Below are 57671 nucleotides of genomic sequence, written 5' to 3'. Positions count from 1 at the left end.
ACGTAGTTGATGGTATAGCGGCGCAACAAATCGGCGAAGGAGACAAGCCGGTTACGGACCAAGTCATGAAAAAAGTAACCGTTGATACCCACGGACTCGAATATCCAGAACCTGTGAAGATTACAGAGGAGACGAAATAACCTCTCTTCTAGGAACAAACATAAGCTCTGTTCTGTGCATGTGGCGCAGAGCAGAGCTTATTTAATGATAACGTTTACATAAATTACTGGATCAAACCTCTTTTTCGGCCGCGGGTAACACCTCAATGAATCCATCCCAATAAATTCAGCCACCCGATAACCGCAATCCACAGTGGGAAACTAAAAGCCATCCCCCATGCAAGCCCTTTCAACAAACTACGGTTTGCCTCCACGAACAACGACTCCTTTCTTCAGGGAATAGTCGTAGTATCGGTACCATTATATGGTTTTATACCTGTCTTCATTCGCCGGGACATGCCCTTTTTCCTGCATCTTCTCTGCAACTTCATGGAATGCACAATACGAACCTGATATACTATGACTACCATAACGATATGGATGATGATTCATGTTTTGAAAGGAGATTTTCCAAGTGGCTAAATCGAAAAGACATACTCCAGCACCCAAGGCTCGGGCTCAGGTTCAAGACCAACCGACCACGCTGAAAGATTTGCTGAGCAGTGATGTGCTCGAAAAGCTAAAAGCTCAGGCTGACGAAGCCAAAGCTGTCGAAGCACAGCGCAAAGAGCAGGAGCGTTTACAGGCAGAGGAAGCTCGCAAGGCGGAGCAGAAGCGCCGGGACAATGACTTTGAATATCTGCTGAACAACAGCTCCATGGACTGGAAGAAGCATAAGTAATCAGGGGAGCAATGAGAGAACCCAATGCTACCTCTGGGGACAGGGTCCGAACAGGGCTCTGTTTTTTTATATGTATACATATGATTCAGCCCCCTCATGTCGGGTATTTAGAAATAGAGTGTTCAAGGACAATTCATACATGGAGGGATCAATGAATGGCTGAACAACGTTTGGAAGGCAAAGTAGCAATTGTTACTGGAGGCGGTTCAGGTATTGGTCAAGCTTCTGCAATTCGATTCGCCGAGCACGGAGCCAAAGTATATATGCTGGATCGCACACCCGAGAACGCAGAGGAAACAAAACAGATTATTGAAAAAGCCGGTGGCGAAGCTTATGTCATTGAATGTGATATCTCCAAGCCGAAACATGTAGAGAAAGCGATAAACCAGGCGGCAACCGAAGCAGGCAAGCTGGATATCGTTTTTGCTAATGCAGGAATTAATGGCGCCATGGCTCCAATTGAAACGATGAACATCGAAGATTGGGATCAGACGATGGAGATTAACATGCGTGGCACGTTTGCAACCGTGAAATATGCCATCCCTCATCTGAAAGAGCGCGGCGGCAGTATTATCATTACGAGTTCCATTAACGGCAACCGGGTATTCTCCGGCATCGGTTTTTCTGCATACGCTTCCAGCAAAGCAGGTCAAACGGCTTTTACCAAAATGGCTGCACTGGAGCTGGCTCGTTACAAGATTCGTGTCAACGCCGTTTGTCCAGGGGCAATTGATACCAACATTGACGACAATACGTATCCATCCGATGACCTGAAAGATGTTCAGATTCCAGTGGAGTTTCCTGAGGGGCATGAGCACCCGCTCAAGGGTGAACCAGGAACATCGGAGCAAGTCGCCAATCTGGTACTGTTCCTCGCTTCAGATGAAGCCTCTCATGTAACAGGCACACGAATCTATGTGGATGGTGCCGAATCCCTTCTGCGTGGATGAGCTTATCCCCAGATTTTTTTGATTCCCTTTCTCAAAGGAAACAATCCGTTGATAAGCGCATGCTTCCGATGTAGCTTTCTTTCAGAAAGCTTTAGGCGCACGCTTCGCTTTTTCAGGTTTTTTCTGTCCTCCGTTCAAGTGTAGATGAATCACTCATCTTAATTTTAGTGTAAAAAATCTAACAAACCCGCAAATTTTCTGGATGATCAGAATATTCGCGGGTTATCTTAATTAAAGCTTAGTTGCAGGGAGTTAGTTTTTGGAATACGTCTGCGGCTGCTTTTCCTTTTTGCCACTGGCACGCTTCAGCCACTCGGGAATCGCAAAGAGCACCATGTATAACAGGGAGAATAACACCAGAGCCAGAACCTCTTCTCCAAGTATGTAGACGGGATAAGGTCCAAGCATATCTAACACAGACGGTGTGCCCGGTTTATGTCTCAGGAACATATAATTCGCATCGAGCAACACATCCAAACCATATACCACGAGCGCAACAATATTTACAAATATCATGGAGCCCGCAACAGATCGCCATCCAGGACGAAGTTGTTCTACCCAGGTCATATAGAGCAGAGCAAGAATAATCATCGCATGTGCGACAAAGAATTGAATGAAGCGGAAATGAGCAAAAGCATAACCGAGATTCGGCGTAACTATGGCCATCAGAGCACCTGCGATACCTGAAAAAAGCAAGGCAGAAAATAACCATCTTTGGCGTGTCAGTAATAACAACGCTGATAATAATAACGACAAACTGCACAGTTCCAGCGGTAGCGATGTCTGCAGACTCCAAATTCCTCCATACACATACCAGAATTGCAGGACAATCTCACAACCGATCATAAACCCTGCCAGACCGATGCGCATGAGCCTGCTTGAGCGTTCAGACATGAAACGAAGACGGTGCCTAAAAAGAAATAACAGGATAACAAGTGCAAAAATAATGATCATCGCTACAATATGTGAAGTCGAGAATGCTGCAAAAGGCTCTGCGTCATACGGGTCAAGCCACGGTGGATAGGCCATGCCTTTCTTCTCTCCTTTTATTCTGGTTAATAGAGGTGACTTCTTCTATTGTGATTGGTAACTTTTTCATTTTGCCACTGATCTTTACACCTGTCCAGCTTCATTCAAATAAGTATTGTATTTTAAATATCTTTATGTTAAGATAAAACCAAGAACAAAACATACAAAAAGTTAGTAACTTTAAATAAAGCATCAATTTTTGCCGAAATTAAATCCTTACCCTGACTTGTTATTCGAAACATTAGCGATCTAGCACATTCAAGAAATGTTCATAAGACCCAACTTTATCTCTATCTAGGAGGAATATATTATGTTAATCAAAGGACTTCACCACGTATCCGCGCTTACCGCACATGCCGATCAAAACTACCGTTTCTATACGGACATCATGGGCCTTCGTCTGATCAAAAAAACGGTCAATCAGGATGACGTTTCGGTCTATCACCTGTTCTATGGAGACGAGAAAGGAAATCCCGGCACAGAGCTCACCTTCTTCGAAATTCCGATGGCTGGACGCACACGCGAAGGCGTAAACAGCATCTCTGCCACCTCACTTCGTGTGCCAAGTGATGCAGCCCTTGCGTATTGGGCACAGCGCTTCGATGAATATGAAGTACCTCACGGCGAGATTGTACAACGCGGAGGTCGTGCGACGCTGGCATTCACAGACTTTGAAGGTATGCGGCTGATTCTCGTATCCGATGAACATAACTCGGGTGTCGCCGGGGGCAAACCTTGGGATCGAAGCCCTGTGCCGGCGGAGTATGGCATCATTGGACTGGGCCCGATTCATCTGACTGTGCGGGATGCTTCACTCACTACACCCGTGCTCACCGAACTGCTTGGATTTAGAGCGAAAGGTAGCTATCCTGCATTTACTCCAGGTCAGCCTGATGTGCTTGTTTTCGAATCTGGCGAAGGAGGTAGCGGTTCAGAAGTTCATTTGGAGGAACGCAATGATTTGGAGCAAGAACGGCCAGGACGCGGAAGTGTGCACCATGTCGCTTTCCGTGTAGACAATGAGGAAGAATTAAGACAATGGGTTGACCGAGTTCATCAGTTCCAATTCCCAAGCTCCGGTTTTGTAGACCGCTTCTACTTCCGCTCCCTGTACTTCCGTGAAGCTAACGGTATTTTGTTTGAGCTTGCGACAGATGGACCCGGATTCGATACGGACGAGGACTTCGCCACACTTGGAGAATCACTCGCGTTACCTCCGTTCCTGGAAGGACGCCGTGCTGAGATCGAAGCAAACCTGAAACCGCTGGATACCATGATCCGCTAATATTCATGGTTGTCGGGTAAGTCCACAAATACTCAATTCAAAACGAAAAAACGATGCTAACCAGGCAACTCTGAAAACCGGATTCGCTTCAGGGCTTGCCTGGCGGAGCATCGTTTTTTTATGCTTATGCTTGCCTTCCCCTTATGATGTAAGGTGGCAAACTTATTCATTCTGTTTTACTTGGTCAGATATGACGTTGTAAGCGGTACAAACAGGGCTGAACCCGGATCTTCAGATACGATCTCGACATAGACAGCGTCTGTACCTTTCACATCTACATCTAAGCTCATCATACCGTTTTCCGGAGTGATATTGAACTTTTTAAGTGTCGCGAGATCCTGATCGTAGATATGAATCTCCTGATTTCCCGTCAGCGCGGCAAGTTCCAAGTGAAGAGAAGAATACTTTTTCCCCGTATTAATCTGGATATCATCGCCCTGTTTTGTAGGGTCATTATGCAGATATACATCTTTGTAATCTTTGCCTTTGTATGTGGTATCCTTAGGATCTTTGGTGTGCCAAGCGGTAGATCCCAGTACGGAAGTTCCAAGTGCACTCAGCGTTACTTTTGTGTTTGTTACTGGCGCAGACCCATTCGTTCCACCGATGAGGACGGATGAAGTTGCACCGTCATAATTGATCTCTGTTCCAAGCAACGTACCTACTGCCCGAACCGGCAGATATGTGGTTCCGTTATATGTGATTGGCAGTACCGTCTTACCATTCGCATCCTTGGCTGTCACTGTTTCGCCATTTAGTTTCAACGTAATTTTGCTGTTTAGATAGGCCTTAATTTGTTCCAGGCCTGTAGCTGCCAGTGCACCTGTTCCAATACCGAGTGTCAATGTTCCCACCATTAAACCAAGTACGACTTTTTTCTTCATCAAATTCCCTCCCAGACGTTTAAATGAGTTGTCCTTTATACATTTAAACGACTAAAGCGTGAATGTCAATTGTTTTCAGCATTTTTTCGCAACTTTTTTTGTTTCAAGACAGCACAAAATGAGGCTGTAGTCACTCCTTTTTTTTCAGCCCCATTCAATGGTCACGCTTGCCATGGCATGTCCTGTATTATATTAGGTATTTACATCTAAGACCTCGTGCTGCAGCACAATTCCAGCCTTTACTCAATCAAATGATTCGTAGTATTCCTCTTCATATACTTCCATACTATATTTCAAGTCGTTCGCCTTCCATTCCCCATTTTGAAACACATAGGCAAACGTTAAATCGCCAGCATACAACCCTTCGCCATATGCACCCGATGTAGAAACAACAAGCTTGCCATTCTCGACACTATAATAAGTCACACGACCAAATTGCAGCTTATCATTGTAGAGGCCATCACCTGCCCCCTTCTGCACATTCGTGGACTCGGCCGGAACCCCATCCACGGTAATATCGATCTTAATCTGATCAGAGGTTGCAGTCACTTTGGATTGTACATGTTCTTTCACAATGTCATCCAGAGACTGCATCTTCATTACTTCCAGTGAAGCCGGATCAAGAATGTATGCCTGACCCAGATAAATTCCGGTGCCGTGTCCCTCTGAATACAACACCACAATCTCTTTTTTACCGTCATCGTTCAAATCCAGTTCATGTACTTCAGGTTTGTACGATCCCCCCTCTGCTCTCCAATCACTAAATTCACGTTTTTTGCCGTTTGCCTCAACCACAAGGCCATTATATATATATCCCGAGCCCCCAATACTCATTGGGTACACTCGAACATCGTTATTTTCCGGTGCCACCGAAACATCATCTGCTTTAACTGGCATCATTTCTTTGTTGCTGTTCACTGCATCATTCATTCGATCTATATGGGAAGCCTCGACCGCTGCGGCCTGGCTGGATGATTCATCTATATTAAGCTGTTGTTGCGACTCATTTGTCGTTTTGGCAGTTGAAGTTACCGAAAGTGTAGCCACCGCCAAAATAATCATCAGCAGGATACCTGTCCAAGTTTTCAATATACTGGGCTCCTTCTTCTGTTGTGATAATCCTATTATATCTTCATTTATCGCCCGCGCGTTGCAATTTTGTTAATCTTTCTTAAAAAATCTTTACAAACCTTCAATCACACGAAAAAACGTTCGTCTTTATCCATAATAAACTAGGGCGTGACTGCAATCGCTGAAGAAAGTGGATTTTGCCGAATTTTCGTTCCAAGCAAGAAAGTTTCCCGCAGGCATGCCCTGATTTCCCGGAAAATAAAAAACACTCCGGAAGCAGCTCAAGGCTGCATCCGGAATGCTTTAGTTTTATCGAGTAATCGATCTGTTAACTGTCTCAACTCTTCTGCAGAAGAGGATATCTCCTCCATGATTGCGGTCTCCTCATGCGCGGCATCCATGATGCGCTTCGCTTCATCAGAGAAGGACCCGGCTTTCCCCTGGATCTTCTTCACATGACCATGCGTTTGCTCCACGCGCCCTGTCTGCTCAGCGATTTTGGAACCAATATCATGAGCGCCTTGCATAAACACTTCAACCGTGCCTGTCAATTCAAGCAACGTCTGATCAACGGAAACCGTTCGTTCTGATTCGTTCACAACCAGTCCATGCTGTTCATGGCTCAGCTCCACGGTTTCCCGGATTCGTTGTTGAACACGACTGATCAGTTCATTAATACGATGCACGGAATCTTTACTCTCATCAGCAAGTTTGCGAATCTGCTGCGCTACAACGGCAAATCCTGCGCCCTCTTCTCCAGCACGCGCCGCTTCAATAGAGGCATTCAATGCGAGTAGCCCTGTTTCTTCAGCAATATTTTTGACCGATTGCGTGATCACTTCAATATCGGAAGCTTCCTTCTCCAAGAGTAGCATAATATCACGGGAACGATTGTGAGACTCGGCCAGTTCGTCCATGCCTTTCATCAATGATGAGAAGGTTTCTTTTGTATGACCCACCGAACGTTCCATCTTACCAGACAGTTCGGTCATACCTATAGACTGATGTTGCATTTTTTGAAAATCATTCAACATCTCATCCGCAGTAATCAGGGAATGCTGGGAAGTCACTTTCTGATCCTCTACGCCAACCGCAATATGATCCACAGCCTCAGACATCATCTCGATCTGTTCTGCTGCCTGCGTAATGGCTTCACTCAATGACTGTGCGTTCTGAGAGGTCGTTCGTGTACTTTCCGCAATATCGTTCACGATACTTCTCAGATTAGAAACCATTACGTTGAACGCATCATATAATACGGTAAGCTCATCTTGTGTACGGCGCTGCGGAATCTCCGTCGTAAGATCACCGGAAGATACCTGCTGCGCTGCACGAGACAGCTGAACAATCGGACGAGTCAGATAGCGGGAAGCAATCCAGCCGAGAATCCCGTTCCAACATACTCCCATAAGCAAAATGATAGATATGTACAGCCAGTTTGGCATATCAAGCGAAATCCAATCTTTTACAAAGAAAATAAAAAAGCCGCTAGTTCCGTACGTAATAATTGAAATTAGTACCAAACCTGCGACAGTCTTTGCCCCTAAAGTCCATTTCATGTTCGCACCCCGTAGTCCTTTTTTCCTATTTTACCAATCTTGTACCAAATTTCATGTGACAAACATCACTGAAAACGCTCTATTTACCTTTCACAAGCCGTTCATGCATGACTTTCATACCATAAAGCTCATAATGAATAAGACAAGCTTAGGTATCCCTCCCCTGTTGCTGTAATTCATGATATGAAATTTAAAATTCCCCAATTTAAATTATTATCGGTTTCAACGAAAGAATCATTTAGCTTGGCATCTATTTTGCTTAAATGATATACTGAGTGCGCTTCAGCAACGCTGGAGCCGAACTATTTTTATGATGCCACTGGAGGCGAACGAGATGTCTACTATGTCCACACGGACGGAGAAAGATTTTATCGGCGAAAAAGAAATTCCAGCTTATGCGTATTATGGAATTCAGACGGTGCGGGCTGTAGAGAACTTCCCGATTACCGGTGTTCCGGTTCACCGCGAACTGATCACGGCACTGGCTGCTGTTAAAAAAGCGGCGGCGATGGCGAACATGGAACTGAAAATGCTCCCAAACAAGATTGGGGAAGTCATCATCATGGCAGCGGATGAAATGATGAAAGGCCATCATCTCGATCATTTTATTGTAGACTCCATTCAGGGCGGTGCAGGCACCTCCATGAATATGAATATCAACGAAATTTTGGCCAATCGCGGACTGGAACTGTTAACCAAAAACAAGGGAGATTACTTCCACTGTAACCCCAACAATCATGTGAACATGTCTCAGTCTACCAATGACGTTGTGCCAACTGCGCTGCGCATTGCGGCTTATCAGCTCTCGGAGACCCTGCTGGGTACGATGAAAAAACTGCAGGAAGCCTTCCACAAAAAAGAGATTGAGTTCAACGATGTTGTCAAAGTAGGACGTACCCACCTTCAGGATGCCGTGCCTATCCGACTTGGACAAGAGTTCGGCGCATATGCGCGCGTGATTGGACGGGATATTGAACGTCTTCAATATGCCAATAAACGTATGCTTATGATTAACATGGGTGCAACAGCTGTAGGTACAGGACTCAATGCCAAACCGGAATATATCGTCAAGGTTACCGAGTATCTGTCGGAGGTGACTGGCCTGCCGCTACAGACCGCAGATGATTTGGTTGACGCGACACAGAATACAGACGCGTACTTGGAACTCTCAGCCGCACTGAAAGTATGTGCCGTCAGCCTGTCCAAAATCTGTAACGACATTCGCATGATGGCTTCAGGCCCGCGTGCCGGATTTAACGAATTGTTGCTGCCGCCTCGTCAACCGGGATCTTCCATTATGCCTGGTAAAGTCAATCCGGTCATGGCAGAGGTGATCAATCAAGTCTCCTTCCAGGTCATGGGAAATGATCACACGATTTGCATGGCTTGTGAAGCCGGACAATTCGAGCTGAATGTAATGGGACCGGTTATTGCATTTAACCTGCTGCAATCGCTGAAGATTATGAATAACGGAATTGATGTGTTTACACGTTACGCCGTGGAAGAGATGGAAGCCAATCGGGAGCGTTGCGAGCTAATCATGAAACAAAGTTTTAGTGTCGTGACTGCTTTGAACCCGCATCTTGGTTATAACGTAGCTGCTTCCATTGTAAAAGAAGCATTGAAAACCGGCATGACCCTGCAAGAAATTATTCTGGAGCGAGGTTTGCTGACTCCTGAAGAATTGGAAGAGATTTTACATCCAGAACAGATGACCACGCCGGGGATTGCCGGAGAACATTTCCTGCGTAACATGGAGCGCATGTAAACACACTGATCTTATGGATTCGGATTGAAAATTCTAAAGAAGCCCTGTTATCCGTTTATCAACGGATAACAGGGCTATTTGAAGTATAATTTCATAGGATAAATTTCAGATCATAAAGAATCGTTCGGATTTTACATGAGAAGACGTGCAAACTTCATGCCCAGCGTTTTCGTTCCAGGGATGACAGAATCCGAAGCTCCTCCCTGTATTTCGCAACGGTTCTTCGGGAAATGATGATTCCCTCGTTTTCAAGGAGAGCTGATAATTGACTGTCTGAGTAAGGTTTGTTTAGTTGCTCGGTTCGAATGATTTCCTTCAGCCGCCGTTTGACAGCCGATGCAGACGTCTGTTCTCCAGACACGGTCGTAATACCGGAATCGAAAAAAGCCTTAACCTCGTAAACCCCGTAAGGAGTGTGTATATATTTTCCGTTCACGGCCCGGCTAACTGTTGATTCATGCATCTGTACCTTCTCAGCAATCGCTGCCAGCTTAAGCGGCGCAAGTGCATCGGGACCCTCACTTAAAAAGCGCTTTTGCTCTTCCATGATGGCCATCAGTACACGTAACAATGTCCTGCGTCGTTGCTGCACACTTCGCATAATGGCTCTCGCCTCAGCTGCCCGAGTCACCCAGATTTCGCCGGGAGACGACTCCTGTATCCAGTTGTTGCAAGCTTCGTTTAAGGATACCCGCGGATTGCCTGTTACAAGCAGCTTGAGCACCATTTCCCCATGAACCATATCCACGGTAGCATCGGGGACGATATAATGCGCACGTTCATTACAGCCTATCGACCGACAAGGCTTGGGGTCCAGACGAGTAATATACTCGTACGCTGCTTGTGCTTCCCGCGAAGTTATACCATGCTTGCCTGCTGTCCGTCCGGGATGAAAAGGAACCAAGGCCTCCAGCCCTGCCCGAACGATACGCTCGGCACAAGGAACCGCTGCTGGGTCACGCTGAATCTGCAACAGCAAACACTCTTGCAGATTTCGCGCCCCTACACCCGGAGGGTCCAAGGACTGCAGTAAATCAATTCCTGCGTTCAGTTCGCTCACGGACAATCCGAGTTCAACCTGTACTTCAGATAGCTCAACCTTCAAGTAACCATCAGCATTCACACATCCAGCCAAATAGACCGCCACTTTCTCCAGCCTATGCGGAATTTTCATCGTGCGAATTTGCGAAGCAAGGATTTGTTCCAGCGTAGGCGCTGTTCCTTTGGCCTGAAGCAGAGGGTCATAGGAAGGATACACCTGCTGATTGTTTCGTCTTGATGGCTTAAAAGAATAAATGGACTGCTCTTCCAGTTCAAGTAGCGGATTATCCGCTGCGGCATCCTGCAAATAACGAATCAGTTCCTGACCGGACAAGGTCAGCAAATGAAAGGACTGCTTCATTTCCGGCGTGATGGACAGCCGGAAGCGCTGCTCCTGCACCAACTGAACACCTAACATCCGATGCCCTCCTTATGTCAAGCTGGACACTATTCATTGTAACACTGGGATTTGCAGGCATAATACCATACAATCCAACCCTTGTCAGCATGTCAATACATACATTCATTGTCAAAAGTCATTTAATATTTTTCAGACACCAGCTTCGCTTGGGTAAACAGCAACAGATAATCCCTGCCGCCTGCTTTGGAATCTGTACCCGACATATTAAATCCACCAAATGGATGTGTCCCCACCAAAGCCCCCGTACACTTGCGGTTGAAATACAGATTACCTGCGAAATACTCACGTCTTGCCTGCTCCAGATGTGCCCGATTGCGGGAGATCACCGCACCTGTCAGGCCATAATCTGTATTGTTGGCAATCTCCAGCGCATCCTGGAATGAATCGGCTTTGATGAAGGCCAGCACCGGACCAAAAATCTCTTCCTGCGAAATTCTAGCCTGCGGATCTACGTCCGCAATAATGGTTGGTTCGATGAAATAACCTGCGGAATCACCTGTCTTCCCGCCATGAACCAGACGTCCTTCCCCTTTGCCAATCTCGATATATTCGGTGATCTTAGCATACGCCTTATCGTCAATAACAGGACCCATGTAATTTCCCACTTCAAGCGGGCTACCCATCGTCAGCTTCTTCGTACGCTCCAGCACCTTTTGTAATACTTCATCATATACATCCTTATGGATAATGGCACGGGAGCACGCCGAACATTTTTGTCCCGAGAAACCAAAAGCCGAAGCTGTAATCGACTCTGCTGCCAGTTCCAGATCACTGTCACTGTCAACCACAATGGAATCCTTCCCGCCCATCTCGGCGATTACACGTTTGATCCATTTCTGACCGGGAGCGGTGCGTGCAGCACGTTCATTGATTCGCAGACCGACATCGCGGGAACCTGTGAAACTGATAAAACGTGTCTGTGCATGATCGACGAGATAATCACCCACCGCACTGCCTTGCCCTGGCAAGAAGTTGACTACCCCATCTGGCAGACCCACTTCTTCCAGCAGTTCCACGAACTTGGCAGCGATCACCGGTGTAGTGCTTGCCGGTTTTAGCACCACCGTGTTGCCCGATACTAAAGCAGCCGAGGTCATGCCTGCCATAATCGCGAGCGGGAAATTCCACGGCGGAATCACCACGCCAACACCAAGCGGAATGTAAGTCAGTTCATTATCTTCACCAGCAATCCGTACAAGCGGCTGCGGTTCACTGAGACGCTGCATTTCCCTTGCGTAAAACTCCATAAAATCAATCGCTTCAGCAGTATCTGCATCTGCTTCAGGCCAGGTTTTGCCCGCCTCATAGACCATCCAGGCGGAGAACTCATGCTTGCGGCGGCGCATGATTGCTGCCGCTTTGTAGAGATAACGGGCCCGTTCATTCGGGTCCGTATGTTTCCAGGTATGGAACGTTTCCGCAGCCGTTTGCATGGCCTTCTCGGCCAGCTCCTGATCCGCTTGATGAATCGTTCCAATCACCTGATCCTTAGCTGCCGGATTAACGGAGTTTAACGTGCGGTTGCCGGTTATTTTTTGCCCACCGATAATCATCGGATATTCCTGTCCCAGTTCGGATTTCACCTTATGGAGCGCTTCCTCAAAGGCTTCCCGGTTCGCTTGCACCGAAAAAGCTGTAAATGGTTCGTTAACAAAAGGGATATTCATCAATGATTCCTCCTTCAGGATGTGGGTCGTCTCATTCAAATATATGAAGCAAGAAGCGTGCCAACTCCGCTTGAGAATGAATTTTTTTTGATTCACGGAAATAAAATTCTCACAAAAATAATTAGGGCATCAGCAATCGCATTCAGCAGATTTTGGCACGATTTTTGCTAGATATGTAAATACACAATGATGAATGTTTAGGGAGGAACCACGATGAGTGTCGGAACGGAACTATACCGCAAAACGTTGTTAACCGTAGCTGGCAATAAAGCTGTAGAGAACCTGTCTCTCAAATACGGCAAAAAGCTGGCTGGCAAGTTCATAGCCGGTAATACGCTGGAAGAGGCGCTGGAGGAAATTCGCATTTTAAATAGCAAAGGCATTATGGCAACACTGGATCATCTTGGAGAGGGCATCACCCATCTGCGCGAGGCGGCACTTTACAGAGATGAATACGTGAAATTAGTTGAAGGTATAGCGCATAGCGGTGTGAACTCCAATGTTTCACTGAAACCAACCCAGATGGGGCTGGCACTTGACCCTGAAGAAGGGTACCGGAATATTCGCGCGGTTGCCGCCCGGGCGAAGGAGCATGAACTGTTCGTCCGGATTGATATGGAGGACAGTCCGTTCACCCAAGCAACCATTGATATCGTGCGTAGACTGCATTCGGAAGGGCTGGATAACTCAGGTACCGTATTGCAGGCTTATCTGCATCGAACGGAAGAAGATACCCGCGATATGATTCGGGAAGGTATTCGGCTGCGTTTGGTCAAAGGAGCGTATAAAGAACCTGCAAGTGTCGCATATCAAAATACGTCCGAGGTCATTCATCAGTTCAAAACGATGATTCGTCATCATCTGGATCAGGGTGTTTATACCGCTGTGGCCTCCCATGATGATCACATCATTACCTGGACGAAACAATACGCGAAGGATCGGAACATCTCCCCTGAGGCCTTTGAATTCCAGATGTTATATGGTCTTCGCATGAGTGAACAGGAGCGTCTGGCACAAGAAGGTTATCGTATTCGTTGTTATGTCCCCTATGGCACGATGTGGTATCCGTACTATACCCGCCGTCTGGCAGAGAAACCTGCGAATCTCTGGATGGTTGTGAAGAACATGTTTCGCTAGAATTGATGGTAGAGATAGCCTGTCATACCATGCAACCCAGCCATTCTGGAGTGCATGGTTTTTCCTTTTTCCGATGATATAGCACCACCAAACTCAAACGTTCATCTAAACAGAGTATATGTCTAAAAAATAAGAATACACAAAATTTAACGTCCAAAATTTTAGACATTTTCTACAATAACAACCTTGTATTTTGCCATTATAACCGTCTTCCCCTTCACTGATTACTTATTTTTATACAATTTTACAAGAAAATGAGCGTTATATAAATTGACACAAAAATAAAATAAAAAACCTGAAAAAAGTTAAAATCTGTAGTTAAATCAACACTTTTCATATTTTCACCACAAGAAAACGTATACATAATAACAACAACATTGGTGAGCGTTATTAAAATAAAACAAGCGAACAATTGATGTCAAAAAATATATACACAGATATCCTGTAGCGATATAATAGTACTAATTCCAATCACTTTAATCCGTATGTTGTAATCGAGGTGATCCTGATGAGACATTTACTACCTACTCTGAAAGAACTGGCACGAACAGACATGCACATTTACGATGAATCCTCCGTTCAGGAACAGCTTCTTCCACACCCGTATATGGATTCAGATATCAACGTAGCTCGACCTGTTTTTGTACGTTCTGGTACAGGAAGCGCTTATCTCCATTGTTCCTTCCTGGATCAACCAAACTTGAATGATGAGAAAGGTCTGCCTTCCACATCTTCTGCTAAATCAACAGAACCCGACCCTTTTCCGGTTACCCCATCGTTCTTTGTCCCTGTCCCTTTGATCACACATTCTATGGAACTGGCACAATTGATTCCTTTGTTTGCCAGGAGTTCTGTTCTCATCATCAAAAATGATCGCGACGAATGGACCGGCTATATTACGGCATCCGATGTCATGAATTCACTTCATCAAGCCTACCGACTGATGGAAGCTTATCTGGAAACTACGCTTGAGACTGCCGGCTCCGCACTATCTTTAATAGATGAAGAAGCCAAAGTGGCGTACTGGACATCCGGTGCGGAGAATATATTTTCTATTCGCAAAACCGATATCATCGGTCAGCCTGCTGCCAACTTTTTCCCACCCGAAAGACTTCAATCACTCAAAACGTTATATACGGGTGAAACGGTCTACCGCAAACAGCATCAACCCAGATCTGATCTGTTCGCTCTAATCAATGCCCGCCCTGTCAGGCTGGATGGTCGCATTGTTGGTGCAGTGGCTGCGGAGGTCGACATCACAACTGAAATTCGTCTACATCAGGAATTATTGCATATGTCCTCCAAAATCCAGCATTTGGAAAAAGCCGTTGCACGGCTTCGTCCCGAGACCGATCCTTTTGCCCGTATTAAAGGAAGCAGTCCCATTATCCGGCAATGTCTGGAGACCATTCGCAAAATCAGCACCACCCCTGCTACGGTGCTCATTATGGGGGAAAGTGGCACAGGCAAGGAGCTCTTCGCCAAAGCCATCCATGATCTTCGTGAACCAGAGAGCGCTCCTTTTATCGCGATTAACTGCGGAGCCATACCAGCTTCATTGTTTGAAAGCGAGTTGTTTGGCTACGAGAAAGGCGCTTTCTCTGGGGCAGACCCTAAAGGGAAAAAGGGGAAAATTGAGCTGGCGGAGGGCGGCACTCTTTTTCTGGATGAGATTGGAGAGATGCCTTCCGAACTGCAAGTCAAGCTGCTTCGTGTGTTGCAGGAACGAAGTTATTTTCCGGTTGGGGGCACCCGTACCAAACAAGCTAACTGCAGAATCATTGCTGCAACCAATCAAGATCTTCCTGCCATGATTACGCGTAATCAATTCCGGGAGGATCTCTACTATCGATTGAATGTCATCAATCTGATTATCCCGCCGCTCCGGCTACGCAAAGAAGATATCTATGAGCTCACCCAGACTTTCCTGCAAGAGTTCTCATTGCTCTACAATCGTCATATTGAAGTGATTCCTCCAGAAGTGTTCAAACATTTGTTTGAGTACGATTGGCCGGGTAACGTCCGCGAACTGCGCAACGTGATTGAACGCCTGACCATTCTAACGATGGATGGTGAGATCAAGCCGGAATACTTGCCTGATTCGCTGACATCAGCGAAAGTAAACGTACCGTCGGAGTCGGAACAGGCGGCAGATAACCTCAAGTCTCCAGCAAAAGAAGTAGCCCATGACCCACATGCGGCAGACTCTCAACAAGAGAGTCACAGACCTGATCATCCTGCAACGGTTGCTCGGGAGACGGCTAACCCAAGCGTTACACTCGCCGAACAAGGTTCCGGCTCCTCTTATCAGCAACAGATGGATGCGTACGAGGCTCGGCTTTTGCTTCAATATTTAAAGGCCGCGGGCGGCAACAAACGAACATTAGCCAAGCAACTTGGCATCTCCAGAGCTACCCTCTACAACCGTATGAATCGGCTTGGTATATAAACCTATAGCTTTCGTGTAACCTATAATCCTCGCGGTGATTACCGCTTGCTTTCACATTTGAACATAATGCACGGCTAAAAAAAAGGAACAGTATTCTCCTCCATTGCCGTTGCGGCAATAGAATACCGAGTACTTGACGCTAACATTAGAGGAAGCGAATCATCGAAGGCGTAAATAGCAATCCTGCTCTCTGGCGGCTCTAACGATCACCACAGACCTTATTTGCCCATTTAGACGGGGGTTTAAAATCTAACGATCACCAGTGACGCTATTTAGCTGGATTTCAGCTGAAAACAGGATAAAACAGACGAACTATGCAAAATAGCGTCCCTACGGATCGTTAGCATTTCAACATGGCTATCTGGAATGAAATAAGGTTTCTCCTGATCGTTAGAATTGGTGTGGTGGGGTCACCCATAAATCACGGGCTAGAAAAACCCGCAGTTACGGATAATTGCCGTTTAACTGTGGGTTTGATTTTGGGTTTGATTTTGGGTTTGATTTTGGGTTTGATTTTGAGTTTGATTTTGAAACAAGGTCTGCTGTTCTATTAGATTTTTGTAATCTATCAGATCAGTTTTTCCGAATTCACCTTCACGCTTTACAATATTCTTGCTAAACGAATCAATGCAGTTCTAATATGACGATAAAAGGTAGCCCTACTCATCGAACACATCTGCGCAGCGGCAGTCGGATTGCCAGCATGGGTCCAGTAAGCCGCATGTAACAGCTTCTGATCCTGAGGAGACACCCCATGTATTCTGCCTTCCAGCAGATCCAGAACGTATAATTGTAACTGAATGCCATCCCTCACACCTGTAATTCTATCTGCATACTCTTGTAACTCTCCCGGTGAGCGAAGGTGCCCGAGCATTTTACGCACTTCTTGTTCAGACCAAACCTTGCTATTGGTTCCCGCTGTCCGGGGCTGTATTGCATTAGCCGGGAGGTCGGGATGCAAAAGAGACATCACCCATGCACCGAATTGTCCGCTACGCAGATCGAGTTCCAGCACATCCGCCTGATCTTCATATCGATCACATGCACGCGTGGACGTTCTCCGCATCTGAAAGCCGATACTCCGCAGAAACAGCTTCAGATGAGGATTGGTCGCAACAAGAATCGCTCTCGCTCCATCTCCCAGGAGCGACAAGCGATCCAGTGTCATATATCCCACAAGTTCCTCGCGTGTATATCCAGGCACATCATCTCTCGCCGCAGCCAGTAATGCGAAGTGTGTATCACTCTCATCCGGATCATTCTGTAATTCCTCCGGCGTAAAGCATTCTTTCATCTCATTCGGGAAATATTTTAAAAGTAAATCACTGATCTCCCGGTGCACCAGCACGGTGATAAACATCGCAATCGTTTCGCCTTTCATGTCGCGCTTTATTACGATGCCTTCCGGATATCGGAGAGCCAGTTCATCCAGGAAGGGACCGTAGTTCACGGCCTGCCAGGGCTCAACGCTGTATTCACACCATTGCTCAAGCAGCTTGTGAAGAGAAGGTAGGTCAGCTTGCTTCATTGGTTCAAGCGGCGTGAACAAAGAGTCGCGCGAGACATCAGCATACTTGCGAAACTGGAGCATAGATTCCTGACAGAGTAACAGCATCTTTCTGGCAATTTGACGCTTCCCAAGTGCACATGCCTGTTCATGGAGTGGTTTCAGCAGCTCCGCAATCCGAATCCGCATGGACTGCATACGATGCGGCTCACGTTGCCGGAAATCCCGCATCAAATGCACCCGGGCCATATCGTGCAAGGCCAGCCCGTCCGGCGCGGAGCGAATGAAAGACATTCGTCTCAGCATGTGATATTCTTCCTGTTTAACGGGTACATTCAGCACCGTGGATAAGAGCTCCTGGTTTGCTGTCTCCAGCAAGGTTAACACCTCCACCATCGGATGCAGACGTGGCGTGGTGAGTTCAAGCAACAGCCGGGCACTGATCATATGGGACAGTTCAGCCCACTCGGCATGAGTAAGATTTCGCTCCTGATCAGCCGCCTCCACCGCAAGAGCAAGTCCAAGCGGATGTCCGTCCGTCATTCTCGTGATAATACCAGCCATATTCGGCTTTAATGAAGCAGCAGTTACAATATACTCCGTAATCTCGTCCGCAGTAAAATGTTGCAGCTGCAATGGAACCAGATGCTGATACAGCCGGGGATGCGTTCGCCATGCTGCTGAAAGCTCTGAACGAGAGGCAAGTATAACGAGTATCCCACTTAGATGAAGTTTCGCTATGAAAACTTCCATAAACCAGCTCTCGAGCAATGCAAGTTCCTCGTAATTATCTACCGCAATAACGAGCCGTTTCTCTCTGGGCATGCTTTTTAGCAACGATAGCAGATGGGCGCCTTGGCTATTCAACAGTCCAAGTTCCAGTCCCAGTGTTGAACTAAAATAATCCATAAACACGGAGGGCGTTGTGCCACATGCCCGTCCATCCATCCATATAGCGGTTGCTTCCTGCTCTCTAGCGATGGACAGCATTTCTGAAAGTAACGAAGACTTCCCAATACCACCCATACCCGTAACCGAAAATATAGTCATAGGCGCTTCATCATTTTCAAACCACTGCTCTAGGATCATCAGCTCTCTGGCTCGACCAACGAAACGCTTTTCGTCCCTGACAACTTTCTGTTTTTGAGATCCACTTCCGTTCCCCATATATATCCTCCGTACTAGATACTGGTACTTTTACTGTAGCTTACTTTTATATAAAAATGAGACTATATTGAGACGCGCAATCGCTTCCGAAATGTTAGAATCTTGATAAAAGCCAATTTATAGAAAAAGGCAAATCTGTGGCCTCTTCTACATCAATCGAATCATGCCGTTTATGGATATCACAAAACGCAACACTCCGCCAATCACCCTGAGCAAGCCTGTACACACGATTTTACCGACTTGGTTTCATGCTTTCCTTTCGTATCCTACTCCAGCCCGATAATTATGGAAAGGCGGATTTGTGTGAAAAAACATCTCGACATTTCTCATTTGAGCGGACAACTTGGCATCCATTCCAGCAAGCTTCAGGCATGGTTAAACCTTGCCGGTTTAACTATTGCAGATCCACAAGACAGACGGGAACGAAGGTCTGAGCGTATGACATTTCCATATCGCCTTATAACACCCACATCACCACTTCAGGCTCCCTCTACCCGTGCATTCGAACGCTATCGGAGCCGCTTCTCCAATACAGGGTCCCGTCGCCGGTCTCGTGCCTTACGAGGTATAAGACGGATCAACAAGCTGTAGACGAGCAAAAAAACACCTATTATTCAAGCAAAGCCCATATCTCAGAAACGTTACTGTCATGACGATTGTCCATCTCCACCTTCAATCATGGCATTAGCTAACAATGCCATCTCCAAGCACACCCGTTTTCCCTGTTGCATATAATCCGGTCCCAGCAGTTCTTCCAGTTTCTCCAGTCGGTTATACAGAGTCTGCCGATGAACGAACAGCTGGGCAGCGGCATCCCTTTTGCACCCGAAGTTCGCCAGATAGGCATCCAATGTCTCGACCAATCGCGACTGATGGCTTCGATCATGCTCTATAAGCACACCCAGATGATCGTTCGCAAAGGATTGCAGGAAAGAAAGCGGCATGGCTTTTAACATTTGATATATACCCATACGATCGTAAAAGTGAACATGTTTCATCCATTTGACAGACCTCGCCACTTCAATAACCTGAACCGATTCCTGAAGGCTTTCCTTCAGAAGGGTTAGCTGATTTCGAAGTTTGCCGAAGCCCGCATGAATTTCGACTTGTTTCAGATTCGAGCGAGCGAACCGTTTCATATCCTGAGTGATGCTCTCTAGCATCTGGATCAGTGGCTGTTCAGAGGCAGTTTGTGTTTGTGTTTCTTCCTTGGCACAACAAAGGTAGATTTGATTATTTTTCAGCATGATGAGGCTGGTTAGATGATTTTTCTTCAGAAGCGAGCGAAGCAATACGAGAATGTCCTGATGATTCGCCTCCATGCGCTCCCGGCCCGTTCCCTTCATGCGATGTTCAATCTGCAATAGACCTCCCGCGAACCAGTATTGTCCTTTTACTAGCAAGCGAAGCCCCATTCTTGTTCTAGCCTGCTCCTCCTGCTGAATATCGCCATTCATCAAATCCTGAATTAATTCATTCTGGTTGCGTACCATCTTCTCTTCAAGAAATTGGGAACGAAGCGTAAGCGTAGCTGCAGCTTTGGCTGTGTAATCAAGCAACAGCTTGAGATATTCTACCGTTGCCGACGGGTGCACAATCATACCTATGGCTGAAAATACTTGGCCAAAACAAACCACCGGATAACAGAGCAAAGCCCTCTCCTCATCCATATGAAACCACAGCTCCGTATCGGAGTCGTTCAGATTTAGCCTTTCCACTTCCTGGCTGTACCAGCTATAGATGGCCTGCTCCATGTCTGGAGCGAGTTCTGGTACAAAACTCCCGGCCTCCATCGACGAAATGTACACCACAGGTTTTGCCGCATAAGCATGTAGCAGGTCGAGAACCGCTGACATATCCGTACGCTGCAACGTGCGTTGCTGAAGCTCACGGGAATACGTCTCCAGACTCTTTAATAGCTGGTGTTGGTGGTTAATAAGCAGAGAATGGATATCTTGCGTAATCTCGACAAAACGCACGGGTTGTTCAAATACGATGAGCGGAAACTGATACTGGTTTGCCAGTTCGATCAATGACTCTGGTATCGCATGTATGCTGGTGCCAAACTCGACACATAATCCAGCTGCATCACGGTTGATCAGCTGCATCAGATAAGCTTCACGCCCTTCTTCCGACTGAAGCCATAGACCCGTGGATAAAATAAGATCATGCGGGCTTACAAAAGGCGACACATTGGTTATTTCCAGAACATGAACCCAGCCTACCTGGCGCTCCAACCCTTCGCGCCCTGCCGCAAGCCTTGCTTGACTAAACACCGGACGTTGCAGGATATCTCTGACAGTAAACACACGGTCATTTCGCAAAGTCGATCCCTCTTAGTGTTATTTTTTCTTACATTATAATCCAAAGACATGTGTCCTGAACAGTCTATTTCGACGAATTGTTGAGTGTTAATCCTAAAAATTAGACATTGTGTAAGGTGCAAAACGACGCATGGAGTCATAAACTTGTAGTATAAGCTAACAACCAAAAAATGGACGAGGTGCATGGCTATGAGAATCGGAATTCCCAAAGAAATCAAAAACAATGAAAATCGTGTAGCGATGACTCCTGCCGGGACAGCTGATTTTGTGACAGCCGGGCATCAGGTCTTTATCGAACAAGGTGCGGGACTTGGCAGTGGATTTACGGATCAAGAGTATGTTAAAGCTGGCGCCCTGATTGTTGAAGAAGCCGCTCAGGTATGGCAAGATGCAGAGCTCATCCTTAAAGTGAAAGAACCTCTTGCCAGTGAATATGGTTATTTTCGCCCCGGGCTGATTTTGTTCACCTACCTGCACCTCGCCGCAGAGCCGGCTCTCGCCAAAGCACTGGTCGACAAACAGGTGACTGCCCTTGCGTATGAAACCTTGGAAGTCGGCGGCTCTCTCCCGCTGCTCACACCTATGAGTGAGGTCGCAGGTCGGATGGCTGCGCAGATCGGTGCGCAGCTTCTGGAGAAAACAGAAGGCGGCAAAGGCATTCTGTTATCCGGCGTGCCTGGCGTAAGCCGCGGCAAGGTTGTCATTATTGGCGGCGGTACGGTAGGTACCAACGCGGCCAAAATTGCACTTGGTCTGGGGGCGGATGTCACGATTCTGGATCTGAATCTGAATCGGCTGCGCCAGCTGGACGATATTTTTGGCAATCAGATCCAGACGCTGGTATCCAGCCCTTCCAATATTGCGTCCGCTGTCACCGGGGCGGACCTGCTGATCTGTGCGGTGCTGATTCCGGGCGCCAAAGCGCCAACACTTGTCAGCGAGCAGGTCGTGAAGACCATGGCACCCGGGTCGGTTATTGTGGATGTGGCGATTGATCAAGGCGGGATCGTCGAGACCATTGATCATATCACCACCCACGATGAACCCACTTATGTGAAACATGGTGTGGTGCATTACGCGGTAGCGAACATGCCTGGCGCCGTGCCGCGCACGTCCACGGTGGCGCTGACCAATGCCACCATGCCTTATGCGCTGCAACTGGCGAACCATGGTGTAGCCACCGCGATTCGCGGCAGTTCGTCCATTCGCAGCGCGGTGAATGCGCTGAATGGACATATTACGTACGAGGCGGTTGCCCGTGACCTCGGGCACGCCTACGTACCTGCAGGACAGGCGCTGGAAGATGCCGCCGCTGTCCAGTAAATCTTCTGACCGTTCCACCTGGAATCAACTGTATCCAGCCTGTGGAACGCACCAAAGCGCAGTGCCCATGAAGGATTCCTCCTCCGGGCACTGCGCTTCTCTTTTTGACATATAAGGATACACATTAGGTTGGATTATAGGACCGGCTACGACCCAAGTTCATTAAACCACTCGTTCACTGCAAACTTCGCGAAAGTTGCAATCCCGGCACGCCCGGTACGAAGGCATTGGGGTGAAGTAGGACATTTCTTTTGGACGGTTGTAATACTCATCTGCCACACAGGAGCGCATCTCCTCGATGTAACGCCCTACGTTCTCCTCCACTTTGCGAATGTCCTCTTCTGTAGCTTTAAACTCTTTGTGTTTGCCAGTCAACAGATACTCCACCCGAATCTCAATCTGCTCCAACGGAACCCGGTAATGCTCTCTGACATAGGAAGCGTACAAAATTAACTGATCGGAGAAATCATCCTCCTTGCCCGTCTTCCAGTCTACAATGACAATATTTCCGTTGCTGCGCCGATATAACAAGTCCATTTTCACATACACACGCGTATCATGCAGTATCATCGTATCCCATTTCTCAATCTCCAGAATCGTTGTACTTGCACGGGACAAATCTTCCCACGTCAGCGTCTGATACAAATTGCCTACACAGGCTCCTGCACGTTCTTTAATCGTTGCGATTCGGTCATTCAGGGTATCATCGCCATAATAAATTTCGGACAACATCGTATGATTCTTCGGATTAAGCCGCCACTGCTCGGGGTTCATGGACTCCTTATATGCCTGGTTCAGCAGATCACGTATCGTCTTCTCCAAAAAAACTTCCCGTGGCTTGGGTTTTCCCTCTTCCCTTCTTCGTACTGCCGACTCACACATCCGGTGTGCCAGATCACCAAATACCAGATAAAGATTACTCAGTTGCTTCAGACGATACAAGCGTACCTGCATCTCGTCCGCCGATTCTGTTTTCCAGCCGTTGTGGGCACCATAATAATGATAATAATATTTGCGCAGGCACTCATCGAACATACTCGCCCGCGACTGCGAATAAGACCACTGCGGGTATTGTGCCATATGGTAATCTGCCTTTCTGTATATCGGATCTACTCGTGCCAAAGGTACATACCATATTGTGGGACGTACTGTAGAGACATTACCTAAGGGCATACCTTAGGGATGTATTGAGGACTAATCTGTGTAACATAACATCCGAACTTACTCTACATATCCGCCTTCGCATCACATTGGGCTGGAAGATCCTTTTATTGCTCACAGTATAAAGCCCTGGCCGTCATGCCGCAACCCGGCTTCCGTTATTTTCTTGTGCACGCAACCGTTTGAGGAACGATACGTATCGTTTATATAGTTACATCAGGATGAAGAGAAGTGCCGCTCGTCTTCATATAAAGGAGAGCATCCCAACCATTGTGAGACGTTAAATACCGTGGATTATCTCGTGTCGAGGCAAGAGGTTATGACGCATGGGGTTGGAATGTTGAGGTGAGATTTCGTTGGAAAACTCTCTGTCGACGCTAACGATCACCACAGATCTTATTTGCCCGTTTTGACGGAGTTTCAAAATCTAACGATCACCAGAGACGCTATTTAGCCGGATTTCAGTTGAAAACGGGATAAAACGGACGAATTGCGCAAAATAGCGTCTCTACGGATCGTTAGGATTTCAACATGGCTATTTTGGGCGAAATAAGGTTTCTCCTGATCGTTAGAATTGGCGGGAGCGTTGAAAGGCTAATTGAAAATATGTACAGGCATATCCAAAAGGAGGCGCCACCCATGAAGCAGCCGGATTGGTTCCAGGCAGAAGCAGCATTACAACAAATTCAAGTCATCGGAAGCGATCGGAATGAGCTGGTAAATATTATCGGCGAGGCAGCAGGAATCAACTGCATTGGCATCGGTACGGATGCGGCTGTATTTACGTATGACCAGCTGCCGCAGTATGCCTTCAAAATGTATTCGGATCATGCTCTAGATAAATTAAATAACGAAAAACAGGTCTACGCCCAGCTTCAAGGGCTGTCATACTTCCCGACGTATTACGGCAGCGGCAGAAATATACTTGTTATCAGTTACGAACCTGGAGACACCTTGCTGGAATGTTTGGAAAAAGGAATCCCCGTCCCCGAGCAGGTCATGCTCGATGTAGACGCAGCGCGAGAAGCGGTTCGCCGCCTTGGACTGAATCCGCGCGACATCCATCTCAAAAATGTGCTTCTCCAGAATGGACGCGGCAAAGTGCTGGACGTATCTGAGTATATTCAGGAGGGAGACGATCATCGCTGGGAGCATCTCGTGTGGGCCTACCACAACATCTATCCACGCATCAAAGGTACGCCCATATCCCCCCGTATGCTACAAACGATTAAATGGGCATATAACCAGCTCGATCAGGCTAATCTCAAAATGGAAGACCTCTCCAAGAAAGCCAATCGACTGTTCTCCAGATTTCTGAAGTAAAACCGCGAGATCCCGAAAGCCGACTTTATAATGCATATGCTGTTAATGCTACATATGCTTTTTGCGCCATCAGCACTGTATAATCAGTTATTCTGTTTATGCGTTTTCGACATCTACACCGTATAGGCAGTTACAGCTTTAAGGTTTGCACACAGGTTTATATCCCTTCCCCATCCACCCGGGTTTAGCCGAGCCGAAAATCGGTTAAACCCGGGGAACTTTACCCTTTTCCTCTATACACCTTCACCATTCCAGCTCGATCTGCATCATCTTTCCAACAGTCACTTTTCACCCTTCATTCCCCGTGCCTGCGATGGCGTCATGCCCTTGTACTGCTTGAATAATTTTGTAAAATAGTTCGCATTGTCGCATCCCACCTGGGCGGCTATTTCCGTAACTGTGAGGCTGCTACCTTGTAGTAGGCGCTCAGCCTCGCTCATTCTGCATCCGTTTACGTATTCTACGAGCGTACGACCGGTCAGCTTTTTGAACATTTTGCAGAAATGATATACGTTCAACCCCACTTGGCTTGCCGCTTCACCAACCGACAATTTCTCCTGCGGATCCGCCTCAATCTGTGCAATCAACTGCTTGAACCGCTCGCGGTTAGGAAAATATACTGCACCCGATCGATCCCGCAACTGATGCGGCATAAACGTCCGGGCCATCAGCGTAAACAACGCGTGCAGTTTAGACTTCACCACAAGCTGGTACGCCGGAGGCTGCGTCGCCATCTCTTCCACAGCTTCATTTAATAAGGAATAATACCCGGCACAGGATGCATTCTCTGCGGCCGGTTTGACCGGGAACCGTACACTGCCTTCCAGATAGGGCGCGACATACTGCTCATGCACAGGATCGCTCGCAAAATCCTGAAACAAGGCACGATTAACTACAACCGAGTCATAATGTACATCTCCCTCATCCAGGGCGTAACCGACATGCAGTGCACCGCCCGGAATGATGATGATTTCTCCTGCCTCAGCTTCATAAGGTCGGCTATCAATATGAAATACCGCTCTCCCCTTACGCATAATGATCCATTCAAAGTGCTCATGCCAGTGCAGATATAATATACATTCTTCCGTTTTTTTCGCAGAACAGCGATTTTGGAACAACTGAAACGGATGGGATTTATGATCAATTCGCGTATCCTCATGAAGCGCTTTCAAGTCCAGCATAGCTTTCTTCCTCCTCACCACAAAATCCGACTAATAAAGCACAAAATTGTTTAGAGCCTTCCCATAGATCCAAGGCTATAATGAGTGTGTCACGAAGTACTATAAGCCAATATTGGAGTGAATGACAACCATGAATCCATCCATTCGTATCGGAACCCTTGTAGGCGGCCATGATGCCGTTCGGGTCATTCCGCAGATGTTGCAACACGGCTTCGAATCCTTTAACCTGACGTTCTGGCAAAGCACGGGCAATCTTGATCTGGCAGAAACCGCCAAACGCGTCCGCGACATCGTTGACGAACAAGGCATCACCATTTCGGCTGTAAGTGTATTTGGTAATCCGCTCACCGGCACAGGGGATAACGCTGACACCTTGGCAAGCTGGGAGCGAGTCATTGACCACGCACAGCTTTTTGGGGCAGATATCGTCTCCGGTTTTACCGGACGTCTGACCAATCAACCGATTAACGAATCGATTCCACGGTTCAAGGAAGTGTTCGGTGAACTGGCACGACGGGCAGCAGACCGGGGTGTACGCATTGCTTTTGAAAATTGTGATATGGGTGGAACGTGGCAGACCGGCGACTGGAATATCGCTCACAACCCCACCGCTTGGGAAATGATGTTTAATGCCGTTCCTGATGAAAATGTGGGGCTGGAATGGGAACCCTGTCACCAGATGGTCAGCTTGATTGACCCGATTCCACAGCTTCGCAAATGGGCTCCGAAAGTGTTCCACGTGCATGGCAAAGACGCAACCATCGCCTGGGATATTGTCAAAGAACACGGCGTACATGGCCCGCATGAATTTGTATGGCATCGCACCCCCGGCTTTGGAGACAGCAATTGGGCAGATATCATCACCATTTTGCGCCAGAACGGTTACCAGGGCACCATCGACATTGAAGGCTGGCATGATCCGGTGTACCGGGACGAACTTGAGATGACCGGGCAAGTACATGCGTTGAATTATTTAAAACATTGCCGCGGGGGTAGCTTTGTGCCGAACCCGGTATAATTATCTAAAGACATAAAGACCTAGAGGCATGGAAGGCATGAAGACCGGGTTACACATATGCCCAGAAAATACAAAATCACGTCACAATCACAAGTACTATTTATATGAAGCAATAACTTATAACTTGGATCAATAACATCTATGCATCTATATGAGGGAGTTGAGCATATGACCTACCCTTATCGGGTTATCATCGCAGGTTGCGGGGCAATGGCAAACACTTGGGCGGACTATGCCAAAGAGCGACCAGATACGGAAATCGTGGGACTCGTTGATCTCTACGAGGAAGCTGCGTCATCTTTTGCCAAGCGACACAATATATCCTGTCCAATCTTTACTAACATTGGTGATGCCCTTGAAGCCGTCGATGCCAACATCGTATTTGATGTGACCATCCCTTCCAGCCATTATCATATTGCGATGACCGCGCTACAGGCAGGTTGTCACGTCTTTGGCGAAAAACCGCTGGCAGAATCCTTCTCGGACTGTACGGACATTGTGCAAACCGCCCGCAGTACGGGACGTATTCAAGCGGTGATGCAGAACCGCAGGTTTGATCCTCGCATCCGTGCCTATCGGCAACTCATTTCCAGCGGAACGATTGGGAAGCCGGGATATGCAGGAGCAGACTTCTTTATCGGGGCACACTTTGGCGGTTTCCGCGACCTCATGGACAGCCCGCTTTTGCTGGATATGGCGATACATACCTTTGATCAAGCGCGTTATATCCTCGGTGCAGATCCGGTGTCGGTGTACTGTCACGAATTCAATCCTCCAGGTTCCTGGTATAAGGGCAATGCGATGGCGATATGTATTTTCGAGATGTCCGACGGGTCTGTGTTCGATTACCGGGGGTCTTGGTGTGCCGAGGGCGTGCCGACATCCTGGGAAGCAAGCTGGCGTGTGACGGGTGAAAAAGGAACCGCCATCTGGGATGGTCATGACGACATCTATGCTGAAGTGGTCAACACACTCGCGCTGGAGGCTGATGGCAAACCGTCTTTCCTTCAGCGTCCGGAACGAATCGAAGCCGAACTGCCTGTAATGGACAAAGCCGGACACCACGGGTGTCTTGAAGAGATGTTCGCTGCACTAGAAGAAGATCGGCTGCCCGAAACGGATTGCAGCGACAATCAATACAGCATGGCTATGGTGCTCGCGTCCCTCGAAAGCGCACGTACCGGACAAAAGGTGCTGGTTGCCGATTTATTGAAAACAACAGGGCCGTCATCCTGAGCTTGAGCAAGATTAGAGTTAATGTTGTTTCAATAAATATTTTCAAGCGCATAAAAGGAAGTGATTCTTATTGCATAGTGAAAGTGAAATTATGATTTCTCCATTAAATGCGGACTTAATAGAGGATATCCATACGACAAACGATTATTTTACGTTATTCGGTAAAATCATCCCCAGTTTACAATCTGGACAATGGACCTATGAAGAAGTCCTTTTCGATGAACCGAAAGAAACGCGTTTTCCGGATGACAGACTGGATTGGAACGAATATATCAACCAGGAAGATAAAATGTTGTTTTTAGCGTATATGAACCAGGTTTGTATAGGACAGATTAGAATCATCAAGGATTGGAATCGCTTCTGTTATATTGAAAACATTGCTACGAAAAAAGAGTATAGAGGCAGTGGAGTCGGAACGTTGCTCCTCCATAAAGCAGAAGAATGGGCAAAACAAAGAAACCTTATCGGCATGTCGCTGGAAGCACAAGATGATAATCTGGGTGCATGCCGATTCTATGTGAAACAGGGTTTCATACTAGGCGGAGCCGACACACTCAAACAGTCCTATACTCCTAATATCGATACCACTCTATACTGGTATAAGTTATTCAAGTAACGAAGGTTCCAGTAGTATAAGGAAAACAGCCATTCCAACATTGGAACGGCTGTTTTTATTCACCTACAAAATCCGCTTCTTCATCGCCTTGTACACCAACTGCGCAAACAAACTGTTGGACCATGCGAACCATGGACGCGTATACGTATGCGGATCATCGGCATGAAAACCCTCGTGCATATACCCCGTTCCCGCATCCGTGCTCTCCAGTAAATCAATCATGGCCAGCATCTCGGCGTCATTGTCTGCCGTTAGTCCTTGCATGGATAATGCCATATGCCAGATATACCCTGGAGGGGTGTGCGGGCTGCCGATGCCTTTGGCTGCTGTGCCCTCATAGTAATACGGATTTTCTTTACTCAAAATAAAACGCCTTGTATTCTGATACACCACATCATCCACGGATACATATCCGATATACGGAATCGACATCAGTCCTGGTGTGCCCGCATCATCCATTAGACAAACGTTGCCATAACCGTCCGTTTCATAAGCGTAAATCTGACCATACACCGGATGACGGTAGGTACCATACAGGGCAATGCCGTGCCGGATCTCCTCCTCCAGGCGCGCCATACGGCTCACCAGCTGTTCGTCACGGAACACCCATTTCGTAATCTCCCCCATCTGGCTCAGCGTCACTGCGGCGAACATATTGGACGGAATATTGTAGTGAAAATCACAGGCATCGTCGCTTGGGCGAAAGCCCGACCAGATCATGCCCGTATAGTTTACTGGCATCCCCATTCCCTCGTTACGCAGCGTATCGTGCGCCGGGCAGTTACGCCGCATGAATCGATACGGGGATTGCTCTGCATGATGCTGTTCCGTTTCCCACAGGTGCAAGATCTGCTCCATGACCTTTTTAAAACGTTCATCAAAGATGTCTGTAAGCTCAGTCTCACGCCAGTATGTATAGGCCAGCTTCATGGAGAAACACAACGAATCCAGTTCAAACTTCCGTTCCCATACCCAAGGTGACATTTCTGTCTCATCATTCGCGTCCCAGTGCCAGCCATTGGCCGTTTCGTTAAACGCGTTCGCATAGATGTCTATATCTGCATAGAACGTATGCCGTTTAATCAGCCCTCCGATAATCCGTTGCAACTGCAGGTCATGCTTCGCCAGCGGAACATAATGCATCACTTGCTCCACCGAATCCCGGAGCCACATGGCGGGGATATCTCCCGTAATCACAAAGGTTGTACCGTCATCTAACAGTTTGGTGGTCGTTTCGAGAGTATTCGGAAAACAATTGCGAAACTGAGCCAGCAGCTTCGGTCTGTGCTTCAAGCGATCGTCTGCTTCAGCCAAAACATCGCTAACAGCTTGGGGCAATTCTAGCTCAGGCATCGGGATTTTAGGTAATCTGAACTGATCCATGGGAGTCCTCTCCTTTTAATTTATAAATTAGCCCAGCTAAAGAGTTTACATCTGCACTCCAATGACAGAATAACCTTCCAATCGAACTATTGTTATTTTTGTTATTATAAATTATAATAACGTTATTATCCTGTAAGTGTACCTGTTCCATGCAGGCACGTCAATTCACAATTAAACAGTTTCCTATTCAATCAGCTACCCATATGACACAAGTCATTTACCTACTGATAAAATCAGGTTTATCCATCTGTACATAAAAGGAGTAATCATATGTCTCGAAAAGTATCGATCCAGACGCTGGCTGACCAGCTGGGGTTATCCAAATATGCCGTGTCCCGCGCGCTCAGCGGTAAAACCGGTGTCAGCGAATCTACGCGTGCACGTGTTCTGGAACTTGCCCGTGCACTCGGGTATCGCCAGAACACACCCGGCTCGGCGGGTCATACTGCGAATACCAATAAGGCTCATGCAGCCGAACCTCCATTTGCCCTAATATGTATGAATCAGCTTAACCGCGGTGAGCCGCACTATTGGCAGCGTGTGCTGTCAGGCATCATCTCTGGCTGTAACGAGCAAGGCTGGCATCACGTCATTGTGTCACCTTCACTGGACTTACCGGGCAAGGAGATTTCACCTGAAAAAGCCATCGCACCTCATCTCGACTGGACACGTTGTGCCGGAATTATCGTTATGGGATCTTTTCCGCATACCGTGCTGCAAACGCTGGTACAGACAGGCCACCCCATGATTTTGGTCGATCACCAAGAGCCTTTGCTGAACTGTGATACGATCAGTCATGATAATCTGGAAGCTGGCATTACTGCGGCCAGATATCTCCTGTCGAAGCAATGCAGACGCATCGGTCTGATTACCGATGACGGACGTGCCGCAAGTTTTGCACAGCGCAAGATTGGAATTGAGCTCGCTTTGAATCATTTTCATACCGAGGCAAGGGAAGAAGTGGGCTTTCAAGCTTGGAATGTAGCCTATGAAAACGGGGAATGGGTGAACAAGCTCGCTGATACCATCGAGCGACTTCCTGCTGAAGAACGACCCGATGCGTGGATTGGGGCGAATGACGATATTGCCTTACAATGGATGCAGAAGCTTGGGCAGATGAGCGTCTCGGTACCACAGGATTGTCTGGTCATCGGAATTGACAATGTGTACACCGCTGCCACCTCATCTCCACCGTTGACAACGGTACATTTGTGCAAAGAGGAACTTGGACAACGAGCCGTCGAGGCTTTAAAGCGTCGAATCGAACGCCCCGGAACACCGAAAGAGACGGTCATGTTGTCCACCACATTGATTCCAAGGGATTCGGCTTAATTTAATGGTTTATCTACGTCAAAAAAAGAGCCTCGCATTATTAATGATGCAAGGCTCTTTTCTTTATAATTCATAATTGAAGATGTTTATTGATCCCAAGGCATAGTTGCATCACTCGCGAGGTTTACTTTCCAATTCACATCCCGGAAATCACGATGCACCACGGTTCGTTTTAATGTCAATTTCGTCCCCTTGTCCTTGTTAAAACCATGAACAATCAGCTTCACATCATCGATAACATACTGTTCATTCAGATTGGCCGGGTTTCTAATCCCCATGATCTCAACGGGATACTCTTTCCCTGTAGAATCTGTTGCCAGCCAATGATCACCATAAAACTCATTTTGGAACAAACCGCTCCCTTCCAGCACAAGAGAAGTTTCATTTTCCGATCCACCGTTTGTTTGGTCATCCGCTGACAGTCCACGCTGATAATTAAACCGGTAAAATTCCATTTGATCCCCAAGGTGTTTAAATGAGGCAAACGCATAGAACTTAGATTCCTCACTAGCCTTATCCAGATCAACTTCCATCGTCTGTCCCTCTTTCACAGGTATCGTGTAACCGTCCAGCACAAAGCGAATATTGTCTGCATTCAGTGTTACCAAAGACGGGTCCCATGTCTCCGATATCTTAAGTGGACCTCCTGAACTCACTTGGCTTAAATCACGATAACGGAACTTGGCCTGACGTGCATTGGGTCTACCCCCGTTGAAAATGCGATACTCTCCCGTGTCTTTAATTTCGATATGATACAAAATATCCATGTCCCTTGCCCAATCTTCTCCTGCTTTAGCACGAAGCTCGTCGTTCAGATTCACTTCCAGATCAAGCCGGGTTCCATTTGGCGTCTGCACCAATTGTGTCATAGCCAGTTCCAACCCTTCCGGTGTTGTATAGGACGCATTCATCGGGGTTTCTTTGGACATCACTTTGGCTTGGATCATATCCAGTTTGAACTGGAAGCTCCAGTCTACGGAAACCTTTTTGTCCGTATAGGTTTTGGTATTCACATCATAGCCATAGCCGTCTCCTACATCCAAATGCCCGAAATCTCCACGAACCGTGATTTCATCAGGAATGTCTCGATGTAACTGAAACACCAGCTTATTCAGAGAGCCGCTCCCTTGCCGTGTATCCATCGCAGGCTCAGCAACGTCCTTGCCGTTTTCATCCGTGATGTGGATATCCTCCACTTTGGAATTCAAAAGATACAATCCAGTGCCATCAGGTGCCGTTTGCTGTAACATAAGTATAAGTTGGGAACCGTCTACAAGCACATCTTCAATCTTGAGTTTGTACCCCTGATCATCGATATCAATGTTCGGATTCACGACAAGCCCAAGCGGTTGAAGCCGTTTGTAGTCATCTGACAAGTTGGCATATCTCAGAACTTCCGGGACAGGAATGTTGAGCAAAGGAGGAATATTTACGGCGTTTACAGGCGGCTGAGCTGGCTTTTCCTTTGTCTGATCCCAAGCAGCCCAAGCTCCTCCTGCAATCAATACCGCAGTCGCTGCAGCGATCCCTGTTCGGTAAATCCACGTCCTCTTATGGGACTTTTTGTTTTCCCATGGTACCTGTACATGAGGCTCTTCCATAGACACATGATCCAGCTTCTGCATCACTTGTAATGTGAAATCCGCATCTGGCCCCTCGCGGAACAACTCCTCTTCCCACTTGCGATCCTGCTTCTTATCCTGCTCACTTGAAATGGGCTTCATAGGTCGATAAACCTCCTTTACGTTCCATTTGCTTTCTCAGCATTTTCTTCCCTCGATACAGTGCATTACGCACTTGTGCATCACTCATATCTGTAATTGTGGCGATCTCTTCATAGGTCAACTCATTGGTGTATTTCAAGAGCAGTACAAGCCGGTACGTTTCCGGCAACTGTTCAAGATGACGATGGATTTCCCGCTTCATTTCCTTGTGCATCAACCGTTTCTCAGGTGTGTCTTCACTGACGGATTCGATCTCCTGATCGGCGGTCATCATCGGTTTCTTTTTCCGCATATGATCCCTCATGATGTTCACCGCAATGGTATACACCCAAGCCGAGAAACTACTCCCCTCTCTCCGGGTCGGCATATATCGATAGATCCGAATAAATGTGTCCTGTGCGAGATCCTGCGCATCCGGGTGACTTGCGCCCATTCCGCGTATGATGCCGTAGACTTTATTTTTATATCGATCCACGAGCACGCTGAACAGCTGTTTATCCCCATCGATAATGCGCTGAATCAGTTCCTCCTCTGGTATCAGATGTGTCATGTAATCCCCCTTCTCTACAGCGTCCATGCATGGTTCTGTACTATATAGACGGAAGCTGTTCCCTAAACATCTCACTTTATCGTCGAAAAAAAAGAATCCACCCTCTCCGGCCATCGCCGAACGGGTGAACTCAAATCCACGAATGACATCGTGAAGTACGCCGATTTTTCCTATTCTGCACCGTTCTTCCCCGCCACAAAATCCGCAAGCTGGGCATAGATTGCCACAATTTCATCCATCGACATGCGTACAAGTCCACTAGACGAAGGCGCAACGAACTCCTGAATTTCTTTCACAACCGGGTCATCCTGGAATCCCCATTCGACTTTGGAGCGTTTGCTGTACTGGGTGTATACACCTTTGCCCACAAAACAAGCGATATCCGGCCGGTATGTCTTCAGCTTTTCCCGCAAAATCTCGCGCCCCTCCGCATACTCTTCCTTCGTAATATCCTCAATGCCTTTCGTTGGACGGGCTACGATATTGGTGAACCCATATCCCAGCTTCAATAGTTCACCGTCCTCTGTTGTATCATATAAACGCGGGGTCAGCCCGGAACGCTCCAGAATGCGCCAGAAGCGATTGCCTTTGTACGCATAATGATGACCCGTTTCTCCCGACGTAATGCTGGGATTGAAGCCAATAAACAAGATCGATAAGCCAGTATCCAGATGATCCGGGATCATAGAGTAACACCTCCTGAACTTTTTTGACCAAATCTCCTTACAGCTGTGTATAAAATGATATAATGATCGAAGTGTTTTCCGTAAAGAACAGAAATTTTCATGAAAAAGGAAGCTGAACCAATGATTGCAGACATCATGTTAGAAGTCGTCCTGCCCGTCTTTCTCCTGATTGCTGTCGGGTCCTGGATGCAAAAGGTGTTCAAGCTGGACTTGTACACCCTTGCCAAAATCAATTTCTATTGTATTACCCCCGCAGCCGTCTTTATGAGCATGTATCACTCAAATATGTCCGGTGAGTTGCTTGGCACGGTTACGCTTTTTTACGCGATCTATGTACTCATTCTCTATATTATAGGGTCTGTGGTCGCCCGCTCGTTCCGTATGAACAAAGGCATGAAAGCCGCCTTCAACAATAGTATCATGCTGGATAACGCAGGCAACTACGGTCTGCCGATTAACGCACTGGTATTCCGGGGTGACCCGCTCGCCTCATCCATTCAGGCACTGGTCATGTCCTTGCAGTCTTTGCTCACCTTCACCTATGGTGTTCTGTCCATCCAAGGCGCGAAGCTCAAAGGGAACTACCGTGCAGTCATTATCGGTTTTCTGAAAATGCCTGTACCGTATGCGTTGCTGCTAGGCATTTTGTTTCAAGCGTGGAAGCTGCCTTTACCTACCTTTCTGTCCATGCCACTCACCTACGCACAGCAAAGTATGGTTGCCGTTGCACTGCTGACACTCGGGGCACAAATCGTGAAATACCCGATTCGTTTATATCGTCTTGATGTGTATATTAGCACATTTTTACGCCTGCTGATTGGCCCGGCAATCGGGATCAGCATTGTGCTACTACTCGGGCTTGAAGGCATAGCGGCTCAGGCCCTCATTATCGCATCAGGCATGCCTACCGGGGTCAACTCATCCATTCTCGCCGAGGAATATGACAACGAACCCGATTTTGCGGCTCAGACGGTGCTGATCTCCACGCTGCTTAACATTATTACGATTACGGCACTGATTTCGTATGCCAAAACGTTCTAAATCATTAACGTAATCTCACATCCCTAATCAAATGTATATCTAATACAAAGAAGTCCAAGCGCAACGATGAGTCGTTGCATTTGGACTTCTTCTATGATACGCCAAATCAGCTGTCGCCTGATACGATCCGATGGTCTGTTCGGCCTTCTAATGATAAGACTTACGAAAGGCTATGATTCAACCGTGGTTCGGTCTGGAAACTTGCCGCCTTCTCTGAACAAACATCGTACCAGCCACTGAGCTGCCTTATTGAAAAAAAAGCTGGGACTGATTCCATCCACTTGGACAGGCTCTAGTTCCTTCACACTTTCCTTGATCTTGTTCATCTCAATGAGTCCCATCTTCCGCTCATTCGGTCCGAATCGATAAATAACCTTTTCATCGTCCTCCGTCTGTTTCACCAGCAAAATCAATGACGCCATGCAGGTTACCCCCTCGTTACGTAGTGAGATTCCAATGCTATTAACTCCTCCTATAATTATTACCTAGAATAATAAGATTAGATATAGGGCTTTGGTTTATTAGACCGATTCAATAATTGATTCAAAAATCCCATCTTTCCTACAAAAAAGAGGCCCTTAGGCCTCCATTTTCATCATCCTGTGCAACTCGTTTCATTCCAGACTGCTGAAAAATCGCTCAACAAAAACATCACCGTATATTTTCTTCATATATGCGGTGTTAAAAATATATTGTTCCATATGCTCAAGCTTGCGCAGACTGCGTACCAGTATTTTCCGCTCATCGTCAGATAGATTAGGGTCATCGTCTAGCTTCGCCAAAGCATTTTTTACACGTACGGATACCTGTTCCATATACAGATGATTTTTGGACTTCGGCGGAATACATTGCGTCAGGTCACAGCCTGCAAACTGCACACCATCAAGGATACAGTTTCTTAAATCAACGATTAGCTTCTGTTTACCATTTCCCTCAAACGTAATATCCACCAACTTGCCGGTAAAGGAACAATTGACGATATTTGCAGCTTGTAAAACTCGGTCATTGAATCTACATTTAACAAAGGTACAGTCGATAAACGCAGCATTCTCCAAAGTCATGCCTCTCATATCACAGGAGGTAAACTCACAATGGGTGAATACGGCTTCGCCCTTGCCAATGCCAACAGAGCGCAAGTCGGTTCGAATAAATGTACAATGATCCATTGTGCTACCGGCAAAAAATCTCGCATTCGTAAGATCACAGGTATCAAATACAAGATGATGCAGGTTACAGTTCCAGAATATAGGTGAACCCACATTAGAGTTTATAATAGTTGCTCCGCTTATCGTTTCGTGTTCATACCTGAAAATATCAGAAAAACATTCGTTGTCTACCGTCATACCAGACTCAAGTCTTCTCATCCCGATCACCCTATCATTTCTCTCAGAGTTTAACCCCATACTTCTTTAAGCATAAACAACGTTCGCACCCAAAATTAAATTTCCTACTCTCAACTCGCTATTATATCATAAAGATAAATATATATTGAGATAAGCACTTAGGTCTTAAACTGATCCGCACCCTCAATTAACTACCAGGCAGGATAACATTAGATTAAACGGCTGGTCGGCAATGAGATTATACATTAGTCATAATAAATAAATTGTCGAATTAATGTTGTTATATGAATTTATCTGTAATTTTTTATCATATTATGTCTTGGATCAATGAGCCATGTAAACCGTTCCTTATTCATATATACTTCCCGAGCGTTCACAATAGACGGAATCACATCCTCCCCCTTATAAAATACTCTTCCCCCGACTTTCTGGATCGGCACATGGTAAGAGATACGCAAGGCTCTCATCAGCACCGGCTCTAGTAACATGGCATAATAACTAATCTGGTGCTTCTCTGCATAATGAACGATCGCAGATAATAAATCAGCAACATATCGGCCCCGAAAGGTGGACAAAATAGCCAGTTTATCGATCTCTGCAATGTGCCCCATTTCTGCCTGAATCACTGGGTGCTCCAGAAAGGGGCCAATTTCGTTCATGGAACTCTCTCTGGCATAAGGTTTGATTTCAATTGAACCTACATAATGACCTTCCTCCGTAACGACCACATATCTTTCCAGAAACACCTCTGAGAACTCAAACTCAAAACCTTTCTCGTTCCAAACTGTTGTCCATATTCCGTTGAACATGGCAAACTCCAATTCATTTTCTACGCGTTTAAACATTTTCTTCGCTTCCTTTCTGAGTCCTTTTATTGGAAAACTCACCATTACTATCGGTGCATGCAAAGGTGCTATTTATACAAAAACATCAACACCAGGCTTCACCAAACAAAGAAAGAAAGCGAAGAACAAACGGTATGTACCGTTAAAACGGAACAACGCAAAAAAAGGAATGTAACAGGATGGTAAATCATCCAATTACATTCCTTTTCAAGCTCGTCTATGAGCCATGTTACTCTATAAACTCGATCTGCACAGACCAGAATGTCATATTACAACGTGTCCAATAACACTTCGATTCTTAGACCTATAAACGCGGGTCTACGCGTTCCGATTCCAGCGATAAAGAGGCAAGCACACACTCATGAATCCGCTCTATGGATTCTCCCCGCACGAAACGTTCAACCCCTTCCATGCCTAGAGCACTTTCAAGCAGTGCATGCCGTTCCTTTTTGGACGTTTTACGTTTACGAAGACGGGATACATGCTCAGGAGCCAAATAATCCATGCCGTAGATGATATGCAGATAGGCACGTCCTCTGACTTTGAGCGCAGGCTGCATCATTTTGTTCCCATTCCAGCTCCGAAATGTTTCGGGTTTAATGACGATCCCCTCATGTCCCTCAGCCGTCATTTTCACCCACCAGCGAATGACCTCTTCCTCATCCGTCTCATCCGTTATGATCCGATACTCCGTTTCCATCATCAGCGACGACAACTGAGCCAGTTCACGGTTTTGTTGCATGTGCCACTCCTGTGTGCGCTCCCAGAACGTTCCCGTACTGTGAGCCAGTGTGTGAAACGGTGCAATGCGAATGTCTGCAATATCCTGCACGTCCCAGCAATAATATTGGAACACATCCCGGAATGTCTTCGCATTCGCCAGTTTAACCTCTGTTTCCTGCAACCAGTCCGCAACGTGGCGGCCCGCGCTCATAGCCTCGCGAATTTTGTCCACCACAACGCTACGATCCATCAGCGCTGCCTCGGCGACATGCGCATATTGAGATGCAATAAGCTCCCGCGCTTTCAGGTTCCAAGGTACAATCTCTGCATCCAGCAATACAAATTCGGTGGAATACCGTTCGAAATAACCACTTGCGGTCAAGTCCGCATGTAATCTGATGAGCACCTTCTGTTCTGTCTCGGGATCAAAAAAGGATCGGCCTGTACGTGTCACGATGCTCCCCAACATCGGTCTGCCTACTCGCTGCGATGCAGCCTGTTCGTCGCGGAACAGAAGCAGTATCGCTCGGCTGCCCATATGTTTTTTCTCTGCTACCATGCGGGTCACGCCCTGAGAACGATAATAACGGAACGCATCTCTCGGATGCTCCATATAACCTTCTACCGAACATTCACCCGGCGGCGGACTCATCGTTGGCGGGATATAGACGAGTTCCTCCAGTGGCACCGTAAAATGAGAAAAGGTATCCAGTGCCGTCTGCGCCACTTCTCCCTGCACAGCGACATTCAGCCGCGAACCCGTCTGAACGGTAAAACCGTCCTTGAACTTGCGGATGTTGGGCGGTGCAAACCGTTGTTGATTCCAGCGTTTCAACGGACTGTCTGGATCTTGGGCATAGTCTTGCTTCGCCGGTACGCTAACACTCTCCCGTTCCGGCATTCTCCACGCGGTGAGCATACCGCCAAACACAACCCCCTGATCGATATTCACCGTATCATTGACAACTGTAGGATATGGCCTTGGATCATGCCCCCAGACAATGCATTCACCGGACGTATGATCCACGTACCAGTCTTTACGTACGGGCCGACCCTTCTCATCCGTTCCTTCCACATCTCCATAGCGGCAGTAATCCTGAATGCGTTTCGACTGCTTGCCGATAAAATGATCCCGTATCCCGGCATGGGCGACGACCACTTGTCTTACCTCATTCCGTGTAAACACCAGATGAGCAGGTGCATTCAGCAGAAAATGCTTCAACAATTCCCGTACCCTTGCGGCTTCTTCACTACCTCGCTCCTGTTCAAGCTGAAGCAATTCAGCTTCCACCCGTTCATCCCCGTGACTTAAGGTGACATCACGGCCGTCCAGATAACGTGCAATTTTCCAGCCATGGTTACTGTCAACCATATAAGCAAGACCGGCGGCACAGTGTTGTTGCCAGAAAAGCAAACATTTTAACGATTCCGGTCCACGGCTGCTTACATCCCCGACAGAAACGAGCTTCCGTCCTTCGGGATGGCGCATCAGGCCATCTTCCTGTTCAGCGACGTATCCCAGACGTTGAATAACTTCCATCATTTCATCATAGCAACCGTGGATATCGCCAATGATATCAATTCCCGTTCCCATGTCTAACATCAACGGATTCGTTGTGCGTACAAAGGTCACAGGATATGGATGCTTCAGCACATAACTGGCATCGAACCCTTCATCACGGATCGCACGCAGCGTACGCTTGAATTGCTGTGCCTGTTGTTTTACCCGTTGACGGCCACGCGGATGCTTACGCTGTTCGTCACGTTCAAGCAGTACATGCTCCGGTACATCCAGTACTACCGCGATAATGGGGACATGGGATTTGCGTGCCAGCTCGATTAATCGTCCACGATCCTCGGTATACAGATGAGTCGCATCCACCCAGGTCAGCTTGTTCAGACGGCAACGTGTGGCGAGCATGGCTTCCATGGCTTCAAATGCTTTGGCAGATATTTGCTGATAATCAGCATACAGAACATCCGCTTCGCTACGGGGCCGATGCCTCCATTCCACATACTCGTCGTCCCCGACCAGCATGCGGAACTGATCGGACGAGACGACCTCGGTAGCGCGGATGACATCCTTTTCCACAAGCTCTGCAAGCAGCGTACTCTTTCCACTGTTTGAAGGGCCAATCAGCACTACGATGCCTGCATGCGGCAGTCGGATCTCTCGCTGTCTATCCTGCGTATCGCTTTCGATTTGTCGCTGCACTCCATCTGTTCCGTGGTGCGAACGATGGTGATCACCCGCACCTTTCTGCCTTTCGTTTCTCATACATGCTCCTCCGTTCCCCGTGTGAACATCGCCAGTTGTGTCGGCTGTCCGTAGCCTTCCTTTTCCTCACCAATACCCCTGATCTCGTAATCATAATTGCCTTTCTCTGCCCACTCCGCACATCGGCCATTGAATTCCTCCCGTGTCCATTCGAAACGGTGATCATGGTGACGGAACTGTTCTTGCTCCATCGCATACACTTCGTTATATTCCTTATTCGGAGTAGTAACCAGTAGCACTTGTGGCCGATACTCCTTCAGAATCGTTTCCATAATGCCATTCAGACGATATGCCTCAATATGCTCAATCACTTCACATAGGATCATGACATCCTGATGCTGTAGCTGCTCGTCAAAATAAAACAGAGAACCGAGCATCGGCTCCGGCATAGCCTGAACCCCTGCCCGATCCTGCATTTTGGCGAAACGTTCCATCGCCCGCAAACGTGATTGACCCGATGGCTCAACAGCAAGGATTGATTCCACTCCCAAGATATAAGCGAGACGTGCAGACAGCTTTCCCTCACCTGCCCCCATGTCCACAATACGGCGTTTTTCAGGTAACGAAGCCACAATGTCTGTGATCGCGCGGTAACGTAAATCATTTAATCGCACAGGTGTTTCGGATGAATCTACAGTTACCTCTTCAGTTGTCGCCTGATCCGATTTCGATTTTAATGTTCCCTTCTGATCACCTTGCGCTTCTCCTCTCTGCTGTCCTACTCGCAGAGGCTGATCATCCAACGCGCCATGCTGACGTTCATACGTCCGAATCAGTTCGGCAAAATGAAGCGTACGCCTAACGATAAGTCCCTTAAGCGGATGGACATCTAACCAGCCCTCACCGTAACGGTTGATTTTATCAATCTCATCCTCACTGATGAAATAATGCTTGTAGTTATCCAGCACGGGAATCAGCAGAAATAGCTGACGTAAAGCCTGTTGTACCGTTTGTTTACCTCGCAGGGTGATGTGACGAACCGTACTTCTATTTTTCAGGTCAAACGAATACGCCGACTCTCCCCGTTCCACCGTAATGTCATATCCCAAACAGGAGAACAGCTCCTCCACCACACGGTCAGGCAGATCAGAGGCAACCGGGCCAAACTTCAGCTCCAATTCAAAAGCATGATCCACCCACTGCACATAGTCTTCCTTCGGTTTGCCATTCAGAGCTGTGCCCAGCGCATTCCGTATGTAAGAGCAGAATAAACTGCTGGTCACAAACTCCCGGTCATTGATGTATTGTGTGATATCATATCCATCCGGCGTGCCTCTAACGAGATCGACCGGATCAGGCTCGGCATGAATCAACACCTCCGTCTCTTCCTCACTCGCTTTGGTGTAAACCATCCGAACACGCACACCTTTATCTGTCCGGTCATACACATTATTCGGATTTTTGGCGAGCAGGTGGGATACGACCCCTGCGTTCACTCCACTTGCTTTTAGAATCAAATGCATATCTTCTCCTCCTTTCATTGATCTTCAACCCATTTTGTGAGTTCTAATCCCATCCATTAATTCATTTATTTATTTATTGCCAAACTTCCTGTACAGCTGATTGAAATATCCGATTTAAGACCTCAATCTCCACAGTCGCTTGTCCTTGAATCTGCGTAGCCAGTTGCTCTACATGTGCAATTTGAGCCGTAATGTAAGCTTGAATGGCTGGAAGTTGCGGCTCCATATCCAGTTCGTCTCCGGCTTTTTTCCGGCGTAGCAGATCATGAATTTCCGTATACAGGGATGTGTCCGCTGGAACCAAGGTCTCAACGAGTTTGTCAAAAGCCATCGGCGGCATGGTTTCATAACGTTCAATCCAGCCACAGGCCAGCAACGGGCGCAACACATAAAAGTATTTTTTGATCTTCACCTGCTCGCCCTGCAAGTAATCACGGAAGTTTCCCCTAGCCATGTTCAGGTAATGGTACATACATGACTTCGGTGAAAACGTCAGCGGTGACAGACTCCGAATCTGCTCTGCTACGCTATACTGCTCATCATATTGAATCGGGGACTGTAACCACTCCAGCAGCGGCGGGTTAGACTTCCGAAACAGCTTCAATGCTTTGCGTATATCCCATCCGTTAATATCCAGCTGGTCGCTGATCGGACGTTCAATCACATCCCGCTGGTCTTCAATCGACAGATACCACTCCAAAGGTCTGACATAAATAAAACGCACATCGTAGTCACTGTCTTGCGAAGGAAATCCCCATGCCCGACTGCCTGACTCACAGGCATAGATAATGCGAACTTGCTCCTCCTGCTCGATCTGCGCGAGTTGCCTCGCAATGATGTCTCTCATCGCCTGATCTACATTGCTCATCCCTGTTTTCCTCCTTTTCTACCTCGATTTATAATTGAATTTTTCGCACACGCTCCGCAATCGTCTCATATCCGGTTGCTGTCTCTGCAATATATGTCAATACTGCCTCACTCCAGCCATAGATGTAAAAAGTCTGACCATCCCGCGGCGGAACCATGGCCTGCCGGTAAGGGGTAATATCTACAATGAATGCCTGCAGCCCCGGATTCACGGCGCGTCGATAACGTTCTAACTCGGCATAAAATGGACTTCCTTCATTCTGCTGCTCATCCGTAATCATAATGATGCGATCCACCATCTCTTGAGACTCTCTTAGCTCTCGGACAGGTCTTCCCGTATCGGTTCCGCCTTGTGCACGAATCCGATTAGCCTGCGCCAGAATACCCTCGTCCAGCTTGGGGCGGGCATTTTCGACCTGTTGATCGAACAACCAGAACAAGGAGTTGCCCTGCGTTTGTTTGTATAGCGCCAGTGCAAGCACCGAACCGATACGTAAGTAGTCTCCCTGCATAGAGCCTGAGCGATCGAGAAAGATAGCTGTTCTTCCCGGTAACCGTGGCAAATTGTGCACGGACAGCTCCACGGCCTGTTGCAACGCTTCCCGGAATTCTGGCCGCTCCACCATCTCATATGCTTTGACGAAGCGAAAAGGCAAAATCCGCGATTGACGCAGTGCCTCGGCATCCGTCAGACGACGTGTGATGTAAGCAATATTTTTCTTTTTGGCAAAAACTCCGGCACGATCCATCGCATTTAAGTGACGCAGGAGCGCAAACATCGGCATCTGGAGCATCAAAGCTTCCCAAATCGGACGCGTTGGCTGAAGGATCGAGGTCACGACCGAATACGGCAGTTTCCCTTTTTCAATCTGGTGGAGCTGACTGGCAGGGTTACGTGTCGTTTTCAGTTTCTCCAGTGCCTGTAGTTGCGGAAGGTCCACCAGACTGGTCTCATGTCCCCGCAAATAACGGAATAAGGCTTGTTGCCTCTCATCCTTCGGCTTGGGATGTGCGGTGACGATCATATCGCCCAGACTGTACCCACGCCCTCGTCCATTATATTTGATCGCCCAGTATTCGCTGATTTCGTTCAGAAACTGATTGACTTGACGCTTCACTGCACGTCCTCCCTCTCCCCGCCCGCTTCCTCTAAGGATCGTCAGAAAATCGGCCAGATCCGCTGGCGTCTTCACCACATGAGAGAAAACCTGTGCGAACTGTTCTGAATTAATCTTGGACAATACTGCGAGCCCATACAAAGGCTGTAGCCGCATGAAGCCTTCATTCCGAGCATATACCAAAGCCTTCGCCATGAAGTTTGCATCCAGTTCCGCCATCTCCTGATGGCTGCTCCCCGCTTCATGCATCAGCTGTTGTTCATCCGCATAAAACGTATTGTTCAGCGTATTCGTCGTCAACATCTGTATATATTGTTCCTCGACCAATCGCTCATAAGCTGCATATCCATCATGATTATGTACTACAGATTGAAGTGTATTAAATAATGATTTGGCTCTACTCATCACACGTAACCTCCCTTCGGGTAAAATGCTGTGCTTCATCTATGCGATACATTTGATTATCTTCATAAACGCTTTGGGTAATAGCTTCTGAATCTAACGTTGTTGGTTAACGTTTCTTCGTTTCTTATAGAACTTTCCGAGGAAAAAGGGGGAAGGTTTTACCTGCTCTACCGCTGAGCTACACCGCCATAACCGGCGGCGATTGGATTCGAACCAACGACCTGGTCGATTAACAGTCGAAGTAACCCTCCCAGGCGCCTCGGAAATCAGATCAGCCGAGCTAATTCACCGCCCCGCTTCACATCCTTATTATGCATGGAAACCCTCAACCACGAACATGGTGAAAGTATGGCGACTTGCCGTGAATTAGAGTAAGTTGCAGTAACTTGGAGGGAAGTGAATGGTAGTAAGTTGAATTGAAATGACATGGATTTAAGCGAGATATAGCAACTTTGCCATGAAAGCAGACGTTTATCTTGATACAATACAAAGATCACAGTCCAATCAGGAGTGAGAGCTATGGCTAAAGAAAGCTTTGATAAAGAGATTCAGTTTCTGCGAATGCTGTCTCTGACCAGTGGCGCATATAACCGTCAGCAGTATGCCAAACGACTTGGCATTTCTGTACATACCTTTGATAAAACACAGCGCAAGCTGCGTGACATTCGCCAGAGCCTGACCGATCAGCACACAGACAGTGAAATGGGCTCAGAGATGACCGACCTTGCCCGTTTCCAGTACGGCGAGTCTGCCGAGCCGCTGCTACTATTTCTTTTTCGCGCCAAATCCATGAAAGAAACCGAAGTGGAGCGCTTGTCCGTCATATTACATACCCTTCAAGACTCCGCGCTGACCGCGATGGAATTACTGGATGCCTGCTGCGCCGATTTGCCGGAAGAACTGGCCCTGCCGGATGAGAAAACAATCCGTTCGGATCTGAAGTATTTGGAGGAAGTGGGTGTCGTTCGTAAAGAGCCGGGCGGACGTCCTTATCGTTATTCGTTACAGCAGGACGTGCTGACACGGCTCACCCCGGAAGAACAGCTGGAGTTATACGACTTCGTTGATATGATGGCGAACACACAGGTTCCATCGGTGCAAGGATATCTATTGCGGGATAGTATGAAAAAAGTAATTAAAGCCAGTTATCCGCAAGAAGAAGCGACGGAGCCATATATTTATAAGTATCATTATTATTCACGCATTCTGGACGAGGCTCATCTGTACCCCCTGCTTGGGGCAATTCGGCAACGCAAACGAGTGCAGTTCCAGTATTTTTCGCCGAAGAAACCGTCCAGCTACAGCTCGCAAAATACGAACCCGAAATTCGAACGCGAAGCTGGCGGAAGCACCAATCGGATCATCCCGATTGAAGTCGTTTATGATCACCAGTACGGGCGCTGGTATGTCATCGGTTATCAGAGTCGGCGGAGATTCGTGAAGTTTCGTATGGAGGGCATTACCCAGCTGGAGGAGCTTCAACCTATTGAAGAAGAGCATATGCTGGCTTTGAAAAGAGAATGGGCCGACATCAGCCGGTACAGCTGGCTTGTTGATACAGGCCGCACCGTGACGGTGCAAGCACGCTTTTTCCACCCGGGAGATGGTCAGCGCAACTTTATTCTGGATCGCGTCCGGCTGCAGGGACAATGGGGAACCATTACACCCGAAACGGATCATAGCTTTTTGTATGAGATTCAGGTCAACGGTACAACAGAGATCAAACCTTGGCTACGCAGTTTTGGCTCAAGCTGTGAGATTCTGGCTCCGCGTAAGCTGCGTGAGGAAATGATTGAAGAATGGAAGGAGATTGCGGCGTATTATGAACCTGTTCGAGAAGATGTTCAACTACCAGATCATGACGAGACTGAATGAAACCGGACTGTTCACCTGGACTTCGCAGGAACGAGCCTGGCTCCGTATGATGATCGAACATCCGGCTGCACAAGAAGCGCTAAACCCGACAACGTTGACCAAATTAAACCATATGCTGGACGGGGAAAAGCACTTGAATCTGCAAGATTACCTCACGGAAAAAGCAAAAAGTGAAGAGAGCAGTGTCTCTCATCCCCTGCTGAGGCCGTTACGGCAGATGATCCTGAACGGTGAGGGGTTTCAAATGATTGGTCGTATCCGTAGCGGACGCACAAGCCAGGAGCAGTTCGGGTTCCCGTATAAGCTGGAATATTCCATGGTCAAAAAGGAATGGTATGTGCTCTGGTATGCCCCTCACTTTGCAAGGTTAATGTCCACCAAGCTGCATAGCATCACCAAGCTGGAGAGCAGGTCCATTAAACCGGAGGCCGCATCACGCTACAAAGCGAGCATCGCCCTGATCACGGAGAAACGTAAAACGACGATCACGATCGAGGTTTTACCTGAGTTCAATGCGGAGTTGTCCCGTATTCTCTATGCCTTCTCCTGCTTTGAGAGAGAGGTTAAATATAACGAAGCGAACCATGTATACCGTATTCTGCTGACGGTTCCGCGAAACGAGGTCGATTACGTGTTGTCCAAGATGCGTTTTCTCGGTAAACGTGTTCGCATCATCGATCATTCGGCTCTGCAGGAGCGCATGTCCGAGACTGCTGCCAAGGTACTGGCACGATATGCGGACTCCGAGTCCAAACAGCTGGGCCATGAAACGGCTGCGCAAGGTGATTAGCATAGAAAGTAGCTCTAAAACAATTGGCTCAACAACTAGGCAATTTCATCCGATATGATGAAAGATATACAGCAAAAAGGACGAAATGCGATTAGGATGCGATTGACCTGACCGTTACTCCTTCGGTTTGGAGCAGATCAATCACTTCATTTCGTCCTTAATTTCCGATCTACGTAGCACTGCTACTACTGGCTGCTCTTCGTCTTTTGTTAATGGCGTGCACGCCCATGACCACAGCAACCAACTCATACGTGTCTAGATGCTCTGACTGATTATCCAGCACAAATGCCCCTGAGCTAAACCAACCACTGGTACGGCGGAAGCTTACTACGACACGGCCCGCCCCGTCAGTTACATCATATTCCTGCGAAAATGCCGGGGCAGATACATCATAGATGCCACGTGAGCCCGCATCGTACTCATACTTTTTGCTAAAAAAGCTGAATCTTGCTCTCAGCAACCCCAGATGTGTGCCATCTGATGCGGTCACGTCCCAGCGATTGGTCAACATGCGGAATTTGCCGCTGCAGACCAGACCATTTTCATCCGATACATCAAGTGATGATCCAAATACACTTTTCAAATCCAGGTGTCCTGCCCGCTCCTGATCGGCATTCAAAATTTCAGTATATCCGGCGTTGAAAAAGTTATCTCTGAAGTACAATTGCATATCGCTCTCCCCTTCCCGATGTTGTAATGTCTAAAGAGGCTCATCAGGCGAATCCATCTTCAATTACCCATTCGCAGTTATTATACATAAATTTACGTATTCAAACTGGAATAGGGTGCATATATCCCATCATTTCTGCCAAAAGAAAAAACGAGCAGCTCCGCCACCCGTTATATCCATCTTGTTTTCTTTTGCTAAAGAAGGGATCAGACTTCCACTTTTTTCGTGTTCATATAAATCATACCCCATACGAGAAGCGCAGCAAGTGCCATTTCAAACACCGTGGTCCCCCACCGTCCATCCGCCCATATAACACCGTTGGCTGAAAATGAGATGCCTGTGCTTTCTTCGGTGAACTGAAACAGATCATTCGGACTGAACTTTCCTGAAAAAATAACATTTTCCAACCAGCTAAGCAGGTTAATCAGAACAATGAACGTTACAATCCCGATCCATGGGCCTGTTTTCCAGCGGAACGTTCCAGCCACGCTGATGGAGAAAAAGATCATGATCGTCATAAACAGAACAATCCAGCCTGTAAATAACAATGTACTCATGAGTTCTGGAATACTTAAATTCGTTACATCAAAAAACACTGGCAAACTCAGCTTTAGTTTCATTGTGGCATACAGACAGATGTGGACGAAACCAAGCAACAGCAGGCCCAATCCGCAAAGCGCACCAAAAATGATAGGTGATAACACATGAGACATACCCGTGACCGGGATCAGACGACGATTGTAGGAGCGGATGTTGGCCGCATAGGTTTTAATCATTTTCACATAGATGGCTGCTCCTGCTCCGACATATGCCATGATGCCTAGCACATTTGCAGTGATACCGGATGACACAAAAATCATCAGACCCAGTTGAACAATAATCAGGATGGCTAACCCTGCCAGCAGGGTATTCCAGCTTCTTCTAAAATCATACTTCAACAATGTCATCATTCTGCATAGACCTCCTTGAACATCTCATCTACACTCTTTCCATGCTTCAGCCTGATGGTCTCGACTTCCTCATGCATAACTACCTTGCCTTCCCGAATAAAGACCACTTCATCAAAAATGCGTTCAATATCATTTACCAGATGTGTGGAAATAATCAGGCTGCTGTCTTCGTCGTAAAATTTAACGATCGCATCCAGAATTTTGTCTCTGGCTACCGGGTCAACGCCGCCGATCGGCTCATCCAGCAAATATAACCGTGCCTTGCGAGACAATGCCAGTGTTAACTGCAGCCGTTCATTCATACCTTTGGACAAATGACTAACACGCTCATCCGCTGCTAGATTCATAAACTCCAGCATCTCCCGTGCCTTTTCTTCATCAAAATCGGCATAAAAGTCACGGTAGTACGCGATCGCATCACGCACCTTCATCCACTTTTCCGTTAACGGACGATCTGGCATGAATGAAACGAATGACTTCGTCTCCAGTCCAATCGCCTTACCTGTAACCTGAATGCTACCGCTAGCGGGATGCAGCAAACCTGCGACCAGCTTCATCAGTGTACTCTTTCCACTTCCGTTGCTGCCTAGGAGCCCTACAATTCGTCCTGGAGCAATATTCAGGGAGACATTGTGCAACGCCTGTTTACGCCCATATGTCTTGTTGACCTGATTAAGTTCAAGAATGTTACTCATGTGTCTTCTCCCCTTTCCCCTGACTACCTTCTGCCAAAGCGTCCGTCACGATGGACACAATATCCTGCTCTTCGATTCCAAGCTCTTGCATCCCGGTCAGGAAACGATCCAGCAATTCGCCGGCCATTTCTTTCTTGATCATCATGATCTTCCTCTCCTCACTTGTCACATATCTGCCCAAGCCCCGCTTCGTTTCAACGACTTCTTCACGCTCCAGCTCCTGGAACGTACGTTGTACTGTATTTGGATTAATCTGCAATTCGGCAGCCAGTTCACGAACCGAAGGAATTTTATCCCCTGCCTTGAGGGCTCCGGTTACAATCTGACGTTTGATGTATTGCATGATCTGCAGATAGATCGGTAAATTATTATCAAATTCGATAGGCACGATGTTTTCGCTCCTTTCTGTATTGGTGTGTTAGTTACATAGTACACTAGTGATTTAGTATTGTAAAGCCCGTTTTGAAGCATCATCCGAGCGCAATAAAAAAAACAGGTCTCAAAGACCTGCCCTCTAAGCTTATATGTTAATTGAAAAAGGCTATTACGGATTAGGAGGCCTATTTCCCCAACTCTTTATTGCTTCCTCCTGTTCAAAACATGTATGCTGCCTCCCTTACCATGCTGCCAATGATTCATCATCATAAGATACAGTTCGTCGATCGGCAAAGTGATACTGCTTTGCGCAATACTGATGGTTGCATCCACCATATGGCTATTTGCCGTCATCAGCTTGCGCTTCATCCCGTTATGACGCTCCATAAATGCTTTCTCATCCTGCAGTTTAACCCCAATCATTTTTTGCCCCATCAGCTCGTACATAAACATATGTTCAATTTCCCTCCAGGCTACTGCCCCGCCTGAGGTATAAGAAGAAGAATCGACAAACCCCTGTTCATTGATGACAAAGGAAGGTTCTTTTCGGATCATCTTTACCAGGCTGTAGAAGAAACATATGCCAAAGAAGAGGACAGATAACAGACCAAGAACACTGGATATGATGGAAGCACCTGCACCTGAAGATCGGTCAAACATCAGAAAGAATCCGGCACTCACAAAAAGCGCTGCCCCTGCCGTAATCCAGGCCATTCGTTTCCTGCTCGGATATTCCACATGCTGTTCATAAGATGTATTCAAGCGTAACTTCCTCCTCCTTGTGACTAAATCATGTGCAGTTCAAAACAGGAATAGCATTGTACATTAAACCATTCGGGCTAATCCTAAACATTTCCTCTGCGTTTATTCCTTCCTTGTAAAAAAAACTTAACGTCTTTCCATTCGGGAGGTTGTTGTCCTGTACTTGTCTTTCCGTTAATATAAATGGAAAGCTTAGGAAATTATCCAATCTGAATATGTGGGAGGACAAGCGATGAACGAGCAACGTGGCATGACATCGGAAGATTTGTACCAGCTTACATGGGTTAACGATCCAGTCCCGTCTCCCCAAGGCGGACATCTGGTGTATGTTAGTCGGCAAGTGAATGAAAAACATGATGGTTACCACTCACACCTAAGACTACTTCATCTGCATAGCCGGAAGGACAGACCGTTCACTTCCGGAGAAAATGATCATTCCCCAGCTTGGTCACCGGATGGGACACAGCTCGCTTTTATACGCGAAGTGCATGGAAAATCCCAGATATGGCTCATGGCTTCGGATGGCGGAGAAGCGCAACAGATCAGCCACCTGCAACATGGCGTCAGTTCCTTCTTATGGGCACCGGATGGCGGGACTCTGCTTGTAAAGTCTTCTGTGGAAATGAATGCAAATATAGATGAGAAACCGGATACAGCGTCCGCGGAAGATAGCGGCGAAGATAACAAAGAAAGTTCACTGCCTCAAGAAATCATCGTGGACCGAATTCGCATGAAATCTGATGGCGGCGGGATATGGAATGGAAGACGTTCCCATCTCTATATTATCGCGCCAATCAGCGCAGAGGCTATACCTGTAACGACAGGTCACTATGATATCGGGGATTATGCCTGGTCTCCGGATGGAAAACGTATCGCCTGGATCACCGAAATGCCTGAAGAGGGCGCGGATCATAGCGACTTTACGTTGACCAATCATGTGTATACAGCGAGCCCTGATGGGTCAGACATACAGCAATTAACCCCGGAAGGATATACCTTCTATCGGCTTAATTATGCACCTGACGCGCAATCAATCGCCCTGCTCGCCAGTGACCGCTCTTACGGCAATGCTACCCTAGTGAAGCTGTATACACTCCCGATATCGGGTGGAACACCTAAATGCCTGAGTGCAGATTGGGATGTACAGTTGAACCACAGCCTTGTTGGTGATATGCGCTCCCACCTCGTCACGACAGGTCCGCTATATTCACAGGATGGCTCTTCCATTCTGTGTCTAGCTACGATACATGGCAGCGTGCGTATCGCTAGATTTGCATTAGATGGAAGCGGTGCTGATTACCTTTTGCCAGATGAGTGCGAGATCTATCAGTTTGCGGAGCTGGCGCAGGGCCAGATCGTCGCGGCTGTTGCGAATACGCAACAGCCCGGTGACTTGTATCTGTACGAACAACCGGGAGACCCCGGAACCCGGCCTATCCGTCTCACGAACAGTAACCCGCAACTAGAAGAGGATATTTGGCTTAGTACGCCGGAAACCTTCTGGTTTGGCTCCTCGGATGGGCTGCAACTTCAAGGTTGGATCATGAAACCTCACGGTGTCGTTGAGGGTGTCAAGGTTCCGACGATTCTTGAAATTCATGGCGGCCCGCATATGATGTATGGTTTTACTTTTATGCATGAGTTCCAGCTCCTTGTTGCTCAGGGCTATGCTGTTATGTATATCAATCCGCGTGGAGGGCTGGGATATGGACAACAATTCGTGAATGCGTGTCGGGAAGATTACGGCGGAGGGGATTACCGAGACCTGATGGAGTCTGTGGACTATGCTTTGTCCCATTATGCATTCATTGACCCATCCAGATTGGGCGTAACCGGCGGCAGCTATGGCGGGTTCATGACAAACTGGATCGTGGGACATACGGACCGCTTCAAAGCCGCGGTTACCCAGCGTTCCATCTGCAACTGGTTGTCGTTCTACGGCGTCAGTGATATCGGGTATTTCTTTACGGAAGATCAGATTGGCGGTAATGCATGGGAGGACACGGAAAAACTGTGGAAACATTCTCCGCTTGCTTATGTTGGCAATGTGCAAACACCACTGCTTATTCTTCACGGCGAACAGGATCTCCGCTGTCCCATTGAGCAAGCTGAACAATTATATGTTGCGTTGAAACGACGCAAGCAGACCACCCGGCTCGTTCGTTTCCCTGGGGCAAACCATGAACTATCTCGCTCCGGTAATCCACATCTAAGGGTACGACGTTTAGAGCATATCGCCCAGTGGTTCAACGAATATCTGTAAACTCCCATGGAAGTTGAACGAAAGGCTTTTACATGGATCATTTAATTCATTTGGATCTTTTGGATCAATTCAGTGATTACAAAAATTCGGATAGCCGCAGGTTATACTCCAATTTCGCAACCGGATACCTTGTGCATCGAACAAAAACAGCCGATATGCCTGTAATCACGAACGAATCATTACAGGCATATCGGCTTGCTTTTTTTAAAGAATCAGACAACATACGAACTTGCTTATTCTTCTCCCCAGATGACCGTCACTTCATTCAAATCCTTATCGCTTGAAGATGCGTTACCTGTAATCGTTACAGCGTACTTGCCTTCCTCACGACCTAAAATGCTGAATTCGTCAGCTTGAATATCCTCACTGTTTTGAGTCAGGTTTTTATTCTGATAATAGTTTTTGTAGGATGAAGCGAGAGTGCTCAGGCTCTCTTTGGATGTATAAATCAGCACTACTTTTTTGTTTCCATCTACAACATTCTCAATCAGGCTGGTCGCTTTTGCATCTTTAGGCAATGGGAAATCTGCTGGCAAGTACTTGGATTTCACGCCTGAAGCTTGTGTGTTCGTACCTGTCGATGGAGATGAGGATTGACCGCCGCCAGTAGATGCAGACCCTCCTGATGAGCTTGAAGCACCTATGCTTACCTTATTATTTTTGGCGTCATATTTCACTTCTGTATTTAAAGCTTCCGCAATGGAGCGAGCCGGAAGGTATGTACTGCCTTGATACGTAATGGGCGCCAGTTTTTTGCCCTGATCACCTGTCGGTGTAAATTTTTGTCCGTTTACTTCGATGGCAAGTCCGTGATTCAGATAGGCTTTGATCGTTTCCAATTGCGTACCTGCGTAAACACCTGCTGATCCCGTTAACACCATACCAAATACGCCTGCTGCAATCAGCCACTTTTTATTTTTCATGTTCCTTCGCCTCCAAAGTTCAGTATAATTAAGTTTGAGTAATACATATTGAGTTGAATAATCGGGTGATAAAAGATATCGTTCGGATGAGTTCAGTTCATATAACAATGAGTTGTATAAATAAACCTTCAACTCCCCATTCATGTTAGCCATATCATAAGTACTTGATGGCAGGTTGTAAACGATATCTTGATAAATCAGGACTTGGGTCATATAAAAATGGTTTAGAAGTTGCGAAAATACAAGATGTATTAGATAATGATGTCTTGTTTATAGGACCTAACAACGAATGAATGAACTAGGGAGGACTTCTTTGAGATGACAAATCAACATTTGTTTGATACACGGATTGACCGACTATCTACCGGTTCCGAGAAATGGGACGGGCTTGAACCTTTATTTGGTGTAGCGGATGCACTTCCCATGTGGGTAGCCGACATGGATTTTGCCGCTCCCCCTGCTGTTACTGAAGCATTACAGGCCCGGGTAGAGCATGGCATCTTTGGTTACACCCTGCGAACCGAGACCTATCATGCAGCCGTCACAGACTGGATGCAACGCCGTCACAACTGGAAAATCAATGCGGATTGGATCGTATTCACGCCAGGGATCGTACCTGCGCTCAGTATAGCGGTACAACAATTTACTTCACCAGGAGACGCAGTAGTCATCCAGACCCCCGTATACCCTCCCTTCTATGATGTCGTGAGAGATCAGGGGCGGGAACTCATTACGAATCCACTGATCGAAGAACATGGAAAATACAGCATGGATCTGGATCATTTGGAGAGAAGTTTCCAGAATGGAAAGGTCAAAATGCTGATTCTGTGCAGTCCTCACAATCCGGTTGGACGAGTATGGTGTCGTGAGGAACTGGAGGCTCTTGCATCCCTGTGTCTGAAATATAATGTGCTCGTCGTATCGGATGAGATCCATGCTGATCTGGTGTATGAACGTGGAACACATACGCCGCTAAGTCTGATCTCTGAAGCAATCGCAGATCGTAGCATCATCTGCACAGCACCGAGCAAAACGTTTAATATCCCCGGATTAAGTTCATCAAACATTATCATTCCTGATGCCGAATTGCGGGAACAGTTCGCCAAAGGCGTGCGTACCCTGGGGTTGTCCAGTATCAGCACACTGGGAGCCGTAGCAACCGAGGCGGCGTATAACGGTGGCGAAGACTGGCTTGATCAGTGTCTTGCCTACATTCGGGGCAATATGGAGTACGTGCAGCAATTCGTTGCATCGCAACTGCCAGGTATCCGTGTATACCTTCCTGAAGCCACCTATTTGTTATGGGTTGATTTCCGGGAATTAGGGTTGACTCATGCGCAATTAAGCAAGAAACTTCTTCATGAGGCAGGACTCGCATTCAATAGCGGGGTTGTATTCGGCAAAGAATATGCCGGATTCATGCGCATCAACGTAGCCTGTCCACGTGCAACAGTTGAAGAAGCTATGCGCAGATTATTAGTTCTGGCAAATAGATAAATAAATAAAGGGTGTCGCAGTCGTCATGTCATGGTTCTTTTTTCATGGTGAAGCGCTGTGACACCCTCTTTTTCTACAATGGCTATTTCAACTTGAATTTTTGTATCTTCAGTTTTCTTTTTTATGAGCCTGAATAAATTGCACGGATGCCTGTAGCGCCTGCTGTGCTGCTTCACTTCCCAGATCGAACTGGTAATCATGTCCCAGCTTCTCCGGAGATGATTGAAAAAATAACGTTTCTGCCCTGACCCCCTGCCGCTTCAGCACTTCCGCGAGTTCAATTGATTGTACGGTCAAAGGATCATCATTACCAGAAGTAATAAATGATGGTGGAAACGCGGCCGTAGCCTGAAGTACCGTTGACATTTCGTCCAGATGTGGATCATTTTCGTATGCTTTGTTTCCCGTATATGACCAGAGGAACGTTCGCATAAATGGAAAGCCTGTGCTCTCGACAGTATGCAAATGATAAGGCCCACAGAACAAAAGTGTTCCTCTTAGCTGTTCAGACTCCACTGATGGCGTTATATTCATTTGTTTTGCCAGATTGGGATTCGTAAGCAGTGCCGCAGTCTGACTAGCAATCTGGGCACCAGCCGAATTACCGGCAAGAAACAGGTTGCTCGGATCACCCTGATATTCACTTACATGATCTCTGATAAATGTTAGAGCTTGAATGGTTTGCACCACGGGCACAGGGTATGTCGTATTCGGCGCAAGTGCATAATTCATGCTGACCACCACATGACCACGTTTGCTTAACTGCACCGCATAATCGACTATGTCTTTTTTATCACCCATAACCCAACCGCCGCCATGAACCCACAAAATGACTGGCAAGGGTTCGGTTGTTGCAGAAGGATAATAAATGTCCAGCTTACTGTTACTTCGCCCTCCATCTGCATAGGCCACATCGGTAACACGAGTTATCCCTTCCGAAATAAACGATTCCTTATCGCTTTCCTTTGTGGTAAACAACCCAACCCCTGTCTTTAGCAAAAAGACCGTTATTCTGGGTGTGAATTGTGAGCCCATCCCTACAACACCGATAATCAGAAGCAATAAACTGATGGGAATCCAGTAACGCTTTCGTTTCAAACCCGTTCTGCTCTCTGTCTGCACCGCCCTGCACCTCGCTTCATGTTCGATGAATGGTTCTGTTATAGAAGTGTACGCGCCAGAAAAAATCTAGTTTCTCTTCTGCAATTTTCTTGCAGGATCAGGCTCCTTCATTTGGGTCTGTTGTGAATCTCCTGGCTTACTTTAACGTAGATCGCAGACACCTTTTGCTCTAACGTGTGAACATGTTGGCTCGCAACCGTCCATCTCTCAGCCGAAGAAACCAAAGCATTTAGTGTACTTAATACACGTACAGGTTCACCTTTTTTCAGAGATTGTTTGAAGTTCCGAAGCGCATCCGAATACCGTTCTCTGGACAAACTGACTTGTTTCTTGGCCGTTTGAATCTGCTTTTTTACAGCATTTGTGCCATTCAACATCGTTCGCAGCCGCTTCACCTCATTATTTTTCCGCTTCCGTGCTTCAGCAAGGCTCAATTTCTTCGCACGAATATCCGCACGTGCCAATTGCACCAAGGGTTTTAGCGTGTCAGCCTGTGTACGAATGGCCGAACTCCACTCTTTGCTCTGGAGAGCTTTGGCAGCAGACAATTGTTTGTTCAGTGAGCTATACAGTTTGAATAAGGGTTCGTATCGTGCCTGCGTAAGTTCCACTGCCTTCTGAAGAGCCGCCAGTTTCGCTGCATCGGTATTACTGATTGCCTTTCGAAGCTGCACCAACTCAGCAGCGCTCGCTGTATGTAGTTGCTTGGTCTTTTGTTCCCACGTTTCTTTCTGGGAAATCCATTTCCCGGCACTTTCGTACGACTGCTGTAAAGAACGTTTGGTTGATGCATCCGCCTTATTCAATACCGTGTTCCAGGCTTTCTGCGCGGTGACATTCAGCTCAATTCCCTCGCCATGAGCCGTTGCTGTACTCCACATCATTCCAATGCTGAATGTTATAACAAACATCATGCTCAATCGTGATAAAAGGGAATGTCCAACCAGCATCTTTAACCAAAATTGAATATACAGCACCCACTTTGAATGTCCCATCCACATGTTCATTGGTTGCTTCGGCAACGTAAGTTGCTC

The 57671-nt window shown here is 47.2% G+C and carries 48 protein-coding genes and 1 tRNA gene (2 of these 49 cut by a window edge); 19 read left to right on the top strand and 30 right to left on the bottom strand.

Features of this window, described 5'->3' with window-relative positions; genetic code table 11:
* The 3 genes from FS818_RS16135 to FS818_RS16125 form a co-directional block, all read left to right on the top strand.
* Nucleotides 1-140, top strand: partial view of a peptidylprolyl isomerase gene (locus tag FS818_RS16135; protein ID WP_145333172.1) — the 3' end only. Its footprint begins 523 nt before the window's first position; only the last 140 of its 663 coding nucleotides appear in the window; the start codon falls outside the window, past its left edge; the stop codon is at nucleotides 138-140.
* Nucleotides 141-573: 433 nt separating this feature from the next.
* Nucleotides 574-840: a YqkE family protein gene (locus tag FS818_RS16130; RefSeq protein ID WP_145333171.1), complete on the top strand. Its 267-nt coding sequence runs from the start codon at nucleotides 574-576 to the stop codon at nucleotides 838-840.
* Between the two features lie 155 nt (nucleotides 841-995).
* Nucleotides 996-1790, top strand: coding sequence for an SDR family oxidoreductase (locus FS818_RS16125; protein WP_145333170.1), 795 nt, complete (start codon nucleotides 996-998; stop codon nucleotides 1788-1790).
* A 252-nt stretch (nucleotides 1791-2042) separates the two neighbouring features.
* Here FS818_RS16125 and FS818_RS16120 read toward each other — a convergent pair whose 3' ends face one another.
* A complete protein-coding gene (locus FS818_RS16120) occupies nucleotides 2043-2819 on the bottom strand; it encodes a YwaF family protein (RefSeq protein ID WP_145333169.1) in 777 nt (258 codons plus the stop codon).
* 310 nt (nucleotides 2820-3129) lie between these two features.
* On the opposite strand from FS818_RS16120, the gene FS818_RS16115 reads away from it, so the two are divergent.
* Nucleotides 3130-4104, top strand: a complete 975-nt coding sequence (locus FS818_RS16115; protein WP_145333168.1) for a ring-cleaving dioxygenase — start codon at nucleotides 3130-3132, stop codon at nucleotides 4102-4104.
* A gap of 176 nt (nucleotides 4105-4280) precedes the next feature.
* Here FS818_RS16115 and FS818_RS16110 read toward each other — a convergent pair whose 3' ends face one another.
* From FS818_RS16110 to FS818_RS16100, 3 genes are all read right to left on the bottom strand, one after another.
* The gene (locus tag FS818_RS16110; protein WP_145333167.1) at nucleotides 4281-4988 is read right to left on the bottom strand and encodes a stalk domain-containing protein; all 708 of its coding nucleotides are present in this window, start codon (nucleotides 4986-4988) and stop codon (nucleotides 4281-4283) included.
* Nucleotides 4989-5231: 243 nt separating this feature from the next.
* A complete protein-coding gene (locus tag FS818_RS16105; protein WP_145333166.1) occupies nucleotides 5232-6077 on the bottom strand; it encodes a hypothetical protein in 846 nt (281 codons plus the stop codon).
* Between the two features lie 263 nt (nucleotides 6078-6340).
* Nucleotides 6341-7618, bottom strand: a complete 1278-nt coding sequence (locus tag FS818_RS16100; protein WP_145333165.1) for a methyl-accepting chemotaxis protein — start codon at nucleotides 7616-7618, stop codon at nucleotides 6341-6343.
* 334 nt (nucleotides 7619-7952) lie between these two features.
* Between FS818_RS16100 and FS818_RS16095 the strand changes: the two genes are divergently transcribed.
* On the top strand, nucleotides 7953-9386 hold the full coding sequence (locus FS818_RS16095; RefSeq protein WP_145333164.1) for an aspartate ammonia-lyase: 1434 nt from the start codon (nucleotides 7953-7955) through the stop codon (nucleotides 9384-9386).
* 154 nt (nucleotides 9387-9540) lie between these two features.
* Here the strand turns inward: FS818_RS16095 and rpoN are convergent, their stop codons facing one another.
* Together rpoN and pruA are read right to left on the bottom strand one after the other, a co-directional pair.
* A complete protein-coding gene (gene rpoN, locus FS818_RS16090) occupies nucleotides 9541-10845 on the bottom strand; it encodes an RNA polymerase factor sigma-54 (protein ID WP_145333163.1) in 1305 nt (434 codons plus the stop codon).
* A gap of 122 nt (nucleotides 10846-10967) precedes the next feature.
* On the bottom strand, nucleotides 10968-12515 hold the full coding sequence (gene pruA, locus FS818_RS16085) for an L-glutamate gamma-semialdehyde dehydrogenase (RefSeq protein WP_145333162.1): 1548 nt from the start codon (nucleotides 12513-12515) through the stop codon (nucleotides 10968-10970).
* A 213-nt stretch (nucleotides 12516-12728) separates the two neighbouring features.
* On the opposite strand from pruA, the gene FS818_RS16080 reads away from it, so the two are divergent.
* Nucleotides 12729-13652 (top strand): proline dehydrogenase family protein, encoded by a 924-nt coding sequence (locus FS818_RS16080; RefSeq protein WP_145333161.1) that lies wholly within the window; start codon nucleotides 12729-12731, stop codon nucleotides 13650-13652.
* Nucleotides 13653-14160: 508 nt separating this feature from the next.
* Nucleotides 14161-16101, top strand: coding sequence for a sigma-54 interaction domain-containing protein (locus FS818_RS16075; protein ID WP_145333160.1), 1941 nt, complete (start codon nucleotides 14161-14163; stop codon nucleotides 16099-16101).
* A 601-nt stretch (nucleotides 16102-16702) separates the two neighbouring features.
* Here FS818_RS16075 and FS818_RS16070 read toward each other — a convergent pair.
* Nucleotides 16703-18775 (bottom strand): nSTAND1 domain-containing NTPase, encoded by a 2073-nt coding sequence (locus FS818_RS16070; RefSeq protein WP_145333159.1) that lies wholly within the window; start codon nucleotides 18773-18775, stop codon nucleotides 16703-16705.
* 303 nt (nucleotides 18776-19078) lie between these two features.
* Between FS818_RS16070 and FS818_RS16065 the strand changes: the two genes are divergently transcribed.
* Complete coding sequence (locus FS818_RS16065) at nucleotides 19079-19366, top strand: hypothetical protein (protein ID WP_145411929.1); 288 nt, start codon at nucleotides 19079-19081, stop codon at nucleotides 19364-19366.
* A 56-nt stretch (nucleotides 19367-19422) separates the two neighbouring features.
* Here FS818_RS16065 and FS818_RS16060 read toward each other — a convergent pair whose 3' ends face one another.
* A complete protein-coding gene (locus FS818_RS16060) occupies nucleotides 19423-21099 on the bottom strand; it encodes a PucR family transcriptional regulator (protein ID WP_145333157.1) in 1677 nt (558 codons plus the stop codon).
* 189 nt (nucleotides 21100-21288) lie between these two features.
* Here FS818_RS16060 and ald point away from each other — a divergent pair, with 189 nt between their 5' ends.
* Entirely contained in the window at nucleotides 21289-22422 is a 1134-nt protein-coding gene (gene ald, locus FS818_RS16055; protein ID WP_145333156.1) for an alanine dehydrogenase, read from the top strand.
* A 162-nt stretch (nucleotides 22423-22584) separates the two neighbouring features.
* On the opposite strand, the gene FS818_RS16050 is transcribed toward ald, so the two are convergent.
* Nucleotides 22585-23502: a RecB family exonuclease gene (locus FS818_RS16050; RefSeq protein ID WP_145333155.1), complete on the bottom strand. Its 918-nt coding sequence runs from the start codon at nucleotides 23500-23502 to the stop codon at nucleotides 22585-22587.
* 720 nt (nucleotides 23503-24222) lie between these two features.
* Between FS818_RS16050 and FS818_RS16045 the strand changes: the two genes are divergently transcribed.
* Nucleotides 24223-24906, top strand: coding sequence for a protein kinase family protein (locus tag FS818_RS16045; RefSeq protein WP_145333154.1), 684 nt, complete (start codon nucleotides 24223-24225; stop codon nucleotides 24904-24906).
* A gap of 281 nt (nucleotides 24907-25187) precedes the next feature.
* On the opposite strand, the gene FS818_RS16040 is transcribed toward FS818_RS16045, so the two are convergent.
* A complete protein-coding gene (locus tag FS818_RS16040; RefSeq protein WP_145333153.1) occupies nucleotides 25188-26087 on the bottom strand; it encodes a helix-turn-helix transcriptional regulator in 900 nt (299 codons plus the stop codon).
* 130 nt (nucleotides 26088-26217) lie between these two features.
* Between FS818_RS16040 and FS818_RS16035 the strand changes: the two genes are divergently transcribed.
* From FS818_RS16035 to FS818_RS16025, 3 genes are all read left to right on the top strand, one after another.
* Complete coding sequence (locus tag FS818_RS16035) at nucleotides 26218-27105, top strand: sugar phosphate isomerase/epimerase family protein (protein WP_186331423.1); 888 nt, start codon at nucleotides 26218-26220, stop codon at nucleotides 27103-27105.
* A gap of 168 nt (nucleotides 27106-27273) precedes the next feature.
* Nucleotides 27274-28341: a Gfo/Idh/MocA family protein gene (locus FS818_RS16030; protein WP_145333151.1), complete on the top strand. Its 1068-nt coding sequence runs from the start codon at nucleotides 27274-27276 to the stop codon at nucleotides 28339-28341.
* 70 nt (nucleotides 28342-28411) lie between these two features.
* Nucleotides 28412-28957, top strand: coding sequence for a GNAT family N-acetyltransferase (locus FS818_RS16025; protein WP_145333150.1), 546 nt, complete (start codon nucleotides 28412-28414; stop codon nucleotides 28955-28957).
* 63 nt (nucleotides 28958-29020) lie between these two features.
* Here the strand turns inward: FS818_RS16025 and FS818_RS16020 are convergent, their stop codons facing one another.
* Nucleotides 29021-30340: a glycoside hydrolase family 125 protein gene (locus FS818_RS16020; RefSeq protein ID WP_145333149.1), complete on the bottom strand. Its 1320-nt coding sequence runs from the start codon at nucleotides 30338-30340 to the stop codon at nucleotides 29021-29023.
* A 270-nt stretch (nucleotides 30341-30610) separates the two neighbouring features.
* Between FS818_RS16020 and FS818_RS16015 the strand changes: the two genes are divergently transcribed.
* Nucleotides 30611-31672, top strand: coding sequence for a LacI family DNA-binding transcriptional regulator (locus tag FS818_RS16015; RefSeq protein ID WP_145333148.1), 1062 nt, complete (start codon nucleotides 30611-30613; stop codon nucleotides 31670-31672).
* Nucleotides 31673-31758: 86 nt separating this feature from the next.
* Here the strand turns inward: FS818_RS16015 and FS818_RS16010 are convergent, their stop codons facing one another.
* From FS818_RS16010 to FS818_RS16000, 3 genes are all read right to left on the bottom strand, one after another.
* A complete protein-coding gene (locus FS818_RS16010) occupies nucleotides 31759-33396 on the bottom strand; it encodes a DUF4179 domain-containing protein (protein ID WP_145333147.1) in 1638 nt (545 codons plus the stop codon).
* Entirely contained in the window at nucleotides 33377-33946 is a 570-nt protein-coding gene (locus FS818_RS16005; protein ID WP_145333146.1) for an RNA polymerase sigma factor, read from the bottom strand. The genes FS818_RS16010 and FS818_RS16005 overlap by 20 nt, the downstream gene beginning before the upstream one ends.
* Before the next feature lie 170 nt (nucleotides 33947-34116).
* Nucleotides 34117-34632, bottom strand: coding sequence for a mismatch-specific DNA-glycosylase (locus FS818_RS16000; protein ID WP_145333145.1), 516 nt, complete (start codon nucleotides 34630-34632; stop codon nucleotides 34117-34119).
* A gap of 120 nt (nucleotides 34633-34752) precedes the next feature.
* Between FS818_RS16000 and FS818_RS15995 the strand changes: the two genes are divergently transcribed.
* Nucleotides 34753-35673: an AEC family transporter gene (locus FS818_RS15995; protein WP_145333487.1), complete on the top strand. Its 921-nt coding sequence runs from the start codon at nucleotides 34753-34755 to the stop codon at nucleotides 35671-35673.
* Between the two features lie 170 nt (nucleotides 35674-35843).
* On the opposite strand, the gene FS818_RS15990 is transcribed toward FS818_RS15995, so the two are convergent.
* From FS818_RS15990 to FS818_RS28810, 8 genes are all read right to left on the bottom strand, one after another.
* Complete coding sequence (locus tag FS818_RS15990) at nucleotides 35844-36095, bottom strand: RNA-binding protein (RefSeq protein WP_090917806.1); 252 nt, start codon at nucleotides 36093-36095, stop codon at nucleotides 35844-35846.
* Between the two features lie 192 nt (nucleotides 36096-36287).
* Complete coding sequence (locus FS818_RS15985; protein WP_145333144.1) at nucleotides 36288-37037, bottom strand: pentapeptide repeat-containing protein; 750 nt, start codon at nucleotides 37035-37037, stop codon at nucleotides 36288-36290.
* Nucleotides 37038-37306: 269 nt separating this feature from the next.
* Nucleotides 37307-37861 carry a GNAT family N-acetyltransferase gene (locus tag FS818_RS15980; protein WP_145333143.1) on the bottom strand — a complete coding sequence of 185 codons (555 nt, stop codon included), beginning with the start codon at nucleotides 37859-37861 and terminating at the stop codon, nucleotides 37307-37309.
* A gap of 304 nt (nucleotides 37862-38165) precedes the next feature.
* Nucleotides 38166-40862 (bottom strand): polynucleotide kinase-phosphatase, encoded by a 2697-nt coding sequence (locus FS818_RS15975; RefSeq protein WP_145333142.1) that lies wholly within the window; start codon nucleotides 40860-40862, stop codon nucleotides 38166-38168.
* Nucleotides 40859-42325 (bottom strand): 3' terminal RNA ribose 2'-O-methyltransferase Hen1, encoded by a 1467-nt coding sequence (locus tag FS818_RS15970; protein ID WP_145333141.1) that lies wholly within the window; start codon nucleotides 42323-42325, stop codon nucleotides 40859-40861. Before FS818_RS15970 ends, FS818_RS15975 begins: the two co-directional genes overlap by 4 nt.
* 73 nt (nucleotides 42326-42398) lie before the next feature.
* Nucleotides 42399-43193 (bottom strand): nucleotidyltransferase domain-containing protein, encoded by a 795-nt coding sequence (locus tag FS818_RS15965; RefSeq protein WP_145333140.1) that lies wholly within the window; start codon nucleotides 43191-43193, stop codon nucleotides 42399-42401.
* 28 nt (nucleotides 43194-43221) lie between these two features.
* Nucleotides 43222-44715, bottom strand: coding sequence for a TROVE domain-containing protein (locus FS818_RS15960; RefSeq protein ID WP_145333139.1), 1494 nt, complete (start codon nucleotides 44713-44715; stop codon nucleotides 43222-43224).
* Nucleotides 44716-44908: 193 nt separating this feature from the next.
* A tRNA-OTHER gene (locus FS818_RS28810) sits at nucleotides 44909-45008 on the bottom strand.
* 226 nt (nucleotides 45009-45234) lie between these two features.
* Here FS818_RS28810 and FS818_RS15955 point away from each other — a divergent pair.
* On the top strand, nucleotides 45235-46590 hold the full coding sequence (locus tag FS818_RS15955) for a helix-turn-helix transcriptional regulator (protein ID WP_145333138.1): 1356 nt from the start codon (nucleotides 45235-45237) through the stop codon (nucleotides 46588-46590).
* Nucleotides 46538-47380: a WYL domain-containing protein gene (locus tag FS818_RS15950; protein WP_145333137.1), complete on the top strand. Its 843-nt coding sequence runs from the start codon at nucleotides 46538-46540 to the stop codon at nucleotides 47378-47380. Before FS818_RS15955 ends, FS818_RS15950 begins: the two co-directional genes overlap by 53 nt.
* Nucleotides 47381-47549: 169 nt before the next feature.
* On the opposite strand, the gene FS818_RS15945 is transcribed toward FS818_RS15950, so the two are convergent.
* The 5 genes from FS818_RS15945 to FS818_RS15925 all read right to left on the bottom strand — a co-directional run bounded on the left by FS818_RS15945 (nucleotide 47550) and on the right by FS818_RS15925 (nucleotide 50832).
* A complete protein-coding gene (locus FS818_RS15945; RefSeq protein ID WP_145333136.1) occupies nucleotides 47550-48050 on the bottom strand; it encodes an LURP-one-related/scramblase family protein in 501 nt (166 codons plus the stop codon).
* A 206-nt stretch (nucleotides 48051-48256) separates the two neighbouring features.
* A complete protein-coding gene (locus FS818_RS15940) occupies nucleotides 48257-49000 on the bottom strand; it encodes a hypothetical protein (protein WP_145333135.1) in 744 nt (247 codons plus the stop codon).
* Entirely contained in the window at nucleotides 48997-49695 is a 699-nt protein-coding gene (locus tag FS818_RS15935) for an ABC transporter ATP-binding protein (RefSeq protein WP_145333134.1), read from the bottom strand. The genes FS818_RS15940 and FS818_RS15935 overlap by 4 nt, the downstream gene beginning before the upstream one ends.
* The gene (locus FS818_RS15930; protein WP_090917783.1) at nucleotides 49688-50083 is read right to left on the bottom strand and encodes a GntR family transcriptional regulator; all 396 of its coding nucleotides are present in this window, start codon (nucleotides 50081-50083) and stop codon (nucleotides 49688-49690) included. Before FS818_RS15930 ends, FS818_RS15935 begins: the two co-directional genes overlap by 8 nt.
* A 188-nt stretch (nucleotides 50084-50271) precedes the next feature.
* Entirely contained in the window at nucleotides 50272-50832 is a 561-nt protein-coding gene (locus FS818_RS15925) for an STM3941 family protein (RefSeq protein WP_145333133.1), read from the bottom strand.
* A 232-nt stretch (nucleotides 50833-51064) separates the two neighbouring features.
* On the opposite strand from FS818_RS15925, the gene FS818_RS15920 reads away from it, so the two are divergent.
* Nucleotides 51065-53095, top strand: coding sequence for an alpha/beta hydrolase family protein (locus FS818_RS15920; protein ID WP_145333132.1), 2031 nt, complete (start codon nucleotides 51065-51067; stop codon nucleotides 53093-53095).
* A 233-nt stretch (nucleotides 53096-53328) separates the two neighbouring features.
* Here the strand turns inward: FS818_RS15920 and FS818_RS15915 are convergent, their stop codons facing one another.
* Entirely contained in the window at nucleotides 53329-54018 is a 690-nt protein-coding gene (locus FS818_RS15915) for a stalk domain-containing protein (protein WP_186331882.1), read from the bottom strand.
* Between the two features lie 318 nt (nucleotides 54019-54336).
* Between FS818_RS15915 and FS818_RS15910 the strand changes: the two genes are divergently transcribed.
* Nucleotides 54337-55515: a MalY/PatB family protein gene (locus tag FS818_RS15910; RefSeq protein ID WP_145333130.1), complete on the top strand. Its 1179-nt coding sequence runs from the start codon at nucleotides 54337-54339 to the stop codon at nucleotides 55513-55515.
* 108 nt (nucleotides 55516-55623) lie between these two features.
* On the opposite strand, the gene FS818_RS15905 is transcribed toward FS818_RS15910, so the two are convergent.
* Together FS818_RS15905 and FS818_RS15900 are read right to left on the bottom strand one after the other, a co-directional pair.
* The gene (locus FS818_RS15905; protein WP_145333129.1) at nucleotides 55624-56637 is read right to left on the bottom strand and encodes an alpha/beta hydrolase; all 1014 of its coding nucleotides are present in this window, start codon (nucleotides 56635-56637) and stop codon (nucleotides 55624-55626) included.
* 107 nt (nucleotides 56638-56744) lie between these two features.
* Nucleotides 56745-57671: the 3' portion of a hypothetical protein gene (locus FS818_RS15900; RefSeq protein ID WP_145333128.1), read on the bottom strand. It continues 36 nt past the right edge of the window; only the last 927 of its 963 coding nucleotides appear in the window; its start codon lies beyond the right edge, outside the window; it ends in the stop codon at nucleotides 56745-56747.

Source organism: Paenibacillus xylanexedens, from assembly GCF_007680605.1.
Lineage (GTDB): Bacteria > Bacillota > Bacilli > Paenibacillales > Paenibacillaceae > Paenibacillus > Paenibacillus xylanexedens_B.
Note: the sequence above shows the minus strand (reverse complement) of the source record. Positions and strands in the feature narration are given on the sequence as shown.

Coding starts and splice junctions, on each gene's coding strand:
- FS818_RS16125 (WP_145333170.1), top strand. CDS start 996: ATGGCTGAACAACGTTTGGAAGGCAAAGTAGCAATTGTTACTGGAGGC.
- FS818_RS16120 (WP_145333169.1), bottom strand. CDS start 2,819: ATGGCCTATCCACCGTGGCTTGACCCGTATGACGCAGAGCCTTTTGCA.
- FS818_RS16115 (WP_145333168.1), top strand. CDS start 3,130: ATGTTAATCAAAGGACTTCACCACGTATCCGCGCTTACCGCACATGCC.
- FS818_RS16110 (WP_145333167.1), bottom strand. CDS start 4,988: ATGAAGAAAAAAGTCGTACTTGGTTTAATGGTGGGAACATTGACACTC.
- FS818_RS16100 (WP_145333165.1), bottom strand. CDS start 7,618: ATGAAATGGACTTTAGGGGCAAAGACTGTCGCAGGTTTGGTACTAATT.
- FS818_RS16095 (WP_145333164.1), top strand. CDS start 7,953: ATGTCTACTATGTCCACACGGACGGAGAAAGATTTTATCGGCGAAAAA.
- rpoN (WP_145333163.1), bottom strand. CDS start 10,845: ATGTTAGGTGTTCAGTTGGTGCAGGAGCAGCGCTTCCGGCTGTCCATC.
- pruA (WP_145333162.1), bottom strand. CDS start 12,515: ATGAATATCCCTTTTGTTAACGAACCATTTACAGCTTTTTCGGTGCAA.
- FS818_RS16080 (WP_145333161.1), top strand. CDS start 12,729: ATGAGTGTCGGAACGGAACTATACCGCAAAACGTTGTTAACCGTAGCT.
- FS818_RS16075 (WP_145333160.1), top strand. CDS start 14,161: ATGAGACATTTACTACCTACTCTGAAAGAACTGGCACGAACAGACATG.
- FS818_RS16070 (WP_145333159.1), bottom strand. CDS start 18,775: ATGGGGAACGGAAGTGGATCTCAAAAACAGAAAGTTGTCAGGGACGAA.
- ald (WP_145333156.1), top strand. CDS start 21,289: ATGAGAATCGGAATTCCCAAAGAAATCAAAAACAATGAAAATCGTGTA.
- FS818_RS16050 (WP_145333155.1), bottom strand. CDS start 23,502: ATGGCACAATACCCGCAGTGGTCTTATTCGCAGTCGCGGGCGAGTATG.
- FS818_RS16045 (WP_145333154.1), top strand. CDS start 24,223: ATGAAGCAGCCGGATTGGTTCCAGGCAGAAGCAGCATTACAACAAATT.
- FS818_RS16040 (WP_145333153.1), bottom strand. CDS start 26,087: ATGCTGGACTTGAAAGCGCTTCATGAGGATACGCGAATTGATCATAAA.
- FS818_RS16035 (WP_186331423.1), top strand. CDS start 26,218: ATGAATCCATCCATTCGTATCGGAACCCTTGTAGGCGGCCATGATGCC.
- FS818_RS16030 (WP_145333151.1), top strand. CDS start 27,274: ATGACCTACCCTTATCGGGTTATCATCGCAGGTTGCGGGGCAATGGCA.
- FS818_RS16020 (WP_145333149.1), bottom strand. CDS start 30,340: ATGGATCAGTTCAGATTACCTAAAATCCCGATGCCTGAGCTAGAATTG.
- FS818_RS16015 (WP_145333148.1), top strand. CDS start 30,611: ATGTCTCGAAAAGTATCGATCCAGACGCTGGCTGACCAGCTGGGGTTA.
- FS818_RS16010 (WP_145333147.1), bottom strand. CDS start 33,396: ATGAAGCCCATTTCAAGTGAGCAGGATAAGAAGCAGGATCGCAAGTGG.
- FS818_RS16005 (WP_145333146.1), bottom strand. CDS start 33,946: ATGACACATCTGATACCAGAGGAGGAACTGATTCAGCGCATTATCGAT.
- FS818_RS16000 (WP_145333145.1), bottom strand. CDS start 34,632: ATGATCCCGGATCATCTGGATACTGGCTTATCGATCTTGTTTATTGGC.
- FS818_RS15995 (WP_145333487.1), top strand. CDS start 34,753: ATGATTGCAGACATCATGTTAGAAGTCGTCCTGCCCGTCTTTCTCCTG.
- FS818_RS15990 (WP_090917806.1), bottom strand. CDS start 36,095: ATGGCGTCATTGATTTTGCTGGTGAAACAGACGGAGGACGATGAAAAG.
- FS818_RS15985 (WP_145333144.1), bottom strand. CDS start 37,037: ATGAGAAGACTTGAGTCTGGTATGACGGTAGACAACGAATGTTTTTCT.
- FS818_RS15980 (WP_145333143.1), bottom strand. CDS start 37,861: ATGTTTAAACGCGTAGAAAATGAATTGGAGTTTGCCATGTTCAACGGA.
- FS818_RS15975 (WP_145333142.1), bottom strand. CDS start 40,862: ATGAGAAACGAAAGGCAGAAAGGTGCGGGTGATCACCATCGTTCGCAC.
- FS818_RS15970 (WP_145333141.1), bottom strand. CDS start 42,325: ATGCATTTGATTCTAAAAGCAAGTGGAGTGAACGCAGGGGTCGTATCC.
- FS818_RS15965 (WP_145333140.1), bottom strand. CDS start 43,193: ATGAGCAATGTAGATCAGGCGATGAGAGACATCATTGCGAGGCAACTC.
- FS818_RS15960 (WP_145333139.1), bottom strand. CDS start 44,715: ATGAGTAGAGCCAAATCATTATTTAATACACTTCAATCTGTAGTACAT.
- FS818_RS15955 (WP_145333138.1), top strand. CDS start 45,235: ATGGCTAAAGAAAGCTTTGATAAAGAGATTCAGTTTCTGCGAATGCTG.
- FS818_RS15950 (WP_145333137.1), top strand. CDS start 46,538: ATGAACCTGTTCGAGAAGATGTTCAACTACCAGATCATGACGAGACTG.
- FS818_RS15945 (WP_145333136.1), bottom strand. CDS start 48,050: ATGCAATTGTACTTCAGAGATAACTTTTTCAACGCCGGATATACTGAA.
- FS818_RS15940 (WP_145333135.1), bottom strand. CDS start 49,000: ATGATGACATTGTTGAAGTATGATTTTAGAAGAAGCTGGAATACCCTG.
- FS818_RS15935 (WP_145333134.1), bottom strand. CDS start 49,695: ATGAGTAACATTCTTGAACTTAATCAGGTCAACAAGACATATGGGCGT.
- FS818_RS15920 (WP_145333132.1), top strand. CDS start 51,065: ATGAACGAGCAACGTGGCATGACATCGGAAGATTTGTACCAGCTTACA.
- FS818_RS15915 (WP_186331882.1), bottom strand. CDS start 54,018: ATGAAAAATAAAAAGTGGCTGATTGCAGCAGGCGTATTTGGTATGGTG.
- FS818_RS15910 (WP_145333130.1), top strand. CDS start 54,337: ATGACAAATCAACATTTGTTTGATACACGGATTGACCGACTATCTACC.